This is a genomic window from Pantoea sp. RCC30.1, assembly GCF_058148845.1.
Map to the genome: position 1 here is coordinate 1 of NZ_JBXUHX010000012.1, position 55,519 is coordinate 55,519.

General features: G+C 50.3%; 62 protein-coding genes and 4 pseudogenes (1 of these 66 cut by a window edge). 32 read left to right on the forward strand and 34 right to left on the reverse strand.

The genetic code is table 11. The features are described from left to right. On the forward strand, positions 1–817 hold an 817-nt coding region (locus tag AC2LB6_RS12190), incomplete at its 5' end, for a GGDEF domain-containing protein (protein WP_490093705.1). A 68-nt stretch (positions 818–885) separates the two neighbouring features. Next, entirely contained in the window at positions 886–1,332 is a 447-nt protein-coding gene (locus tag AC2LB6_RS12195; protein ID WP_490093706.1) for a VOC family protein, read from the forward strand. A 216-nt stretch (positions 1,333–1,548) separates the two neighbouring features. Here the strand turns inward: AC2LB6_RS12195 and AC2LB6_RS12200 are convergent, their stop codons facing one another. Both AC2LB6_RS12200 and AC2LB6_RS12205 read right to left on the reverse strand, forming a co-directional pair. Continuing rightward, positions 1,549–1,950: an H-NS family histone-like protein gene (locus AC2LB6_RS12200; protein WP_490093707.1), complete on the reverse strand. Its 402-nt coding sequence runs from the start codon at positions 1,948–1,950 to the stop codon at positions 1,549–1,551. Between the two features lie 175 nt (positions 1,951–2,125). After that, positions 2,126–2,347 carry a hypothetical protein gene (locus AC2LB6_RS12205; protein ID WP_490093708.1) on the reverse strand — a complete coding sequence of 74 codons (222 nt, stop codon included), beginning with the start codon at positions 2,345–2,347 and terminating at the stop codon, positions 2,126–2,128. A 786-nt stretch (positions 2,348–3,133) separates the two neighbouring features. Here AC2LB6_RS12205 and AC2LB6_RS12210 point away from each other — a divergent pair. Then, positions 3,134–3,319 (forward strand): DUF2256 domain-containing protein, encoded by a 186-nt coding sequence (locus AC2LB6_RS12210; protein ID WP_490093709.1) that lies wholly within the window; start codon positions 3,134–3,136, stop codon positions 3,317–3,319. A 50-nt stretch (positions 3,320–3,369) separates the two neighbouring features. On the opposite strand, the gene AC2LB6_RS12215 is transcribed toward AC2LB6_RS12210, so the two are convergent. The 3 genes and pseudogenes from AC2LB6_RS12215 to AC2LB6_RS12225 all read right to left on the reverse strand — a co-directional run bounded on the left by AC2LB6_RS12215 (position 3,370) and on the right by AC2LB6_RS12225 (position 4,617). After that, positions 3,370–3,672 (reverse strand): hypothetical protein, encoded by a 303-nt coding sequence (locus AC2LB6_RS12215; RefSeq protein ID WP_490093710.1) that lies wholly within the window; start codon positions 3,670–3,672, stop codon positions 3,370–3,372. Positions 3,673–3,776: 104 nt separating this feature from the next. Beyond that, positions 3,777–4,319: a YfaZ family outer membrane protein gene (locus AC2LB6_RS12220; RefSeq protein ID WP_490093711.1), complete on the reverse strand. Its 543-nt coding sequence runs from the start codon at positions 4,317–4,319 to the stop codon at positions 3,777–3,779. A 61-nt stretch (positions 4,320–4,380) separates the two neighbouring features. After that, positions 4,381–4,617, reverse strand: a pseudogene (locus AC2LB6_RS12225) (YgdI/YgdR family lipoprotein). 336 nt (positions 4,618–4,953) lie between these two features. Between AC2LB6_RS12225 and AC2LB6_RS12230 the strand changes: the two are divergent. Both AC2LB6_RS12230 and AC2LB6_RS12235 read left to right on the forward strand, forming a co-directional pair. Further along, positions 4,954–5,373 carry a DUF1090 family protein gene (locus tag AC2LB6_RS12230; protein WP_490093712.1) on the forward strand — a complete coding sequence of 140 codons (420 nt, stop codon included), beginning with the start codon at positions 4,954–4,956 and terminating at the stop codon, positions 5,371–5,373. 925 nt (positions 5,374–6,298) lie between these two features. Beyond that, entirely contained in the window at positions 6,299–6,682 is a 384-nt protein-coding gene (locus tag AC2LB6_RS12235) for a YgiW/YdeI family stress tolerance OB fold protein (RefSeq protein WP_490093713.1), read from the forward strand. A 1,069-nt stretch (positions 6,683–7,751) separates the two neighbouring features. On the opposite strand, the gene AC2LB6_RS12240 is transcribed toward AC2LB6_RS12235, so the two are convergent. After that, complete coding sequence (locus AC2LB6_RS12240; protein WP_490093714.1) at positions 7,752–8,225, reverse strand: WbuC family cupin fold metalloprotein; 474 nt, start codon at positions 8,223–8,225, stop codon at positions 7,752–7,754. A 344-nt stretch (positions 8,226–8,569) separates the two neighbouring features. Here AC2LB6_RS12240 and AC2LB6_RS12245 point away from each other — a divergent pair, with 344 nt between their 5' ends. Both AC2LB6_RS12245 and feoB read left to right on the forward strand, forming a co-directional pair. Continuing rightward, on the forward strand, positions 8,570–8,794 hold the full coding sequence (locus AC2LB6_RS12245) for a FeoA domain-containing protein (protein ID WP_419139381.1): 225 nt from the start codon (positions 8,570–8,572) through the stop codon (positions 8,792–8,794). Continuing rightward, positions 8,794–11,121, forward strand: a complete 2,328-nt coding sequence (feoB, locus tag AC2LB6_RS12250; RefSeq protein WP_490093715.1) for a Fe(2+) transporter permease subunit FeoB — start codon at positions 8,794–8,796, stop codon at positions 11,119–11,121. Before AC2LB6_RS12245 ends, feoB begins: the two co-directional genes overlap by 1 nt. A 337-nt stretch (positions 11,122–11,458) precedes the next feature. Here feoB and AC2LB6_RS12255 read toward each other — a convergent pair whose 3' ends face one another. Next, a complete protein-coding gene (locus AC2LB6_RS12255) occupies positions 11,459–12,496 on the reverse strand; it encodes a tyrosine-type recombinase/integrase (RefSeq protein ID WP_490093716.1) in 1,038 nt (345 codons plus the stop codon). Between the two features lie 934 nt (positions 12,497–13,430). Between AC2LB6_RS12255 and AC2LB6_RS12260 the strand changes: the two genes are divergently transcribed. Next, complete coding sequence (locus tag AC2LB6_RS12260; RefSeq protein WP_490093717.1) at positions 13,431–13,901, forward strand: SgcJ/EcaC family oxidoreductase; 471 nt, start codon at positions 13,431–13,433, stop codon at positions 13,899–13,901. Between the two features lie 163 nt (positions 13,902–14,064). Here AC2LB6_RS12260 and yahO read toward each other — a convergent pair whose 3' ends face one another. From yahO to AC2LB6_RS12275, 3 genes are all read right to left on the reverse strand, one after another. Beyond that, positions 14,065–14,334 (reverse strand): DUF1471 family periplasmic protein YahO, encoded by a 270-nt coding sequence (gene yahO / locus AC2LB6_RS12265; protein WP_490093718.1) that lies wholly within the window; start codon positions 14,332–14,334, stop codon positions 14,065–14,067. A 260-nt stretch (positions 14,335–14,594) separates the two neighbouring features. Continuing rightward, entirely contained in the window at positions 14,595–15,731 is a 1,137-nt protein-coding gene (locus AC2LB6_RS12270; RefSeq protein WP_490093719.1) for an HlyD family secretion protein, read from the reverse strand. A 1-nt stretch (position 15,732) separates the two neighbouring features. Then, positions 15,733–16,059: a DUF3302 domain-containing protein gene (locus tag AC2LB6_RS12275; protein ID WP_090967050.1), complete on the reverse strand. Its 327-nt coding sequence runs from the start codon at positions 16,057–16,059 to the stop codon at positions 15,733–15,735. A 712-nt stretch (positions 16,060–16,771) separates the two neighbouring features. Here AC2LB6_RS12275 and AC2LB6_RS12280 point away from each other — a divergent pair. Together AC2LB6_RS12280 and AC2LB6_RS12285 are read left to right on the forward strand one after the other, a co-directional pair. Beyond that, positions 16,772–16,906: pseudogene (locus tag AC2LB6_RS12280) on the forward strand (type II toxin-antitoxin system Phd/YefM family antitoxin); the annotation flags it as partial. A gap of 47 nt (positions 16,907–16,953) precedes the next feature. Continuing rightward, positions 16,954–17,189, forward strand: a pseudogene (locus AC2LB6_RS12285) (type II toxin-antitoxin system RelE family toxin). A 102-nt stretch (positions 17,190–17,291) separates the two neighbouring features. Here the strand turns inward: AC2LB6_RS12285 and AC2LB6_RS12290 are convergent. The 5 genes from AC2LB6_RS12290 to AC2LB6_RS12310 all read right to left on the reverse strand — a co-directional run bounded on the left by AC2LB6_RS12290 (position 17,292) and on the right by AC2LB6_RS12310 (position 20,881). After that, positions 17,292–17,780, reverse strand: coding sequence for a hypothetical protein (locus AC2LB6_RS12290; RefSeq protein ID WP_490093720.1), 489 nt, complete (start codon positions 17,778–17,780; stop codon positions 17,292–17,294). A gap of 110 nt (positions 17,781–17,890) precedes the next feature. Next, complete coding sequence (locus tag AC2LB6_RS12295; protein WP_490093721.1) at positions 17,891–18,664, reverse strand: AraC family transcriptional regulator; 774 nt, start codon at positions 18,662–18,664, stop codon at positions 17,891–17,893. Positions 18,665–18,689: 25 nt separating this feature from the next. Continuing rightward, positions 18,690–20,054, reverse strand: a complete 1,365-nt coding sequence (locus AC2LB6_RS12300; protein WP_490093722.1) for an MFS transporter — start codon at positions 20,052–20,054, stop codon at positions 18,690–18,692. 137 nt (positions 20,055–20,191) lie between these two features. After that, a complete protein-coding gene (locus AC2LB6_RS12305; protein WP_490093723.1) occupies positions 20,192–20,548 on the reverse strand; it encodes a hypothetical protein in 357 nt (118 codons plus the stop codon). Between the two features lie 78 nt (positions 20,549–20,626). After that, positions 20,627–20,881 carry a hypothetical protein gene (locus tag AC2LB6_RS12310; RefSeq protein WP_490093724.1) on the reverse strand — a complete coding sequence of 85 codons (255 nt, stop codon included), beginning with the start codon at positions 20,879–20,881 and terminating at the stop codon, positions 20,627–20,629. 186 nt (positions 20,882–21,067) lie between these two features. On the opposite strand from AC2LB6_RS12310, the pseudogene AC2LB6_RS12315 reads away from it, so the two are divergent. Continuing rightward, positions 21,068–21,541 (forward strand): annotated as a pseudogene (locus tag AC2LB6_RS12315) (Rpn family recombination-promoting nuclease/putative transposase); the annotation flags it as partial. A gap of 641 nt (positions 21,542–22,182) precedes the next feature. Further along, complete coding sequence (locus AC2LB6_RS12320; protein WP_490093725.1) at positions 22,183–22,464, forward strand: hypothetical protein; 282 nt, start codon at positions 22,183–22,185, stop codon at positions 22,462–22,464. Positions 22,465–22,505: 41 nt separating this feature from the next. Here the strand turns inward: AC2LB6_RS12320 and arnF are convergent, their stop codons facing one another. From arnF to arnB, 7 genes are read right to left on the reverse strand one after another with little or no spacing between them, the layout of a single operon-like run. Then, positions 22,506–22,871 carry a 4-amino-4-deoxy-L-arabinose-phosphoundecaprenol flippase subunit ArnF gene (arnF, locus tag AC2LB6_RS12325; protein WP_090967045.1) on the reverse strand — a complete coding sequence of 122 codons (366 nt, stop codon included), beginning with the start codon at positions 22,869–22,871 and terminating at the stop codon, positions 22,506–22,508. Next, positions 22,868–23,188, reverse strand: a complete 321-nt coding sequence (gene arnE / locus AC2LB6_RS12330; protein WP_419139405.1) for a 4-amino-4-deoxy-L-arabinose-phosphoundecaprenol flippase subunit ArnE — start codon at positions 23,186–23,188, stop codon at positions 22,868–22,870. Before arnE ends, arnF begins: the two co-directional genes overlap by 4 nt. Next, on the reverse strand, positions 23,189–24,856 hold the full coding sequence (gene arnT / locus AC2LB6_RS12335; protein ID WP_490093726.1) for a lipid IV(A) 4-amino-4-deoxy-L-arabinosyltransferase: 1,668 nt from the start codon (positions 24,854–24,856) through the stop codon (positions 23,189–23,191). Next, a complete protein-coding gene (gene arnD, locus AC2LB6_RS12340; protein WP_490093727.1) occupies positions 24,856–25,758 on the reverse strand; it encodes a 4-deoxy-4-formamido-L-arabinose-phosphoundecaprenol deformylase in 903 nt (300 codons plus the stop codon). Before arnD ends, arnT begins: the two co-directional genes overlap by 1 nt. Further along, positions 25,758–27,737: a bifunctional UDP-4-amino-4-deoxy-L-arabinose formyltransferase/UDP-glucuronic acid oxidase ArnA gene (gene arnA / locus AC2LB6_RS12345; protein WP_490093728.1), complete on the reverse strand. Its 1,980-nt coding sequence runs from the start codon at positions 27,735–27,737 to the stop codon at positions 25,758–25,760. The genes arnD and arnA overlap by 1 nt, the downstream gene beginning before the upstream one ends. Beyond that, a complete protein-coding gene (gene arnC, locus AC2LB6_RS12350; RefSeq protein ID WP_490093729.1) occupies positions 27,734–28,717 on the reverse strand; it encodes an undecaprenyl-phosphate 4-deoxy-4-formamido-L-arabinose transferase in 984 nt (327 codons plus the stop codon). Before arnC ends, arnA begins: the two co-directional genes overlap by 4 nt. Position 28,718: 1 nt before the next feature. Continuing rightward, positions 28,719–29,855 carry a UDP-4-amino-4-deoxy-L-arabinose aminotransferase gene (arnB, locus tag AC2LB6_RS12355; RefSeq protein WP_490093730.1) on the reverse strand — a complete coding sequence of 379 codons (1,137 nt, stop codon included), beginning with the start codon at positions 29,853–29,855 and terminating at the stop codon, positions 28,719–28,721. 698 nt (positions 29,856–30,553) lie between these two features. Here arnB and AC2LB6_RS12360 point away from each other — a divergent pair. Next, complete coding sequence (locus tag AC2LB6_RS12360; protein ID WP_490093819.1) at positions 30,554–31,123, forward strand: YceI family protein; 570 nt, start codon at positions 30,554–30,556, stop codon at positions 31,121–31,123. A 35-nt stretch (positions 31,124–31,158) separates the two neighbouring features. Here AC2LB6_RS12360 and AC2LB6_RS12365 read toward each other — a convergent pair whose 3' ends face one another. The 4 genes from AC2LB6_RS12365 to AC2LB6_RS12380 form a co-directional block, all read right to left on the reverse strand. Further along, entirely contained in the window at positions 31,159–31,944 is a 786-nt protein-coding gene (locus AC2LB6_RS12365; RefSeq protein WP_490093731.1) for an anti-sigma factor family protein, read from the reverse strand. Then, a complete protein-coding gene (locus tag AC2LB6_RS12370) occupies positions 31,941–32,390 on the reverse strand; it encodes a sigma-70 family RNA polymerase sigma factor (protein ID WP_490093732.1) in 450 nt (149 codons plus the stop codon). The genes AC2LB6_RS12365 and AC2LB6_RS12370 overlap by 4 nt, the downstream gene beginning before the upstream one ends. An 87-nt stretch (positions 32,391–32,477) precedes the next feature. Next, positions 32,478–33,014 carry a tetratricopeptide repeat protein gene (locus AC2LB6_RS12375; protein WP_490093733.1) on the reverse strand — a complete coding sequence of 179 codons (537 nt, stop codon included), beginning with the start codon at positions 33,012–33,014 and terminating at the stop codon, positions 32,478–32,480. Positions 33,015–33,158: 144 nt separating this feature from the next. Beyond that, positions 33,159–34,172, reverse strand: a complete 1,014-nt coding sequence (locus AC2LB6_RS12380; protein WP_490093734.1) for a Gfo/Idh/MocA family protein — start codon at positions 34,170–34,172, stop codon at positions 33,159–33,161. Between the two features lie 108 nt (positions 34,173–34,280). Between AC2LB6_RS12380 and AC2LB6_RS12385 the strand changes: the two genes are divergently transcribed. From AC2LB6_RS12385 to AC2LB6_RS12415, 7 genes are all read left to right on the forward strand, one after another. Further along, positions 34,281–35,291 (forward strand): LacI family DNA-binding transcriptional regulator, encoded by a 1,011-nt coding sequence (locus AC2LB6_RS12385; RefSeq protein WP_490093735.1) that lies wholly within the window; start codon positions 34,281–34,283, stop codon positions 35,289–35,291. Between the two features lie 642 nt (positions 35,292–35,933). Beyond that, complete coding sequence (locus tag AC2LB6_RS12390; RefSeq protein ID WP_490093736.1) at positions 35,934–36,353, forward strand: PACE efflux transporter; 420 nt, start codon at positions 35,934–35,936, stop codon at positions 36,351–36,353. Positions 36,354–36,584: 231 nt separating this feature from the next. Further along, entirely contained in the window at positions 36,585–36,788 is a 204-nt protein-coding gene (locus AC2LB6_RS12395; protein ID WP_490093737.1) for an Hha/YmoA family nucleoid-associated regulatory protein, read from the forward strand. 239 nt (positions 36,789–37,027) lie between these two features. Then, entirely contained in the window at positions 37,028–37,264 is a 237-nt protein-coding gene (locus AC2LB6_RS12400; RefSeq protein WP_490093738.1) for a hypothetical protein, read from the forward strand. Continuing rightward, positions 37,261–37,566, forward strand: a complete 306-nt coding sequence (locus AC2LB6_RS12405; RefSeq protein ID WP_490093739.1) for a hypothetical protein — start codon at positions 37,261–37,263, stop codon at positions 37,564–37,566. The genes AC2LB6_RS12400 and AC2LB6_RS12405 overlap by 4 nt, the downstream gene beginning before the upstream one ends. Next, complete coding sequence (locus AC2LB6_RS12410) at positions 37,563–37,889, forward strand: hypothetical protein (protein ID WP_490093740.1); 327 nt, start codon at positions 37,563–37,565, stop codon at positions 37,887–37,889. The genes AC2LB6_RS12405 and AC2LB6_RS12410 overlap by 4 nt, the downstream gene beginning before the upstream one ends. A 330-nt stretch (positions 37,890–38,219) precedes the next feature. After that, positions 38,220–38,381: a hypothetical protein gene (locus AC2LB6_RS12415; RefSeq protein ID WP_490093741.1), complete on the forward strand. Its 162-nt coding sequence runs from the start codon at positions 38,220–38,222 to the stop codon at positions 38,379–38,381. Positions 38,382–38,499: 118 nt separating this feature from the next. Here AC2LB6_RS12415 and AC2LB6_RS12420 read toward each other — a convergent pair whose 3' ends face one another. From AC2LB6_RS12420 to AC2LB6_RS12430, 3 genes are all read right to left on the reverse strand, one after another. Further along, entirely contained in the window at positions 38,500–38,730 is a 231-nt protein-coding gene (locus tag AC2LB6_RS12420) for a hypothetical protein (protein WP_490093742.1), read from the reverse strand. Between the two features lie 113 nt (positions 38,731–38,843). After that, positions 38,844–39,479, reverse strand: a complete 636-nt coding sequence (locus AC2LB6_RS12425) for a helix-turn-helix transcriptional regulator (RefSeq protein WP_490093743.1) — start codon at positions 39,477–39,479, stop codon at positions 38,844–38,846. Between the two features lie 36 nt (positions 39,480–39,515). After that, entirely contained in the window at positions 39,516–40,106 is a 591-nt protein-coding gene (locus tag AC2LB6_RS12430; protein ID WP_163790030.1) for a helix-turn-helix domain-containing protein, read from the reverse strand. Positions 40,107–41,324: 1,218 nt separating this feature from the next. On the opposite strand from AC2LB6_RS12430, the gene AC2LB6_RS12435 reads away from it, so the two are divergent. After that, complete coding sequence (locus tag AC2LB6_RS12435; RefSeq protein WP_490093744.1) at positions 41,325–41,888, forward strand: hypothetical protein; 564 nt, start codon at positions 41,325–41,327, stop codon at positions 41,886–41,888. A 3-nt stretch (positions 41,889–41,891) separates the two neighbouring features. Then, positions 41,892–42,044: a hypothetical protein gene (locus tag AC2LB6_RS12440; protein ID WP_490093745.1), complete on the forward strand. Its 153-nt coding sequence runs from the start codon at positions 41,892–41,894 to the stop codon at positions 42,042–42,044. A gap of 195 nt (positions 42,045–42,239) precedes the next feature. Here the strand turns inward: AC2LB6_RS12440 and AC2LB6_RS12445 are convergent, their stop codons facing one another. Both AC2LB6_RS12445 and AC2LB6_RS12450 read right to left on the reverse strand, forming a co-directional pair. Then, entirely contained in the window at positions 42,240–42,737 is a 498-nt protein-coding gene (locus tag AC2LB6_RS12445) for a FidL-like protein (RefSeq protein WP_490093746.1), read from the reverse strand. Then, on the reverse strand, positions 42,734–43,564 hold the full coding sequence (locus AC2LB6_RS12450) for a winged helix-turn-helix domain-containing protein (RefSeq protein WP_490093747.1): 831 nt from the start codon (positions 43,562–43,564) through the stop codon (positions 42,734–42,736). The genes AC2LB6_RS12445 and AC2LB6_RS12450 overlap by 4 nt, the downstream gene beginning before the upstream one ends. 410 nt (positions 43,565–43,974) lie before the next feature. Here AC2LB6_RS12450 and AC2LB6_RS12455 point away from each other — a divergent pair, with 410 nt between their 5' ends. From AC2LB6_RS12455 to AC2LB6_RS12465, 3 genes are all read left to right on the forward strand, one after another. Beyond that, positions 43,975–44,589 carry a TetR/AcrR family transcriptional regulator gene (locus AC2LB6_RS12455; RefSeq protein WP_490093748.1) on the forward strand — a complete coding sequence of 205 codons (615 nt, stop codon included), beginning with the start codon at positions 43,975–43,977 and terminating at the stop codon, positions 44,587–44,589. Between the two features lie 251 nt (positions 44,590–44,840). Continuing rightward, positions 44,841–46,124, forward strand: a complete 1,284-nt coding sequence (gene fabF, locus AC2LB6_RS12460; RefSeq protein WP_490093749.1) for a beta-ketoacyl-ACP synthase II — start codon at positions 44,841–44,843, stop codon at positions 46,122–46,124. A 218-nt stretch (positions 46,125–46,342) separates the two neighbouring features. After that, the gene (locus tag AC2LB6_RS12465; protein ID WP_490093750.1) at positions 46,343–47,227 is read left to right on the forward strand and encodes an ROK family protein; all 885 of its coding nucleotides are present in this window, start codon (positions 46,343–46,345) and stop codon (positions 47,225–47,227) included. Positions 47,228–47,239: 12 nt separating this feature from the next. Here the strand turns inward: AC2LB6_RS12465 and AC2LB6_RS12470 are convergent, their stop codons facing one another. Then, on the reverse strand, positions 47,240–48,193 hold the full coding sequence (locus AC2LB6_RS12470; protein ID WP_490093751.1) for a LacI family DNA-binding transcriptional regulator: 954 nt from the start codon (positions 48,191–48,193) through the stop codon (positions 47,240–47,242). Between the two features lie 286 nt (positions 48,194–48,479). Here AC2LB6_RS12470 and AC2LB6_RS12475 point away from each other — a divergent pair, with 286 nt between their 5' ends. Genes AC2LB6_RS12475 through AC2LB6_RS12490 form a run of 4 tightly spaced genes read left to right on the forward strand, consistent with a single transcriptional unit; the run spans position 48,480 to position 51,864 of the window. Then, positions 48,480–48,809, forward strand: coding sequence for a PTS sugar transporter subunit IIB (locus AC2LB6_RS12475; protein WP_490093752.1), 330 nt, complete (start codon positions 48,480–48,482; stop codon positions 48,807–48,809). Then, positions 48,806–50,134: a PTS sugar transporter subunit IIC gene (locus AC2LB6_RS12480; RefSeq protein ID WP_090967135.1), complete on the forward strand. Its 1,329-nt coding sequence runs from the start codon at positions 48,806–48,808 to the stop codon at positions 50,132–50,134. Before AC2LB6_RS12475 ends, AC2LB6_RS12480 begins: the two co-directional genes overlap by 4 nt. 18 nt (positions 50,135–50,152) lie before the next feature. Next, positions 50,153–51,553, forward strand: coding sequence for a glycoside hydrolase family 1 protein (locus AC2LB6_RS12485; RefSeq protein WP_490093753.1), 1,401 nt, complete (start codon positions 50,153–50,155; stop codon positions 51,551–51,553). After that, entirely contained in the window at positions 51,550–51,864 is a 315-nt protein-coding gene (locus tag AC2LB6_RS12490) for a PTS lactose/cellobiose transporter subunit IIA (protein ID WP_490093754.1), read from the forward strand. The genes AC2LB6_RS12485 and AC2LB6_RS12490 overlap by 4 nt, the downstream gene beginning before the upstream one ends. A gap of 76 nt (positions 51,865–51,940) precedes the next feature. Here the strand turns inward: AC2LB6_RS12490 and AC2LB6_RS12495 are convergent, their stop codons facing one another. Continuing rightward, on the reverse strand, positions 51,941–52,063 hold the full coding sequence (locus AC2LB6_RS12495) for a hypothetical protein (RefSeq protein ID WP_490093755.1): 123 nt from the start codon (positions 52,061–52,063) through the stop codon (positions 51,941–51,943). Between the two features lie 8 nt (positions 52,064–52,071). After that, the gene (locus AC2LB6_RS12500; RefSeq protein ID WP_490093756.1) at positions 52,072–52,860 is read right to left on the reverse strand and encodes a MipA/OmpV family protein; all 789 of its coding nucleotides are present in this window, start codon (positions 52,858–52,860) and stop codon (positions 52,072–52,074) included. Positions 52,861–52,989: 129 nt separating this feature from the next. Here AC2LB6_RS12500 and AC2LB6_RS12505 point away from each other — a divergent pair, with 129 nt between their 5' ends. The 3 genes from AC2LB6_RS12505 to AC2LB6_RS12515 form a co-directional block, all read left to right on the forward strand. After that, a complete protein-coding gene (locus AC2LB6_RS12505; RefSeq protein WP_490093757.1) occupies positions 52,990–53,685 on the forward strand; it encodes a response regulator in 696 nt (231 codons plus the stop codon). Continuing rightward, entirely contained in the window at positions 53,682–54,851 is a 1,170-nt protein-coding gene (locus AC2LB6_RS12510; protein ID WP_490093758.1) for a sensor histidine kinase, read from the forward strand. Before AC2LB6_RS12505 ends, AC2LB6_RS12510 begins: the two co-directional genes overlap by 4 nt. 93 nt (positions 54,852–54,944) lie before the next feature. Further along, positions 54,945–55,519, forward strand: the 5' portion of a protein-coding gene (locus AC2LB6_RS12515; RefSeq protein ID WP_490093759.1) for an efflux RND transporter periplasmic adaptor subunit. It continues 559 nt past the right edge of the window; only the first 575 of its 1,134 coding nucleotides appear in the window; its start codon is at positions 54,945–54,947; its stop codon lies beyond the right edge, outside the window.

Sequence of the window (55,519 nt, forward strand, 5' to 3'; positions counted from 1 at the left end):
GGATAAAGGCAGTGGTCAGTGGACGGCTGCCCTTGATGGTAAAAAACGTATTTTTGGTTTTGTCCGCTCACAACGATATCCGCTGGTGGTTGCCGCTGGATACGACAAGCGTGCGCTGTTTAACCACTGGCTGAAGAGCTGGGTACAGGATCTGAGTCTGAGCCTGGCGCTGCTGATTGTGATTCTTTCACTGGGAGCGTTTGTATTGCGTCAGGCGCGGCATACGCTGCGTTATCAGCTTGAGCTGACTCAACTTCGCGATGAGCTGACTGCGGCTAATCGCGCACTGGAAAATCTGGCACAGAGTGACGGGCTGACAGGGGTTGCCAACCGGCGTCATTTTGATCACATGCTGACTGAAAGCCTGCAAAGCGCGGAGCTCAGCGGCCAGCCAGTATCACTGATTCTGTTCGATATTGACTATTTCAAGCGTTATAACGATTCATATGGCCATGTGGCCGGTGATGACTGCCTGAAAAAAGTGGCCACCGTGCTTAAGAACACCGCCCGGCGTCAAAACGAACTCACGGCCCGGTATGGCGGCGAAGAGTTTGCCATCATTCTGTCTGACCAGACGCTGTCAGCAGCACTGGAGCTCGCTGAATCTATCATCGTAGCCATTAATCAGCTCGCTATTCCGCATCTCACCACGGAACTGCCGCAAAAGCATGTCACCCTGAGTGCAGGCTGCGCCGTCTGGCGTGCTTCTGACTCACCACAGGGCACACAGGCGCTGATTGAACGCGCGGATGAGGCGTTGTATCGCGCGAAGCGGGCAGGGCGCAACCAGGTGATGTGTGAAGAACGTAACGGCTGAGCATCCCTGATCAAATCCTGAATTACATCTGTGGCATGGTGATTGCTCAATCAGAACAGGGAGCAGCCATGTCAAACGATATCGGTTTTACTCATCTTGCTTTACAGGTTCGCGATTTAAATAAGAGCGTAGATTTCTATCAGCGTTATGCCGGGATGGAGGTAATACACCAGCGTGAACCGGGTATTCCTGAAGCACAAAAAGTCGCGTGGCTGTCAGATTTAACCCGACCTTTCGCGCTGGTGCTGGTGCAATCTGACAAAAATGAAGATACGCCGCTGGGTCCATTTGGACATATCGGCGTGGCCTGTGCCAGCCGCGAAGAGATAGATGAAAAAGTGGCAATCGCACGGACTGAAGGCGTGTTGCGACGCGAGGCACAGCAATCTGGTGCGCCTGTGGGTTACTGGGCATTTTTTGCCGATCCTGATGGCAATACGCTTGAGCTTTCTTATGGGCAGCAGATCGGGTTAGAAATTATCACCGCCCACAACGCGCAATCACTGAATAAATAGAGCGACTTAGGGAATGGAATGAGATCTATTGCCGCGGCGCGATTGAGTAAATTTCAGTTATTACGTTCGGTCACGACAAAGCCTGAACGGGATTGCGGATGAAAGGCTGCTTATCACGTCGGCAGGGTCAGTAGTGACTGCTAATTGAGCGGTGGGTGCCTGTTGGGGGGATGTTGAGAAACTGCCTGATGAGATCAGGCGGTTTCTCATCTAAGATTAAATCAGAAAATCGTCCAGCGATTTACCTGCATCAATGGCAGATTTAATAGCTGATGGGGTACGACCCTGACCAGTCCACTGCTTAACTTCACCATTTTCGTCGGTGTACTGATATTTAGCCGGACGAGGTGCGCGTTTTTTCTTCTCTGCTGGCGCAGTCGGCATACCATTTAACAGTTCGTTAGGATCGATACCTTCCTGCAACAGTAATTCACGGTATTTTGCCAGTTTCTCAGCTTTTTCACGGTTAGCCGCTTCAGAAGCCTGCGCTTCTTCACGTCGCTCACTGACTACAACCGACAGTTTTTCCAGCATTTCTTCCAGGGCAGCAAGGTCAAGTTCGCGAGCTTTTGCGCGAAGGGTACGGATATTATTCAAGCTGTTGAGAGTGTCACTCATCAAAGTCACCATAGTCATGTTCAGATAATAAAATACAGAGCGGGTTCACGCTGATGCTTTTCGTCAGACCTGCTTTTTTAAGATGCTTGCCTTCGAAGAATCAAAATACAGAACCGATAGTTCAACGTTAACATATTAATCGCTTTCTATGAGAGTTTAAACTGTAATTAACGTATCACCCTTTAACAAAAGTAAATTTACTCTTTTTTTTACGCTCTTCGCTCAAAATGGCAAAAGGCGCGCCATCTGAGACGCTGGATAATTTACTCACGTTATGGATTAACTCTGCTTTCATGCCAATTTTCCCATCGACTCGCTTCGCTAATCCTATACCCAACTCGGTCGGAGAGTTAAACACAGCCGCACACTTCAGCCTGATGAAAACAGATTTGACCATGAGGATCATCGGAATAGTGAGGTAAAAAACAATCAGAAAAATTACGAAAAAATAAGCATTTGCCCACTTGTTTAATGAGGATATTTGTAACTTTATGATAGTAAGTTGTTTTATGTATGATTTAACGTTCCTGCTTATGTGAGCCACTGTGATGACCGGCAACTGGCTGGTATAAGTTCTCTGCAGAGAAGCGCTGTCAAATAAATGGATACCAGCCCGCCAGAATGATGACTGATCTTTCAGATTGAAAATTGATTACTCAGGGGCACAATGACTTTCTCTTACCCTCTGTAAAGGTTTAAAGAGGCTGTCAGTTGACGAGGGAATGCTGAGCCACATCCTCCCTGCACATTATTGCCTTGTGCGCTGACCACGTTGTGAATCGTTGCGTTCTCCGTGGCCCTCAATACTCAGTCATCAGCGTTACTTTGTCAGTTTATTGATCACACCCCGCGCCAGCTCGTGACATAACAGATGGATGAAGAGGCTAAACAATAATCTGCCCGGATATTACGGCGATGTTATAGGTCGCGCATCTTGTTAACCTGAGCAATTAATCTGTCTCTACCGCACTGGTGCGTTAAAAATCCAGGCTGCACAGATTTTAATGTGCGATGTCAGATCAAATGGCAGAGCCGCTAACCAAAAAGATAATGAGAAGCTTCGTCAAAAAGCGACTTGCTAACTTTTAATCCATAGCCATCGCTTATCTGGATCGGCTCTGGACTGCACTCTCTTAGAGATACGCTATCATCAGCTGTACAAGCGTACCTCCGGAGGACTGGCGTGTTTAAAGGCAATAAAAAGTCATTACCGGTTCGTTACTGTAAAACGTGTAACAAATCGATGTCATGGCGAAAAAAGTGGGAAAGGTGCTGGGACGAGGTGATGTATTGCTCGGAGCGCTGCCGGCGAAATCGGGCTGCCCAGCTAAAAGACGAGGCAGATATAAAAACTGAACGTAACTCCTGATCTCATTGGAGCAGGCCAGGATTAACCTGGCCGCTGGCAGGACGATATGGCTATTGCTGAACTTCAATCTGTTGCCAGCCTTTTTTGAACATACAATCTTTCACCAGGATCTCTCGCTGGCTTTCGTTGGCATCACTGGTGGAGTAATCGGTATCGGTGGTTTTATCTTTACTATCTTTCGAGGTGTATTTACTACTCACGATATTATCAGGCGGTAAATCCCGCAGAGCCTGAGCCTGACAGGCTGTTTCCGCCACGGTTTCCTGCTGCTCAGACGCATCGGGTTTGACCCATTTATACTGGACGCAACCGGTCAGACAGAGAGTAACTAACACCAGCACAATTGGTTTCATAATCTGCTTCTCAGTGATCCCCGTTTGCATTAAAACGAGAAATTGAGTGAGGAAACCGATTGGTGAACCTTCAGCGTTTCCTCACCGAATGAAGTTATCCGACATTAAAATGTCAGACCGCCACCAATGTAGGGACCATCGATCAGGGTATGGGCCGGACGTCCATCTTTGCCATCAACACCCGCATAGCGATAGCCCACTTTTACGATCAGTGGCCCGAGCGGTGACCAGCTGACGCCGGCGTTGGCTTCCACGAAATTCTTAACGCTGTTGGTCAGCTGTTCCGGAGCGGAATATCCTTCACCATAAATCGCAAAATCCGCAGGCAGATTGATTTTCACCCCGCCGCCGACAGGAAATGCGACGCCGTTATCGCCTTTTTTTCCTCCGATGTATGTGGCTTTAACGCCAGCCGTCAGCATGACCGGACCGATTTCCAGGTTATAACCAGTACCGGCCTGACCAATCTGGACACCATCCGCCGTATTTTTGATCCACTGACTATCCAGATAAATTCCGCTGGATGAACGGCCAATTTCTGCGTCCAGCGTAGAGGTGTTTTTCCCTTGCTCCACATTCAGGCCCATCGCCATTGCAGGCGAAGAGGCACACAGCAGCAAGCCAAGGCTGATGACAGTCGTATTCATTGTTCAGTGTTCCACAGGATAATATTTTCAGGGTGGTAAATACGCTCGTGCTTAAAGCGATTTACTTTTGCACAATTTCTTTAACATCGTGCTGCTGTAACTGATGCATGTTTCCGTCCGTATCTTTATAAGAGATCATCCCTGTTTCTTTGTCTCTGGCGGGTTTGCCATGGGTAGTAATCATGTGCCCGTCATTAGTGGATATCACGTAATTTCCTGATCAGGCGGTAATGGACATAACCGAAGCCATCATCGTAATAGCGAAGATGAATGTCTTGCCAGAATTAAAAGATGTCATTTTACTTTCCTGTCGTAACTCTTTAAGAAGATGCATTATTATTAGCTATGAATGTTAAACGACATGATAACAATCGGGCATTCACATTCTTAGTCCAGTAAAAAATGACGTGGATCATTTTCATATGCTGCTCAGGGTCATGAAGCAGATTTATTCGGTGGGCTGAAATTTTCTGCGGGTGAGTATTGAGCGTTTAAAATTAATTTTAACATCAGTTCCTGCATGAGACGATAATTTCATGTTTCAATTTATCTCTTGTAGCACTGACTCGTTTGGCTATATTCATTCAGCAGTATTATTCTGATTAGTCTATTTTAACAAGGATTTAATATAGCTATGAAAAAAACAATTTTCGCTCTGATTCTTATCTCGTCACCCCTGACAGGGATTGCTGCGACAGATTCATGTAAAGACCAACTCGCTGATATTTCAGCTAAAACTGAAATGGCCAAAATTCATGGGAATAGTGCGGAAATTGCACGGCTCAATATTGCCCATGACAAAATTGAAACTTATTGCACTGATGAGCGTCAGGCAGCGCGTGCCACTCATGATGTCAGTAAACGCGAAATGAAGGTTAAAAAAGCGGAGCTTGAGCTTCAGGAAGCCCGGCAGGATCTGGCAGAAGCTAAAGCTGATGGGCGTGCGGAAAAAATCATGAAGAAAACGCACAAAGTTGAAGAGAAAAAGCTGAAGCTTGAGTCAGCTAAAATCGATCTGAAACAAGCTCAGGACGACGCTAAGCGCCTTAACTAGCGCTGTTTAAGGCTCACTCTGGTGAGCCTTTTTTCTCATCGTTAAGCCTTACTGTGATATCGACCGCTTTCCAAAGTTCAGATATCGCATCCCGATTGCTTTAAATTTTTTACGTCTGACATTTTTCAGCAAAAGCTTCAAAAATCCGGATGTAACGAACAATCTTACATTACTTGGCGAGGATTCAAGCGGTATGAGGAAACTGGAAAAATAATTACATACAGAATCCTGTGTTCAATTAAATGAGCCACTCATTATTTCGGGTGAAAATATGAGTTTACGCGCAAAGTTGATTTTTTTACCATTAAAACGCGATGGCCTATTTACTGAAAATAATTAACACCTATTAGTATACTGTAAATTAATCCTGATTTTTACACTCTTATAAGTGGATTTTTTTGTTGAAATGTTCAGCCGTAGAGAGTTATTTCAGGTGACGTGTCTGGCATGTCTCAGACACAAAAATTCTTTAATCTTTTCACATAAATGCAACGCATCTGATAAAACACACGAAAAAAAACCACCCGGTTAGGTGGTTGTAAGTCATACAACATCTTCCAAAGAGTAATGCTGAGATACTGAATAAATGAAGTGATGCTGGGATATATCTATGCCTAAGCATAATAGCGTTATAGTGACAACTTTCTTAAGTTATTCGTGCTCAACCATGTCGGAGTCAGTGGTCTGCTTTATCATGTGAGCAATAGTATTGGTTTTTATAGCGATTCATGAATGATATGTCATTGCGGTGTTATTAAAAACGAACTCATGTTTTTAATTTAACATCGATTGTCCTATGGGTTTATATTCTGCTAGTGTGTTTCACGTAAGGAAAAAACAAAACACACATGGTCAATCAACTGTTTTAAGATTTCGTTAAGATCTCCGTTGTAGATTAGCTTCACAATTCAACGGAGATAAAAATATGAAAACTTTTGTTTTAGTGGCTTTATTCGCAGCGGTTAGTTTTAATGTTTCTGCACAGCAGGAAGGTTTTGTTTCGGCAGAAGGGCAGGGCTATTCGCAGGGCGGATTCAAAGGGCCCACTCCAGGTGTAGCTTCAGTAGCCCAGGCCAAAACGCAGCGTGATGATTCATGGGTGGTGCTTGAGGGCAATATCATCAGACAAGTTGGTCATGAACTTTATGAATTTAAGGATGCCACCGGCACAATCAATGTCGATATCGACGATAAGCGCTGGATGGGGCAAACGCTATCTCCGACTGACAAAGTCCGTATCGAAGGTGAAGTTGATAAAGACTGGAACAGCGTTGAAATCGATGTGAAAACTGTTCGCGTTCTGAAGTAATCAGCGTCTGCAATGATAGACAGAGGGTAGCGATCCTGATGAGGCTGCCTGGTCGTTGCCTTCTCTCTGATAATCATCATTTTTGATAGTTGTGGCCACCCTTAAGGTAAGAAATACGTCATTGTTTACAGCAGATATGGCCGATAAGCGCGTACGTATAATGGAAAGTAATTATACGCATGAATAGAGAATTCGTCTTATTAGTTACAACACACAAATGGGTTGCTTAACAACCCGGCAGAAAAAATGATGAATCCTGCCCCTCTCTGACGGCCCCCAAACGGAGCCGTTCTGAAAATCCGAGCGCTCATTGAGCAGCCGCCCCGCACGGCCCGCAGGGCCGTAAAAGCTTCTTTGGTTGTTTATGAATGATGTAACTAAATAGAGTGCTGTTATCGGGATGCGATGGGCAGCCTTCCGTATATGAACAGATACGACGTCATCTATAGCAGTATCAAAACCAGATGGTAATTATCAGGGCTAATAAAAAATACGCCTGAGAACCTCAGAAACGTTTATTCAGGTGCTGTACTATTCAGCTAAGTGCTGAGCCTGACAACGTTTAATCATGTTTCAAATTAACCGATCTGAAATGCCATCAACAGGCCACGTCACTTTATCACCGACGTTGTTAAGGGTCCCTCCTGCTTCGCCAATCGCAGAATTGTTCCAGCCTTTATTTTGAGTTGCGCTGGTTAAAGCGATAACATTAATACTTTGGTGGCACGGTTATAACCTGAGTTCAAGTCTGCATCATTCCACATTCTCAGAAGCTGGGGACAGCCGATATCAGCATCAGTAACACTATACAGTTCCAATATGTTTAATTGCGCATTTCAACTCCCTTTACATTTTAACTACGTTAATAAATAGCTGTTTTTTTATCCTACCAATGAAGTTTAGTTTTCCAGGCTTCGGATTTGATTAAAATGATCGCAAATTTGCAATTCGGTCTGGAATTCATTTGATTGACTACGCGAGAGGGGATAATTGAGAAAGATTATCTTGCCCGGCCAATACTGCAGAACGGTATCGATCGCGATACCGTCTACTCCACGCAAAGCAACAGTTATCGGGTAAAACTCTCACCCACTTGTGCCTGTGCGTACCATTCCATCAACTCCGGCGCATCCGGCTCGTTTTCGGCGGGTGCCCATGGAGCAGAATCCAGTTCAGCCACTGGCTGGTAACCCCCGTGTTTAACCTCGAAAATAACGCCACCTTTGTCCATCGATAACACGGCATGCCAGTTACCTGCGTCCGTCTCCAGTACCTTGCACTCCTCACCTAACACAACCCTCTGGGTCACGTACCCATTATCATCAAAATGTAATACCAGAAACCGCCCACTGAGCGAGGTCAGCAGTTCAATGGTATGTGGATGGCGGTGAGGGCGGACATAGGTTCCTGGCTCCATAGCGATGGCCAGACGTTGCACCGGATCGCTCAATTCAGGGTGTAAATTGCGATTGGCTCGCAAGCGAGGAGAATTCGCAGCCTGCTTGCTAAGTTGCTGGAGGTCAGTAACAGTAATTTGTTTCATATAAGCCTTTTGGATTTTGGACAACTTACGACAATCTCGTTGTCGTAAGACTTGTTGCCATTCTCAATGGACGAATAGCCTCTGCACTTGTGGAACATATCGCTGCCCGGATTATAGACGCTGATACTGATGCCCCAAAGCCCCGAAATTGACGATAACAGGCATCACGGAAATCGCCTGTATCAACCCTTGCCGCAGACAACCAGGTTACAGAAAGATGTTCTCTGTTACCTAAATCAAAGCCATTCAGAACGCTTTTTCATTGTCTGCCCGATGCCAGATCAAAAACCGAAACGCTTATCATTTATAGAATGAGTGCTTCTTACTCAGAGGCAGAGCGTGGTATGGCAATTAACATGGGCAGCACCTACCGAATCCTTGGCTATCAGCCTTCGGTAAATTTCGCCTGGCGCCAGAAATTACTGACAATGGGCATGCTTCCAGGTGCCGTTATCGAGATCATTCGTGTGGCCCCCATGGGTGACCCGGTGCAAATCCGGACCCGCCGTGTCAGCCTGGCGGTGAGACAGCGTGACCTGGCCGATATCATTCTTGAGGAAATCGTCTGATGAAAAAGTTAACCATCGGGCTGATCGGCAATCCCAACACCGGTAAAACCACGCTGTTTAATCAGCTGACCGGTGCGCGCCAGCGGGTCGGTAACTGGGCGGGCGTCACGGTCGAGCGCAAAGAAGGGCAATTTTTTACCGCGCAGTCAGATGTCCAGCTGATCGATCTGCCTGGGACCCGCTCGCTGACCACGTTATCCGCCGAAAGCTCCATCGATGAGAGCATCGCCTGCCAGTATCTCTATCAGGATCACGCCGATGTAGTGATTAACGTCGTCGATACCTCCAGCCTGGAAAGTAACCTGTTCCTGACCCTTCAGCTGCTGGAACTGGGCGTGCCCTGCATCGTCGCCCTGAACATGCAGGATATCGCCGCCAGCCATAACATCATGATTGATGTTGCAGCGCTATCAGCGCGTCTGGGATGTCCGGTCGTTTCACTGACCTCAACCAAAGGTGACGGCATCGCCCAGCTCAAAGCGCTGATCGACCAGCCACATGTTTACCGCCCACCGGAACGCGTGCGTTACCCGGCCGCGGTTGAAACTGCCATTGAGCAGCTCTCCCTGCAGATACCTGCGACGATAGCCCCACAAAAACGCTACTGGCTGGCATTGCAGTTGCTGGAAGGCGATATCAACAGCCAGAAGCTTTGCCCGGAGTTGCTTCCGCGTTTACCTGAGATTATCCAGCAGGCGGGCGGCGATACCGGCGTTCAGATTGCTGATTACCGCTATCGCGCCATCACCACCATTTGTGCGGCCGTCAGTAACATCCATCAGGCATTACCTGCCGGCCTGACCCGCCAGATTGATAATATCGTACTGAATCGATGGTTGGGCATTCCGATATTCCTGGCCGTGATGTATGTGATGTTTGTGCTCTCAATCAACATCGGTGCCGCACTGCAGCCCCTATTCGACAGTGGTTCGGTGGCGATATTCATTCATGGCGTGCAATGGCTGGGCTATGTCTGCCACTTCCCGGCCTGGCTGACCGTTTTTCTGGCGCAGGGTATCGGTGCCGGTATCAATACCGTGCTGCCGATCATTCCGCAGATTGGCCTGATGTTCCTGTTTCTCTCTTTCCTGGAAGACTCGGGCTATATGGCGCGTGCCGCTTTTGTGATCGATCGGTTGATGCAGTCGCTGGGCCTGCCAGGGAAATCCTTTGTACCACTGATTGTCGGCTTTGGCTGTAATGTGCCGTCGGTAATGGGAACGCGGACGCTGGATACGCCACGTGAGCGTCTTTTGACGGTGCTGATAGCGCCTTTCATGTCGTGTGGCGCGCGGCTGGCAATCTTTGCGGTTTTCGCCGCAGCATTCTTTAACACCCATAGCTCCAGCCTGGTTTTCTCACTCTATCTGCTGGGCATTGTGGTGGCGATCGTTACCGGGCTGGTACTCAAACATACCCTGCTGGGCGGAGAAACCTCGCCGTTTATCATGGAGTTGCCGGTCTATCACCGACCTCATCTCAAAAGCCTGCTATTACAAACCTGGCAACGGCTGAAAATGTTTGTTGTCCGAGCCGGGCAGGTGATCATTCTGGTGAGCATGCTGATAGGCTTACTGAGCAGCTTTGCATTTAACGGCCAACTGGTTGATGACATTAACCACTCTGCGCTGGCAGCGACCAGCAAAGCGATTACGCCTGTGCTGCTGCCGATTGGGGTCACTCAGGATAACTGGCAGGCCACAGTGGGGCTGGTGAGCGGCATCATGGCGAAAGAGGTCGTGGTAGGCACACTCAACAGCCTTTACACCACGGAGGCACTCCAGAGCCGTACGTTTGATCCACAGTCCTTTAATCTGCCAGGCGAACTCAAAGAGGCGCTGACGGAGACCTGGGCGGGGTTAACTGCAGCATTCCGAATGGATGCGCTGGCCAATCCGATTGAAGCCAGCAAAGGCGATGGGGATATGGCAACCGGTTCAATCGGCGTGATGTCAGCCAAATTTGGCAGCGGTCTTGCCGCCTATAGTTACTTAATTTTTGTCCTGCTCTATGTTCCCTGCGTCTCTGTTATGGGTGCGATTGCGCGCGAGGCCGGTAAAAAATGGATGATGTTCTCATTCTTCTGGGGACTAAACATCGCCTACACCACGGCGACGCTGTTTTATCAGACCGTGACTTTTGCCGAACATCCTGCATTCAGTGCGACCTGCCTCGCAGGCGTGCTGGCGCTGAACGTCATCACCCTGCTGGCATTACGCAAAGCGGGAAACCAGGTGCAGGCAATACCGGTTATGCCCCGGGAGGGAAAGGGAGGTTGCCACGGCTGCCACGGCGGTTGTGATAAACAGAAAGGTTTCGCGCAGTAAAATACCGATTGAAATGTTGAGGATGAAATCACGTCATTAAGAATGGATAAGACCGCTTAACACCAGCCTTTCTCACAAGCCTGCAAGCTGAAGTCACCCTCGCTGGTGAAGTCAGAACTGCCAAAAGAAGGATTGGTGCTGGCGGGCGCGGGTCTGTTTTTTTGACAGAGTCGCTGCAGGCTGTATGGCAGTAAAAAGAAATCAATGAAATCAGCTGGATGAGCCTGGCGGACGCCTGACAGGCCTCTATTCAGTACCGGCTTACACACAGGCTGTCCACTTTTTCTGTGGATAACTTCAGCCTGAAAGCCCCCTGAGTGAGCTTTTTATGAGTCCATCATCCGGGAAAAATGGTGTCAGCGTGTTGCTCCATAAACTCCACCATGGCCCCTTTATGGGCATCGACATGCCGGATGTAGCGCATTAGCGTTTCCGGCTTTTTCCAGGTGCCTTCCTGCATGATACGGGCAATCGGATAGCCTTTATCGGCCATATCCTGTGCTGCACCAACCCTGGCACTGTGGCCACTCCATCCGGTATAACGATTTTTATTGGCCTTCACTGCGCCGGATTTTCCAGCGGTAAGCCATGCACGGCTAAAGATCTGTTCCAGCGCCCGTGTACTCATCGGCTTTTCGGAAATCAGTGCCCGGCCAGAGCGGTGCACTGCACTGAACAGATAAGCATCAGGCTGGCTGGATAGCCCGGATGCTTCGATCCACTCTTCAAGGCGCTGGGTTGATCGGGCGCTGAGCGCCTTAATCAATCCGCCGGTCTGCACAATTGTTTTTGTCCATGCCACATCCAGAATGATACGACCGTCACCGGCGCGCATCACATCCCGCACCCGCAACCGCGACAGTTCACTGATACGGAGTAGCGTGGCATAGGCGACATGCAAGAAAGCTAAATCGCGCAGCGCCTGCAGGTTATCAGAACCTGACCACTCTGCATCCAGCGCCAGCAGATCAGGGAGCCTGAAGGGCACGGCCTGGCCAGCGCGCTCACCGTTCATTACAGCGACACGATTTATCTTCTTCATGGTACGAAAAACCAGCGGAGAGGCGTTAGGTACCGGCAGGCCGGCGTTACGGTGTAACATCGAGATTAGTGCCGCGTGTGAAGTAACGGTTGAAGAAGCCCGGCCGCTTTCAGCAAGAAAAGAGAGATAGTCACGTAAATCATCGGCGCTCATCGGCAGGAAGCTGCGCTGATTATCTTCCGTCCAGCGGTTGCATATCCGCATGACACTCAGCAGCTGTCGCCAGGTGTTCGGTGAGAAAGCCTCTTTATCCTGGACGAACTGCCTGAGTCGTTCGGTGATGTCGCTGTTGCGGTTCGCCTTCAAACTGGTTATTGGGACTAACTCGCTCATATTTGCTCACTTATTAACCAGAAGTAACTTTGATCGCGCTACGTGAATTCTGAAAACTCAGCAGTAGGATAACCAGGCAGAATTTACGTAGCGTTGCCATTTTCAGGACAGACTTTTCTGCTATCCATGTTAACCCGGAAGCCTGGTTATGTCATGACTTCGTATAAGAACAATTATACGAAGTCAGACTAACGTACTGGATCCTGGACGGTTTTGACCTGATGGACCGGCTTTCAAATGGGTAGGGCAGGAAAATGTCTGGAACATCAACCCCGGAGGTGATGATAGCGAAGCGGTTTTCTCTGGCAAGGCATAAGGTGAATAAAAGAAGAGAAGTCTTAATAACGAATTTTTTAAATCGTGAAATAGTAACCTGATAAATAGAAATTGAATAAAGTCAGCGCTTCCAGACGTTGAGTAAGGCGAAAAGCAAAGAACATGAAGCACAATTAACAGACTATTGACGATTAAAAATATATTATATAAGCAGCCAATTTAATTTCCAGATGATAAAACATTCCTAAATGAAAATTCTTTTTAGCAGATCGGTTTGACAACACTTGATTTACTCAATTGCGCAACGGAACCTCCCAATGCTATCTCTGTAATCATCATATGAACACTTCTCATTCTCGCTCCCCGGGAGCATGTCTGCATCAAAAAACAGAATAAAAACCTAAATATCGACTTCACGAAGATTTAAATATCAACTGTTAGCAGTCATCCGTTATCTTTCAGCCTGAAAATGAAAAGCAACATTGATTCTTTAGGCCAGGTTATTTATCAAATGAGACTGATAGTTAATTTACTGTCGAAGATTAATTTCTGGCAAGGCAACAGGCATTTCATCCTGATGCATTATTAAAATTTTTATAACTGCGTCTGAGTTAAGTCACAGAACGCTGTCATCACCAGTATAAAAAGAGGATATCTCATGAAAAAAAGTTTATTGTCGCTGTGCCTTTTAGGTCTATCCTGCGCACCGGCTATTACGCTGGCACAACAGCCTGTGACCTGTGTTAAAGTGTCTGAACAGGATGTCGTCAGCCTGTTTAATACCTGGAATGACTCTCTGGCAACCGGCGACGCGACAAAGGTTTCTGAGTTATATATCAGCGATGCAGTCTTACTGCCAACAATTTCAAATCAGGTACGTCTTACCAATCAGGAACGCATTGATTACTTCAAAGACTTCCTGAAAAAAGGCCCAACCGGTAAAATCGATTCCCGCACTATTCGCATTGGCTGTAATAAAGCAATTGATACCGGCGTTTATACTTTTACCTTCAAAGATAATTCGCACGTTACAGCACGTTATACCTTCACCTATGTCTGGGATGGTAAGGGTTGGAAAATATCCACTCACCACTCTTCAGCCATGCCAGAGCCTGTAAGCCAGCCTTAACAGCAAGTGTGGCAGGTTTAAAATCCGGCGACTCTGAATGAAGGATGCCCCTTACATCAGTAAAGGGCATCTATTAACCTGCTTAATGAGAAATATTCTAAAGCCATAGTTACAATAAACCACTATTCCAAATATATTTCAGAGATATAGCTTCATCATTTCGCTATTTTTTTTTATACACATCAGCCGTGCCTTTAATTTTATTATTCGTATTAGCGGAAGTGAGCACAAACACATCACCGCCTTTTTCATCTGCCATTTTTGATAGCTCCGCTTTTGCATCCGACGGGCTTGTCTCACCTGATGTTGAGATATCGCCAATTTTTTCATACTGATCCTTCACTTTCATGAAATCATTCTTTGACATCATATCGGCAGCAAGTGAGCCAAACGATAGAAAGCAAATAACCACACCAAAAATTAACCTTTTCATATGAGTATCCTCGAAATGTTATAAGAGACGATTGGCATTCATGACTACATTTAAAAAGATAGTACAATCAATATAAACCACTATTTTAAACCTTATTTCACATCATGATTTGTGATGGCAGTTTAATAATTCAGTCAGTAAGTTTTCGTATTCACATAATAATTTCACGTTTTTTAATAAACGCCCCAACCAGCAGTATTACCATAAAATAAACTGGCATTAATTCTGTTGAAAGTTAAAAGGAGAATCACTCCTTATCATCAGTGATCTAAATACAGATAATGAACCCAACTGGTCATTCTCAGTAAAATTTTACGCATGATAGAAACGTGGCTGAAGTGGTCAGAATAAACAGCCACCTGAGCAAAAATGCCGTCTGGCAGTGCATCGACATCTTTATTTGGTGCTAACTCTATAACGGCTAAAACGCCATCCGATGCTGAGGCAAGACTCAGTGACTGAATCGTTCCCTGAGCCTGAAAAGCACCGCCAGGAACCACAGGCAGAACTCTGAGTAGCTTTCCTGAAAAAACCCTCCCCGGCAGAGCATTAAACACAACTTCCGCCTCATCCCCCTCCGCCAGACGAAGCAGGGAGTTTTGCCTGAACTGCGCAATAATCTGACGCTTTTGTGCCGGGATAAATATCATGACCGGACGCAGCGGCAGGGCGGCTGCGTAACTTCCGGGACGAATCAACACCTGCGTGACATAACCATCACTGGGTGCGCGAACAACGGTCTGCTCCAGGTTATATCGGGCTTCGGCAAGCTGCGCTCTCAGACTGGCGATCTGAGATTGCTCGCCTCCAGATATACTGTTTAACTGGCTTCTGAGCTGATCCTGTTCCGCCAGAGAACCTTTTACAAGGGCATCCTGCGCCAGAAAGGCCTGCCGGGCATTATCGATATCACGTTCTGAGAAAGGGTTAACTTTCGCCTTACTTCCTTTTAAATAACGCTGATAGTCCTGAAATAATCTATCCCGCTCCGCAGTTACATGGGTTGTGTAGGCAACGGCTTCATTTAATTGTCCTTTCATCGCTTCGATCCCGTTGATAGCGGTGGCAAGGTCGGCCTGAAGCCGTTCAACACGGGCTTTGTATCGTGTCTGATCAAGGGTGAATAACATTTCTCCCTTTTTAATCAGCACTTCTTTTTTATCCGTCACTTCATTGACTACACCAGTAACCTGCGGAGTAACCGGAATCGCGACAACCGCTTTTTGTGCCAGCGACGTATAGGGATGGTTATAGTTCATCAGCAGAATGAGTGCGCTTACTAAAAAAATACCCCCCAGAGCAGCCGTTGGCACGGTCCATTTATTTACGGGTATTCGGAATATTTTAAAAACAGCCCAGGCTATCGCAACGTAACTTAAAATAATGAGCAGATCCATATCATCGCTCCGGTCGCAGCGCTTTCGATTCAGCCTGCATACGCTCCAGCTCCGCTACCCGCTGCTGCAATTCCAGTAATGAAGCATGCTGATTCTGCATACCCCAGCCGCGTTCCGGACGATAAAGCGTGGCCCATATCCACAAGAACGGCCATATGACGTGCAACGTAAAAAGACTGACCCAACCCGCGACGTGAATGGCATCGGCATGAGGATGGTTACGGGATTTCGCAATTAAATAGGGAATATCGTGAAGAACGATAATCCCATAAAAAATAATGATGAAAACAAATATCAGCATACCCAAAGCAAAATAGTTAAGGAACATAATTGCCTCTGCCATAATGGAATGCGATTTAAAAGTAGATCGATGTCAGCGATGTGTCAATTTGTAATAGCAAAATGGATACGATCCCCGAACCGGGAAAATACCTGAAAAAAATATAAATTCGAGAAAATACCTGCCTTAATCCTGAGTATCCTTCCGGTTGATCTTATTGATTGCTGATGGTTTTTAGGTTTCCTATTACAATTTTAATTCATGAATGTGGTTATCTTTTTTCCTTTTATTGCCCAAAAGTCATTCCACCTAAAGACATGATTTAAAATAACTTATAAAGTTTTACGTCTGGATCACAATTTTATCTTTATCATGCTGACTTTGAGAAAAAATATTCACACTTACTCCACTTCACACTCCTGCGCTGTTACTGATTTTTCGATCCGGTTATTTGTGATAAATATGCTATCTGACCCACCCTGAATTCATTAATTAAATTATTAATGGTTAGATAACAAATCATATTAACGACCTTTATCCGGGCTAATGTCATAGCCGGTAAAGTACTGATTATTGAGAACATCTATTTTTGTTTACCCAGCAATAAATGAACACATCATGATCCACAGTTTATTCAAAGACCAGCCAGGTACCGCATCATAAACCGAATGCCGTTTTTACTAAGAACGATAAAAAATGGTCTCATGTCTGGATCATCCCTTTTGGCATGCTACTTATTGGTGGATTGACATTGCATTACCCTTTCATCTATTGCGTCCTGGCTGAAATTTATGAGTAGATGCTTGATGCCCTTGACGATCAGGAGCTGGTTAAACTGGTTAATGAACGTAATAGCCAGCGTCTGCCTGATGTCGATTTTGATGCGCTTTTGTGAGCTATACCGCCTAATTCAGAAAAGAGGCTTTTAAAGAGTGGCAGAAGCTGGACAAATCTCTCCAGCAGCAGTTACCAAAAATCTGAAGAAATGTTGTGACAATCCCCATATTCCTTCTGCCAGACTACGTGGTATTAAAGACTGCTATGAAATCAAACTCAGAGCGTCCGGTTTTCGCCTGGTTTATCAGGTGATAGAGCATCAGCTGGGGATTGCCGTTGTGGCTGTGGGTAAGCGTGAGCGCAGCGATGTTTATAATCTTGTCAGTGAGAAGATGCGGTAGTGAGGCCGGATGCCCCGGAGGCGCTATTTCTTTCCGACATCCGTTTCGCCGGCCATATCCCGGTAGCGCTGAACGCGATTGTTTTGCGGTACCGAAACGCGTTTATGCCTGGACCTGGTGGAATGGCGCGACGCTTAAAAGGTTGATGTTCAGTTGGCTATGCAACAGCATCACAATCAGGATGGCAGTAGTGCAGATCATCTGCGCCAGCACCGCCTTGTGCAGGCGCGCCACGGTCGCGCCCCAGTCCGCGCCGCCAGGATGCAACTTAGCGAGCGCGGCAATGGCAGGGTCACGCAGTCGTTTCTCGACCAGTGAATCGATAATGAAAATCGCCACGCTCAGCAGAAACCAGACCTGAAAAAGAGGGTGCCAGTCATACAGCCAGAACATCCCCACACCGCTAAGCATCAATGCCCAGCCGGCGATATTATAAAAGCGGTCAGTCACCGCAAGGCCCTGCAGCAGCAGCGCCGCATTCTCTGACCGACAAATCTTCAGTCGCGCGGAAAGCCAGGGGGCGAAGAGTAGCGGGCCAGTTGCAGCAACCGCCGCCAATGCGTGAAATATTTTGATGACATCATAGTTCAATACAATTTCCTCCAGTTGTTAAGGGACAGGCGCTACTTTACTGGAGGTGGTTGGCCATAAGAATGTTCACAGAGCACATCTTATCGAACCAAACGGACAGTTTTGCGGTGTTATTGGGTTGCACCGGTCCGCTGATTCTGCAAGTGCTTGCGTATCTGGCCAGGACTGCTCTCCGCTACGCGTCGGAACCAGTGACCGAAGGAGTCACCTGAGGAAAAGCCCAGCATCACCGATATCTCTTCATTGGAGGCGTCATTCGCCAGCCCCTGCCAGGCAACCGCCAGCAGCAGGCGGTTATGCCAGTCAGTAAAACGCAGCCCGGTTTCTTTACGGAACAGACGCGCAAGCGTGCGTTCCGTTGCGCCGACGCGGTGCCCCCATTCCGACAGACTTAGACGCTGTGCAGGATCGGCAATCAGGCTGTCAGTAACCTTTTTCAGCCGCAGATCCTGCGGCTGGGGCAAAGTCAGGTTGCTGTCCGGCTTCTCCTCGATCTCTTCGAATAACAACTGCAGCATGCTGTTGCGGCGCGTTTTCGACAACGGTGCACGGGTGTCAGCCAGCCGCTCGCATAAGGCAGAGATCAAAAACGAGGTATCAATCAGCTTCACTCGGGAAGTGAAGGAGTTGCAGAGCGTCGGCGCGATGTAGAGTACCGTCAAATCGACGCGGCTATAAGCCTCGCCCCAGTGAACGGTGTCTGGCGGGATCCAGACTGCCATCCCCGGCTTCATTAACCAGTGCTGCTCCGGCGTATGCCCGTGCAGTACGCCGCGTTTAACCAGTACAAACTGGCCGAGCGGATGACGATGAGGCTCATTCTCCTTCGCTGCGATTTGCTCCAGCACGCGCTCAATAATCAGCGCGTCATTGTTTAACGTCACGATATCCCTTTGTTCCGTTTTATGGCTATTTCGCCGGGTAAGTACGGGGCAATAACAGGGTAAAGATCAACCCTATCAACATGCTGACGCCAAGGATAATAAAACAAATCGGAAAAGCGTGCAGGCCACTAAGATGCAACTGCATCGTCGCCAGAATATTCACCCCCAGCGCCGCGCCCAGGTTGCGCAAAAACTGCACGGTCGCCGTCCAGGTACCAAGACGTTCCGGCGGCGCGGCGTTTTGCGCCAGCACAAGTGTGGCGGTGGCGGTGAAGCCCATGCCCAGACCTGTCAACAACAGCGACGTCGCCATCAGCCACGGCTGCTGCTGCGAAATGGCCCATGCCATCAGCAGACCGCCGACAGCCAGCAGCAGCATGCCAGCGGCCGCCATGCGCCGATAGCCCGCTACCGCCAGCTTCGCGCCGCATATCGCCGCGCCCACAACCCAGCCCAGCGCAGCCAGCATTACCAGCAGGCCGGTCGGGACACACGTCGGCTGTTGGCTGAGTGCCAGCGGAACCAGCGTCACAGAGGCATAAAGAGCGGCGCTGGAAAGCAGCACCAGCACGATAACCGGAAACAGTGTGCGCCGCTGAAAAAAGGGCAGTGGAATCGGGCTACTCTCCGGCCGAGAACGTACGCGGGCGATAAGTGCCAGCAATCCCGCTATTAAGCCCACAGCCAGCATCGCTAAGAGGACGTCGCCGCTTTCCGGCCGCGCGGTAAGAAGCAGCAGGCAACACGTGGCGACTATCAACGCCCCCTGCGCCTGAAGATCCAGACGTGCCTTGCCCGCGCCTTTACTGACCGCCGGCGTTATAAACAGCAGCAGCAGCGCCAGCAGGCCAGGGGGGATATTCAGCCAGAATATTGCCCTCCAGCCGAACGTTGCATCCAGAACGCTGCCCAACAGCGGACCAACGATGGCGGAGAGGCCCCAGACGCCACTCAGCATTCCCTGCATCTTACCGCGCCGTCCGGCGTCGAACAGCGCCGCCAGTAGCGAATAGGAAAGCACGATAATCCCACCAGCGCCGATGCCCTGTAGCGCCCTCGCCAGAATCAGCATTGGCATAGTGGTGCTGACTGCTGCCAGCGCCGAGGCACAAAGGAATATCAGCAGGCATGCCTTTAGTGTGGATGAGACGCCAAACCGGTCACCGCACGCTCCGGCCAGCGGTGCTACCAGCGCCACAGGCAGTAAAAAGGCGGACATTACCCAGGGCCAGAGTGTCGGATGGCCCAGCTGCTGGCTGATGGTAGGCAGCACCGTACTGACGATAGTGCTGTCCACTGCGGCAAGAAACAGTGCGACGATCACCGCCAGCACGCCGACATTGTTTTTTTTAGTCAGCGCTGCGGCGGGCGCTATAGTGGTCTCTTTCATTTTCTCTCCTTACCAGGCAGTGTGCACGCGCAAGGCCTGAAAAAACTGCTGCACGATGGCTGCCGTTTCCTGGTCCATATAGTCGTCGACATTACGATTCGAGTCACCAGACTGCACGATCTCGCGAAATCGCAGTGTCATGTCAAGCTGCGTCCGGGTAGCGATATTACCTTCGGTGTAGTCGAGATCGAACGCCGGTTTTCTGCCGCATTAAAGGTGGGGATTATCTGCTCGAAAATAGCGTGCTCACACTGGATATGGCACGCCTCATCCAGGCCGTGGAAATGCAGAAGTTGCGTGAGGAAGCTGCGCTGTATCGGATCCGGCATCTTCAGGCGACGCTCAAATACCGTAATGATCGACTCGCCTACATAGGCGGTGGAACAGAGCGCCGCCAGCTTGATTAGCGGCGCGTCATTATCGTTATAGAGCGCCACACGCTCCGCGAACAGGTTGTTCTCCAGTTTGATATCGCGTCCTGACAGATGACGCACATATTGATAGAAGCTGTTAGCGTGATTGATCTCCTCCGAAGCGAAGCAGGAGAAAGCATGATAGAGTCCGTTGCCCGCTTAAAACGGTGTCGATTCCGCCTGAAGTTCGCACAGGATGCGTGTCATCACTGTGGCGACGTGCATCTCTATTTCCGCCAGTTGCGTCAGCTCTTTAATATCAGGATCAGGTTCACTGGTCGCGCCATAATTTTTGTTATAAACGTTGGCAATATAATGTTGCGCCTCTTCAGCCGTATCGTCATCACGGCGAATAATATCCAGCGTTGTCGAAAAAATTTCAATATTCTGCTGTCTATGTAAAAAGCTACTCATTCAAGCTTTCCCTCACAGTGGGTAATAACCGAGAGGAATGATAAGTTGCATTTATAAATAGTGACATGCTCAGCTATGCCAAGATATCGAATGAAACAGACAACAGAATCAAAAGACCGGTTAAAGCAGATCGCGCGGTGAAATAGTCTGTTGCTAATCGGTAAAAAATTATCCTGATGGCTACCTGCAGCCTTTCCCCTGGTGGATGTCACGGTCATTCAGGATGATGAAATCGCGGACCATCGCAGTATGGCTGCCCTGACTCTGCTGCAGAAGCATATTCATCAGCGGGACCTGGCTGAACTGGTCGACAGGCTTGTCCCCATTCTGCTGGCAGGATATCTGTCTTCATCACAGGTGATATCGCTGGTGCACTATATTGTACAGGCAGGCGAAACGTCAGACGCCGAAGCCTTTGTACGCGAATTGGCACAGCGTGTGCCGCAACACGGAGACGCACTCATGACCATCGCACAGCAGCTAGAGCAAAAGGGCATCGAGAAAGGTATCCAGCTGGGTGAACAGCGCGGCATTGAAAAAGGTCGAAACGAAGGAAAACTCGAAATTGCTCGAACCATGCTGCAGAACGGCATCGATCGGAGCACCGTCATTAAAATGACCGGCCTTACGGAAGATGATTTGTCACAAATCCGCCACTGACTCATTCGACAGTCTTTCTGGCCGTACTACTGAGCCATCAAGGCTCAGCCTTCCGTTGTCTCACTGCCACGCCTTACGGTCACACGCATGCTATTCTGCACCTTCAATAATGTCAGCGGCTCCAGGCAGTATTAAATCGGGAATGAGATCGCCATAACGTCTTATCGGTAGCTTCCCCTTGCACATGTAATAAAAGGCGTCTAAGCGCTGTTAGCGTCGTTTTACGTTTTGGATTTAACAGCTCGTTGCAACATATATCCACTGTAGTCAGTAAAGGCTGTTATTACGGTCATTTGAAACATCATCAGCTTCGCTAATTTTTACTGAGTTGCTGTTCCATCAGTTTTTCTGCAGTTAGCTCAAGAAGGGTGACTTGATGTGAAAAAGTGTCTTAAACACTGCAAACTGGGGCAATATCACACCAGGGATTTGTTGCCAGCAAAGTCAGCTTACAGCTTATGAGCATGCACCTCAGATTTAATTTAACATAATTAGTATTGTGCGCCTTATTTTATTGAGGCCAATATACCTTCAATCCTATCGCTGCCCCCAAATCTTGAACAGTCCTATCCAGTGTCCTACCCACATTCAGCGCCCATAATGCTTTACAATTACACTCGCCAGGTCAACCAGAGGTCCCAATGAGCAACATCAGCAACCCCGAATCCTGCAGCGGCACCCTTTTTTTCGATGTCAACGAAACCCTGCTGGATACAAAAGAACTGAACAAGTTTGTCGCGCAGCGTCTCGGCGACAGACCAGAGCGCGCCGAGGCTTGGTTTACCTCTCTGTTGCATCATTCACAATACGCTGGGATGTGTCGATATCGTCGAGCAGCGGGAACGTTTTTTTTAAGCTTACCGGAGATCTGCCAGCCGTTCTCCTTCAATTTCGGTACGCTGAAAGCGTTAATGACCGACTGAAAATGTTTATAAAGCGCGATTTTGATGGGAAAGTCCTAATATCAGGGCTTAACCACGATGCACAGCAGACCGATTACGATAATCACCACGCCCGCCAGGCTATGCCAGCTGAAGGCTTCATGAAACACTGGAACGCAAACGGCCACCAGCCAGACCAGCACGTAACTCAGGCTGAGCAGCGGATAGACCCGGTTCAGCGGAAAATGGTGCAGCGCCCGAATCCAGCAGAGCATCGAGACACCGTACGCCCCCAACCCGGCCAGCAGCAGCAAGGCGGGCAGTATGGCCACGGCGGGCAGCGACGTCAGGCTACTGACATCGGGCAGGCGCGGCATCGCCCAGCGCATCATTAACTGTGCCGCGGAAACCAGCAGCACGCTGCATGCGACCCATCCGTAGCCTTTCATAGCTGGCTCGCCATCAGCGCCACACCCGTCACCACCAACAGCGTGCCGGCGATCTGGCGCAACGTCAGCCGTTCACGCCAGAGGATGCGTCCGGCAAGCGCAACGAAGATGAAGTTCAGGCTCAGCATCGGATAGGCCTGGCTGACAGGCACCCGCTGCAGCACCAGCAGCCAGAGGAGCATTGCTATCCCTAACAGCAGCACGCTCACGCCAATCCAGCTCAGGCGAACCCGACGCGATGCCGCATGAGTTGCCTGTTTCTGGCACAGTTGCGCGCTGCAGCTAAGCAAACTCACCAATATAATCAGCAGCAGCATTTACTTCATCTGACTGTAATAGAGGCAGACCAGCCTGCCCTGCCGATAGACGGCGTCCGGCACCGGAACATCCTCGCCGATATCACTGTGTGGGGAATCAACCAGCAACAGCAGTGACACGCTTCCCGTACGGCGATGGTCGGCAAGCCAGCCGCCGAAGTCCGCCTGAGAGACAAAGCGGGATTGCGCATCCGGGTAGCCCAGCCCATATTCCAGCTCGCCTTTGGTGTCATAGAAACCGATGTCGCTGCGCTGCAGATGCCAGGCTGCGGCAGAGGCTACACCAGGATTGTCCGCGAGGATAAAATGGCTTGAGGACAGACGCTTGCTGATCGTCGAGACAAAGTGCTGCGGCTGTTTGGCGTCACGGATTTTATCCGGGATCGCCGTGCCAATAAACAGTGCGACGCCCAGCGGGCAAAGCGCGGCCGCCAGCCAGCGGCGTTGGGAAGATCGGCAACTGTATGCGCCCACCAGCCCCCAGATGAGGAATGCCAGTGCCCCCAGCGCCAGTTTCAGCATCTCATGTGTGGCGAACAGCGGATGATGCGTCACGCTCCAGGGCGCGAGCACCAGCACGACCGTTGCCAGGGTAAGGATGCCAAAAATCAGGTTAAGCCAGCCATTGACTGTTAATGCGCGTCCTGCCCGCTGCGCGGCGTTCAGCCCATAGTGCGCCATCAACAACGACAGCGGCACAAAACAGGGCAGGATATAGGTCGGAAGCTTGCCTTTTGCCAGGCTGAAAAATAGCACCGGCATCACTGTCCAGCTCAGCAGATAGAACGCACCCGGATGTTGCTGACGCTCGCGCCAGCCGGTCATCAAAGCGCCCGGTAACAGCGCAAGCCACGGCAGCGTTCCCAGCACCAGAACCGGCAGGTAATACCAGAAAGGGGCTTTGTGTTGCGCATTGTCTTCAGCAAAGCGCTGGATATGCTCCACCCAGAAGAAGTAGTGCCAGAAATCGGGGGCCTGATGATAGATCGCCAGCGCCCAGGGTGCGCTGATCACCGCGGCAGAGAGAACCGCCAGCGGTCCGAAGCAGAGTAGCTCCCGAACTCTCTTGCGCCAGATCACCCACGGCAGAATCGCCAGCACCGGCACCGCCAGCGCCAGAAACCCTTTGGTCATGAATCCCATACCGCAGGCGAGGCCCAGCAGCAGATAGCCGCCTGAGCGCCCGGCACGTCCGCTGGCCTCCGTCGCCAGCCAGAAGCTGCACATCCCGGCCGCCAGCCAGAGCATCAGCATCGGATCGAGCACCGCATAGGTGCCGACGCCATAGACCAGCAGCGAACTGAGGAAAATCAGAGTGCCGACAGCCGCAGTGCGCGCCGAACCAAACATCCGCCTGCCGAGCCAGTAGATTAGCGCGGCTGTTACCGCCGTTGAAAAGACTGACCCTGCCCGCACGCCAAAGTTGTTATGACCGAACAGCCACTGACCCAGCGAGTTGACCCAGTAGCCAGCAATCGGTTTTTCAAAATAGCGCAGGCCGAAGAAGTGTGGCGTGATCCAGTTACCGGTTGCCAGCATCTCCCGACTGATCTCCGCATAACGGGTCTCATCCGGTTGCCAGAGCTCGCGGAACATCGGCGGGATGAGGTAATAGAGAACAAAAAAGCTGAAAAAAAGTAGCCACTTCGTGTTGTTATGTATCCGCACTAGTTCGCCTCTTCAGTCAGTTTCTGGCAGCCCAGCCACCCTTCACGTCCAGGGATTTCGCCTCTGACTATCCTGCCCACCGGTAAGGTGCTCAGATCTTCAGGCAGCAGCTCGCTTAACGGGCAGAACTGAATGCCGTTACGGGCCGCAGCAGCCAGCAGCTGATCAAAGTCCGGGTAGCCGATAATCCCTTCGACTTCGGCATGTATGGTGTACACCGCCCCATCGCCAGAAGAGAGCATCTTCGCCAGAATGTAGTCGTTATAGCCTTCTGCGCTGACCTCACGGCCAACCACTTCATCCCATGTGGGTAGTGTCACCGGAATCTGTACGGTACCGATCTGCCCATCCGGTAGCATGGGCAGGAATGGCCCGGTGCCGCGACAGTCACTGTTGTAGTGAAAGCCAAAGTCCTGTTTGGCGGCGATCACCCGGCCATCAGCGCGCCAGCCTGCCACGGCAGAACAGCTGACAGGATGACCGAGGATCTCACTCAGCGTTTCGGTGCCACGCGCTATCTGCTCCACCAGCTTATCCTGCGGCCAGACGCCGGCCCAGGTCTGCCAGGCAAAATGATCCCAGGCGTGCAGGCCGACTTCATGCTGGCGGGTAGCGTCCTGCATAATGTTGCGCAGGCCACGTCCCATCTGCTTTCCCGGCCAGGCCGTTCCGGCGAGCAGGATGTCCCAGCCATAGAGCGATGCGGCGCGGGAACGCAGCATCTTCATCAGAAACGCCGGTTTCACCAGCCGCCAGAGATGGCGGCCCATGTTGTCCGGTCCCACACTGAAGAAAAAGCTGGCCCGCACCGCATGACGCTGGAACAGCTTAAGCAGCGCAGGCACGCCCTGCTTCGTGCCGCGCCAGGTATCTACGTCAATCCGCAGACCGATCTTCTTCATCACTTATCAGCCTGTTGCTCAATGGTGCGCAGGAAGAAGTCGAGCGTGTTGTCGATAGTGACATCCATCGTCACGGTCGGCGTCCAGCCGAGTAAGCGACGTGCATTGCGGATAGCCGGTTTGCGGTGCTCTACATCCTGATAGCCTTTTCCGTAATAGCTGCTGCTTTCGACTTCGCGGAAACCGGCAAACGGCGGGAACTGGCTGCGTAGCGGATGACGCTCGAAGCTTTCCAGCAGTTGCTCGGCCAGCTCTTTGATACTGGCTTCATTATCCGGATTACCGATATTGATGATCTGACCATCACAATTCTGCTGTTTGTTTTCGATGATGCGGAACAGTGCTTCAACACCATCGCTGATGTCGGTAAAGCAGCGTTTCTGTTTGCCGCCGTCGATCAGCTTAATCGGTGAACCTTCCACCAGGTTGAGGATAAGCTGAGTGATCGCACGAGAACTGCCGATGCGGGCCGCATTGAGGTTATCCAGACGCGGTCCCATCCAGTTGAACGGACGGAACAGGGTAAAGCGCAGCCCTTCTTTTTCGCCATACGCCCAGATCACGCGGTCCAGCAGCTGCTTGGATACGGAGTAGATCCAGCGCTGTTTGTTAATCGGCCCGACAACCAGATTAGAGGTATCCTCATCGAAGCTGTCATCGGTACACATGCCGTAGACTTCTGAAGTGGATGGGAAAATGATGCGCTTCTGATACTTCACACAGTCGCGGATGATTTTCAGATTCTCTTCGAAATCGAGTTCAAACACGCGCAGCGGATTGCGGGTGTACTCAATCGGCGTAGCAATAGCCACCAGCGGCAGAATGACGTCACATTTTTTGATGTGATACTCAATCCATTCGGAGTGGATAGCGATATCCCCTTCGACGAAATGGAAGCGCGGATGATCCAGGAAGCGGCTGATAGCGTCTGAACTGATATCCAGGCCATACACTTCAAAATGTTCATCCTGTAACAAACGCTCGGTGAGATGGTTACCGATAAAGCCGTTAACGCCGAGGATCAGCACGCGGGTACGACGCTGCAGCGCCGACTGCGGTTTTGAATAGAGCAGTGCGCCAGGCACCATGCCCAGACTCTGCGCCAGCTGGCTGCCGTTCATGTAAACGCCATGCTCAGACTGTCCGGTCTGGATTTCCAGCGCACCCTCGCCACAGGCGATCAGGAACGGCTGCTTAGAAAGTACAGTACCCGGCTTCGCCTGATGCTGCTCCGGATGTACCCGGCTCTTCCAGACGATAAATTTAACCGAACCGGCAAAGGCGAAAGCGCCCGGCCACGGATCGGTAACCGCTCTGACCAGATTGTGAATCGTCTCAGCAGGTTGATTCCAGTCAATGCGGCCATCTTCGGCTGTACGACGGCCCACACGGGTTGCCTGACTCTCATCCTGCGGCCACTCACTGACATCACCCTTACGCAGGCGAGGTAACACATCGTTCAGCAACTGCTCTGCGGCCTGGGTCAGTTTGCGATGCAGCATCAGCGCGTTGTCCTGATCCTCAATCGCCACCGTTTGCTGCGCCAGAATATTACCGGCATCAGCGCGCTTCACCATGCGATGCAGCGTCACGCCCGTTTCACGCTCGCCGTTGACCAGCGCCCAGTTCAGCGGTGCGCGACCACGATATTTTGGCAGCAGCGAGCCGTGCAGGTTAAAGGCACCCTTTTCAGCGCATTGCAGGATCTCATCGCTCAGCAGATTGCGATAGTAAAAGGAGAAGATCATCTCTGGCGCCATGGTGCGGATGCGGTCAAGCCAGATCGGGTGATTCGCCTCGTCCGGTGCATAGACCGGAATACCGTGCTCGGCCGCCAGACGGGCTACTGAACCGAAAAAGGCATTTTCGGTCGCCACATCGTTGTGAGTAAAAATGGCGGTGATCTCATAGCCTGCACTCAGCAGGGCATTGATGCCGACACAGCCCATGTCGTGATAGGCGAAAACAACGGTCTTCATGATTGAGTATCCTGTACTGAAGGCTCTTCTGGAGCCTGAACAATGCGTTGAACGAAATAGCGCGGACGCGCCCGAACGTCGTTATAAATGCGCCCGATGTACTCCCCGAGCAGCCCCATACCCACAAACTGGGCACCGATAAACATGAACAGCACGGCGAACAACACGAAGACGCCGTCACCCGCCCAGGCTGCACCAAAGAAAAGTCGCAGTACGAGCAGCACCAGCGAGAAGGCGAAGCCGGAGATCGCAATCAGGCTGCCAACCACGCTGAGCAATCGCAGCGGCGTAGTGGTCAGGCAGGTCACCAGGTCGTACATCAGGTTGATCAGGCGCATAAAGCTGTATTTCGAATCACCAAAGGCCCGCTCGGCGTGGATCACCGGCAACTCAATGGTGTGTCGGGCAAAGGTGTTGGCCAGAATCGGAATGAAGGTGCTACGTTCATGGCAGTTGAGCATCGCCTCGATAATGTGGCGACGATAGGCGCGCAGCATGCAGCCGTAATCTCCCATCGCTTTGCCGGTGACCCGCTGTATCAGGTGGTTGAGCGTGCGCGAGGCCTTACGGCGAAACCAGGTGTCCTGGCGCTGCTGTCGGACGGTGCCCACTACGTCATAACCCTGACGCGCGGCGTCTACCAGCCGCGGAATCTCTTCCGGCGGGTTCTGCAGATCGGCATCCAGCGTAACAATCAGATCGCCACGAACCTGGCTAAATCCAGCCATGATGGCGGAGTGCTGACCGTAGTTGCGGTTGAGCAGCACGCCCTTTATCCGGCTGCCAGGAACGACAGAGGCCTGCTCAATCAGTTCGGCTGAACGGTCACTGCTGCCGTCATCCACCAGTAGAATTTCATACTCAATCTGAATGGAGTCACAGGCAGCGCTGGTGCGGTGAAGCAGCTCCGGCAGGCTTTCCTCCTCGTTATAGACCGGGATGACCACGGAGAGCATATTGATCGGTTTGATATCGCGCATCTCAGGCTCCCGCAATGTCATGTAAAGCCTGAATCACGCGCTCGACATCCTGATCCGTCATTGACGGAAACAGTGGAATCGAACACATCTGCTGACTGTTAAGTTCACTGGCGGGCAGACGTAAATCGGGATAGTGCTTGCGGTAATATCTGTGTGTGTGTGCTGCACGGAAATGCAGACCGCTGCCAATATCCCGCGTCTTAAGTGCCTGCATGAAGGCATCGCGCGACAGACCACAGCGCTGTTCATCAATGCGGATAATAAATAGATGCCACGCATGCTGATGTGGCCAGGCAGGCAGAGACAGCGGTTTAAATGGCAGCGTGCGCAGTGCGTCAAGATAGCGTTCAGCAATCTCACGGCGGCGGGCAATAAAGCCCGGTAGTTTCTGTAACTGCACCAGCGCAATGGCTGCGCTGATATCGGGCAGATTATATTTAAAGCCCGGCATCATCACTTCTGCCTGCGGCAGTCGCCCCTGGGTCTGGCGATCAAACGCATCAACCGCCAGGCCATGAAACTTCAGGCTGCGAATACGATCGGCTAGAGCGGCATCATCGGTTACTACCAGGCCCCCTTCGGCGCAGGTGATATTCTTGATGGCGTGGAAAGAGAAAATCGCTGTGCCGCGATGCCCGACCGGCTTTTCATGATAAGTCGTGCCCACCGCGTGAGCCGCATCTTCGATGATGGCAATGCCATGCTGCTTAGCAAGCTCATAAATTGGGTCGAGATCGGCGGGAGCACCGGCGTAATGCACCGGAATAATGGCGCGGGTGCGGGGCGTAATGGCCTGAGCTATCCGTTCTGACGTCACCATCAGGTTGTCAGGATCGACATCAATCATCACCGGCGTGGCGCCCAGCAGCGTGATCAGGTTCAGGGTAGAGACCCAGGTCATGGACGGCGTGATCACCTCATCGCCAGGCCCGATTCCCATCGCCATCAGCGTGACATGCATTCCCGCAGTAGCAGAACTCACCGCAATGGCATGCTGGTTGCCGGTCAGCTGAACAAAGGCCTGCTCCAGTTCGGCGCATTTTGCGCCGGTTGTTATCCACCCAGAGTCAAATACCGCTTTAACAGCAGCCAGCTCTTCATCACCGAATGAAGGGCGGGAAAATGGCAAAAAATCCATGCTAAAACTCCTGCAGATCAAACCCATAAGCTGTCGCGCGATGTTAATCAGGGACAACGCCGGAAAAAGAATTGGAATAGCGATTTATCAACATCCGGCTATGGCGTTATCGAGACCACGTTTTCCAGTTCTGGAATTAAGGTTACCGGACTGCTAATACAAACTACCGTATGAAACTTAACTGAACATTAAATGAATAGCGTGAATTGCAATAAAATTAAGGATCACTGAGTTAAAGGTTTGCGAAAAAGTTCACTATTATTTTTCTAATAATCATTCTGACCTCAACTCTTTTTGATTTATTGATATTTTGTTTAAAAAGCGCAAATTCTTACTGCCATCAGGCCTGAAATGAGTACATCACAGAGAGGTTACTTCCTGATATAAAATTTAACACGCTGATTTCTATGTCATCTCTTGACTCTTCTAACACTGGTTTCATATTCGCCAATATAGCGCCCCGCTGATTTCAGGAAAATCACAGAGTAAAAATATTGTCTTAATGTATTCTTAATATTGTTAGTTATTAATGTTCCGCCCTCTCAGTAATCATGACAGTTTCGTGAATCTCTGGTGACAGTGAGTTAATATCTGTCAGATTATCTGTGCATGCAGGGTAAAAACAGTGCTAAAAAAAGTGAATAAGATCGCGGCTTCAGGCGTTAACGTTTGGTCTGCCTAAGAAAGAGAAAATAATGATGATACGTGTCGCCTGTTTATGCATTCTGTTCGCCCTGATCAGCCCGGTTCTTTATGCCGCGCCGGTAACGTATGCCATAACCCCTGATAAAACATCGATTGGTCTCTCATGGCGCGCTTTTGGTCACGACTTTTCCCAGGCAAGACTGCAGGGTGTGACCGGCACGGTGACGCTCAATCCTGATGAAGATCGTGACGATCGTATTGAAGTGAATATTCCGGTGGGAACGCTGGTAGCCTCGAACAGCCTGTTAACCTGGCAGCTGAAAAGTGACCTGTTTTTTGATGCGGAGCGCTACCCGCAGATTCACTTTGTAAGCACCCGCGTTGCCTCACTGGGTGACGGTAATTACCGGATTTTTGGCGTGCTGACGGTTAAAAATGTCAGCCGGACAGTGGTGATGCTGGCCTCGCTGGACAGCGGTAAGACGATTGATCCAGCATCACGCTCGCTGGCGCTGCATGCCTCCACAGCGATCTCCCGCTCCGCCTTCGGCATGGATCGGCTGGTCGGGGTGGTTGATGATCACGTTAACATTGCGCTGGCGATTGGCGCACAGGCCAGATAGCCGCTGTAACTGTAACCGCGTAAGGTCGTGTCGGTTTAACTGAGCGCGGTCTGTAATGTTTCCGCTGTTGCAGCCAGCTGGGCCAATGGGTTGCGGCCGATCAGTACATACTGATAGCCGTCGCGCGTCCACCAGGCCAGCTTCATGCCATGGCGCTGTTCGCGGGCAATCGAATTCGTATCGTGCGGCGCAGGCGAGATACAGAGCGCCATCGGGCCATAGTCAGCGTGCAGCCAGGCAATCTGCGCTATAGACGTCCGTTCGTAGCGCAGGATACGCACCATTTTCAGTTCAGCTCCAGGCAAACGCAGTTGTTGCGGGTGCAACTGCAATCCTAAATCGAGTCGGGTTCGGTCCAGGCCCCTCTGCAGCATGGCGACGTCATCAGGCATATCGGCCAGCGTTTCAGCGCTGTAAAGCGACATGTAACGTGCTTCCAGATCGCGGATATTCTGGCTTTCATCCTTCTCATCTTCTGATGGTCTTGCCAGAAAACCGATGCTGCTGCCCACCAGCAGAAAGCTGACTGATGCCGCAATCAGTGTCCGACGACTGTAACCTTTAACCGGCATCGACTCTGGTGCCGTGATGGCTGCCAGTTGATGTGCCATTCTGGCCTGCGGAGCCTGTTCCAGCAGCGGCGCAAAAGCCTGTTCAAAATCGAGATTACTGTGCTGGAAAAGCTCAACCCGTGCCGCCAGTTCGGGCTCCCCTGCCATCGCCTGCTCAAACTGCACGGCTTCCTGCGGAGTCATTTCACCATCAAGCCAGGCAACGATTGCCTCATCACGCCACGGTGGCGTAAAAGTTTCCCTGTTCATCTTCGTTTCTCCTGCGGTACAGGCGAGGTCAGCGGCTGTCTGGCCAGCGTGGCACGTGCGGCGGCCAGACGGCTCATAATAGTGCCAATCGGAACGGAGAGCGTCTCTGCCGCCTCCTGATAAGTCAGACCTTCGACATACACCAAAAACAGCGCATTACGCTGGGCCTCGGGTAAGGCGTTAACCTGCTGCATAATGCGCTGGAAATGGCGGTTTTCGTCGCTGGTGGCGTGGTTATCTGCGGCCAGCAACACATCGGGATCAACGAATCCCTGCCCCTGCCGGACCTTTCGCGCCCGTAAATCACTGGCCCAGATGGAATGAAGGATCGAAAAAAGCCATCGATCAATACGTGTGCCCGACGTGAACTGCGCGCTGCGTTCCAGCGCGCGTACGCAGGTTGACTGCACCAGCTCTTCTGCCATGTCACGGTTGTGTGACAGCACATAGCCGTAACGCCAGAGCCGCGTCAGATGTTCCGCAAGGTGCTGACGGATGTCACTGTGAGTGATTTTTCGCTCCTCCCTGCCGCATCAGACCTCGGGGTGGCCGTTGATCGCGGCCTGCAGATCGCGGTACTCCTCGCAGTCTGTGCCACAAATCCCGGCAATGGTTTTTAACTGTTCGCGCGCCAGATCCGGACGCCCTTTGATCATCCAGGCTTCGCCCAGATATTCACGCACTTTAGCGTAACGGGGATCAAGTGCAATGGCGCGCTGATAATAGCCAATACCCTCGTCTGTGCGGCCCAGTTTGCGGGTAGCATAACCACGATAGTTCCAGGCTTCTCGGGTATCCGGGTTTTTCAGCGTATCCAGCAGGTTCAGCGCCGCCTGATATTCGCCCTTTTTCGCCAGATGCCAGGCGTAGCGGGTTTTATCGTCGTCACTCAGCTTGCTGGTCTTCTCAGGCACACAACTTTTAGTGTGATTGTCATAGACCTGACCTTTGGGACAGTCAGGCGTCTTTTTCTCACTGTCATTGTCGCCCATCGCCATACTCAGCGGAGAGTGCAGCATCAGCAACAGGGCTGGAACAGCAAGCAGAGTAATACCATAACGCGTTGTCATAATTTATCCTTATCGGGGCTGCGAGGCAGGTGATAAAGCCTGCCGGATTCAGTCCGCTATCGCGGCGCTATACGGTAAACAGCTCAGCGCCGGTTTCTATTCGATAAAAATAAAATTATTTTTTTGTCAGGCTGCCACGCTGAATCAGAACAGCAGCTTATCCACTTGACAGAAGCGCCCTTCCGCCAGAGAGATCACCGCAGCTTCCGCAATCGCCTGTGCTTTCAGGCCATCCTCCAGACCCGGCAGATCGTCTACCTGCTCACCGTTGAGCGATCGGATAAATGCATCCAGATGTGCATAATATGTTGGCTGCACCCGGCTGAACCAGTCGGGCAGGAGGCCTGGCTGCTGAATCTGCGCGTCCTGATAGCAGCTGACGCCGCGCTGCGCCTGAGAGGCCGATTCCAGCATCCCGTTAGGCCCCATCACACTGATGCGTTCATCGTAGCCATAGCCGGTGCGGCGGGTATTATCGAGCTGTGCCAGCGCCCCGCCCTGCAGCCGCAACAGCAATATGCTGGTATCCACATCCCCAGACTCGCTGATAGATGGCAGAGCCAGCGCTGCTCCCATCGCCGCCACCTCCGTCACATCCTCTTCGGTCAGCCAGCGCAGCAGGTCGAAAAAGTGGATAGCCTGATCGCGCATCTGGCCCCCGGACGCCTGAAGATAGGCCAGCGGCGGCATGGACGAAGAGCGGCAGACCATCTGAATCAGTTCCGCCGGGCCAATCCGCCCCTGACGGAGTTGTTGCTTCAGCTGCTGATGGCTGACATCGAAACGGCGGTTAAACCCGACTGTGACCGGCACGTTGTAAGGGAGAACGTTAGCTACGGCCGTGCAGGCACGTTCCAGTGACAAATCAACCGGTTTTTCACAGTAGATTGCTTTACCGGCGCGGGCAGCGGCTTCCAGCAAATCGGCATGGGTCGGCGTCGCGCTGGCGATCAACACCATGTCAATCTGCCCATCATTTATCGCCTCTGTGACAGATGCGGCCCGGGTACCAAAGCGGGTCGCAAAGTGGGCAGCGCGCGCCGGTACGACATCCGCCACCCACACCAGCTCTACCCCAGGATGCGCCTGAAGATTCGCGGCATGAACTTCACCAATAAAGCCACATCCCAGCAGGGCAACACGTTGCTTTTTATTCATTTATTTGAACTCCATCATAGTCCGGCAGAAAGCCGCATCAGCAGAATAGCGCTGCGTTTTACACTCACGGCATGGTGTTTTGAGGTGTTTACCTCAGAGGAGATCGGCATGTCGTTGAAAGAGGTCGCCCGACGGGCAGGTGTGGGACTGGCAACCGTGGATCGGGTGCTTAATGAACGTGGCGGTGTCGCGCCGGAGACGGTTCACAGGGTGCTGCAGGCAGCACGGGAAATCGGCCTGAAACGGATCCTGCCTGAGGAGCATCGTCATCCGTGGCAGATAGAACTGCTGCTGAGCAGCAACGATTCATTTTTCTTTAAACAGCTGGCGCAGGATTTTACAGAGGTCGCCTCGCATCTGGGCTATCGCCGGTTAACGCTGCATCGTACCTTTGTTCCGGAGGCACAGCCCGAGCGACTGGCGAAGCTTATCAGACAGGGCGCAGAGACACGGGATGGACTGATCGTTTTTGCCCATGAGCATCCGGCAATCTATGAAGCGCTGGAACATTGCCATGCGCGTGGTGTGCCGGTGATCTCGCTGGTCACCGATTTGCCCGGTGCCGCCCGGCTCTGTCATGTAGGCATCAACCAGTTTCAGGCAGGACGCACCGCCGCTCAACTGATGGGTAAAATGCTGCATCAGCCCGGTGAGGTGTTGATGGTCAGCGGTCACAGGGATTACAGTGCGCATCGTCAGCGCATTGAAGGATTTCGCAACCTGATTACTGAACGATATCCCCATCTTCAGCTGCGTGAAGTTGTGGCGGCTCAGGAAAATCGTGACACCCTGAGTAAGTTGCTGGAGAAGCAGCTGGTTCAGAGTGGAGATCTGCTGGGAATTTATAATACCGGCCTGGGGAATACCGAGATTGGGCAGGCGCTGGCACGACATCGTCGGCTGAATCAGTGTGTCTGGATTACCCATGAGCTTTACGCCACTACCCGCACGTTGATGGCACAGCAGAGCGTAGCGCTGACGCTGGATCAGAATACCCGACAGCATGCCCAGATTGCCCTGCATCTGATGCTGAATTATCTTGAGCAGTCAGAAGAGCCTGACACCTACATCAGCGGTAAAGTGGATTTCATCATTTATACGGCCGAAAACTGTCTGTAGATCGTGCCTTTGGTGTGATTCCCACAACGGATTTTTGCGATATTTTTTGCCGCATACCTATGCCGTCACGGTCCGGAAAGCGGATGGCAAAAACGCTTTGATGGCTTAAGTCGATGTAAAATGAGACTGCTGTTTATAATCTGACTAACGTCTGAAACGTTGAAGAACAGATAGCAACAGATAAAAACACTGGATGATTTCTAAATATTAAAATATAAAACTATATATAAGTATTTAATGGCTTTAATCTTCCCCTTCTGGCCGGGGGCATTATTATCGCTTCCGAACTAGCAGGGGATTTTCGGTCAGGCCATAAAAGTAGCAATAGTCAATATATGTGCACACCGGCAAACAGTAAACAGAGCAGAAATAACGATAAAGATACTGTCCGATTAACGCGGCGAACCATCAAAAGCATACTTTGTATGAATATTGATAAATATCAAACCTCAACCGTTTATGGCTCTCAGGATTCTGTGACGTTTCACATTCTGACAGCGCGATGCTAAATTTCAGTCGTTTTACGACAGGGTAATATGCAGAGCCTGTCATGGCCTATCTATTTATCCTGAATTCTCTGTGCATCTCTGAAGGTGCCTGACTGATTAATGAGAGCCTGGTTTGGAACAATGTTTATCCCCGGTGCGTACCACCACAGAAAGAGTGTTGTACGCAATTATTTTTGAAGCCGTCGCGAATGTACTGGTTTTCATTATTCTGATTATGTTTTCCTCAGCAGCACCTGCACAATCAGCACTGTTAACCATAGTCTCATCCACTCTGGCTATGGTGTGGAACTATCTGTTCAACCTGATGTTTGACAGAATTCAGCTGCGAACAGGATTTAAGAAAGACTGGCGCATGAGATGCCTGCATGCCGTGCTATTTGAGGCGGGCTTGTTGTTAGTATTGATGCCTTTTGCAGCATGGTGGCTGGATATAACGCTGCTCGCCGCACTGAAGCTGGAATGCGGACTGGTACTGTTTTTTCTAATCTATGCCTATCTGTTCAATCTGATATGGGATTATGGCAGAGCTGTACGAAATCGCAAAAAGGTATAATTAAATCATTAAGTTAAAACATCAGCGAGTAACCCTGACAATGAAACCTTCTCGTTAATGGGTTAAGTAAACATCACATATAAATAATAGCGCCTGAGCGCATTTGATACGAAACCAAACAAGGATATCTGATGTCAGCACTCTGTGCTGGCAGCATTGATATAACGGCGAGTCAGCTTAAATCAGACCGGGCACCGGCTCATTTTTAAATGTTTATTAAGTAAGAATACTATGAACAAATTTTACTATCTGGAAAAGTTAAGAAGTTGCCCATCAACTGATATACTGGAAGTCGTGACAAGCTATATGCGAAAAAAACTGCCGTCTGATGATATTTCTTCATTTGATGGTGCGTACGATCACCGTAAAGCTGAGCTGATCATGAATGAAACTTACAGCGAAGTGCCTTCAGAAGTCTGGAGACTGGTGTGTTGAATATTGAAAAGGAGAGTAAGGTCAATTACAGCCTATTATCTGTTGAGGGTTAAATTTCCTGTTGCTCATTAACCACTGATAATCCGGCTATTTGATAATTGCTGTCGGACAGGATTGATAAACAGATAATCAGAGCATCACCCGATCATGCAGTGATGCTCTGTTAATCTTCAGGAAAGAACGTCAGAACCCGCTATCAGAAATGGTACGAGAGACCCACCAGGCCGCGGTTTTGCACCATGATTCCGCTGGTCACAAAATATGGCGTGGCTGAACTCAGTGCCCCCCGCATCCTCACCTTTCAGGTTATAGCCGGACATCACGTTACAGGTATGAATAAAAATCCTGACCGAAATAAACGCATAAAAGCGATGATGCTGGCTGGCGGTATGAGGATGTTGCCTCTGGTCAGTTCTGCTGCTGTTGCCGGAAGCCAGAGGGGTAAGATGTTAGTCTGGCTGATGGCACTACAGTGATCGTCGATCAGTCAACTGGCGACAGTTATTATGGCATCCTGGTAACAGGTGCAACTGCCGCTGAAGTCACTGCCGGTAGAGGCAGTACTGTTACCATGAAATATGCTGAGCACTATGTTAAAGGCATTTTCATCCAGTCTGCGGGCAGTCACTTTACTGCTGATAAATTAGTGCTCAACGCTTCAGGGATAGCTGCAGTCGCTTTTGAGTTGAGCAGAAAAAATGTTTCTGCAAATTTAGGATCGGGCAGCTTTGCCACATCGATTGCGCCAGTTAGTGCTTTTGCAGAAGGGGGATTGTGAGTAATCAGTCCTCGTTGCAGGCGAAAGCATTGCAAATCACGACTCAGGTCACCAGCGGTGTAGCACTGCGCGTCAGCGGCTTCGGCTCGAACGTTAAGATCCTGAGAAATCTGCTTGATGTCGGTCATACGCAGAATAATCGCACATACGGCAATAACGTCTCATCAGACCTGAGGGGATCACTCGAAGCAGAAAAAAATTTAGCTTCTCTGACGAACTTACGGTTTTTTTTCTGGAACCACAGTTGCTACTTACCGCAGATCATCAGGATGGGACCTTGGTACGGGCGTCAAATGACCTTAACATTCATTTTCGAGTTTTAAATCGATGATGGGATGAGCCAGTGTACTGGCAGGCTATGAAGTTAATCAGAGTAATTACAAACTCAACACTTATGTTAAAACGGGCGTTTTACGCGAGTTTGACGGTGATGCTGCTTATGCTCTGAATGGATCAGAGGAGCGTATCTTGTTTAAAGATAATGGCTGGTATAACGATCTCGGTGTCAGCGCGTAAATCAGTAGCCATACCCTTTTTATCGAAGCCGATAGGGTAGATGGAAATCGCTTCAACCAGCACCAGGTTAATGCTGGTTATCATTGTAGTTTTCAAAAAATAAACGCAGTAAAAGATGAGTGCTAAAGGAGACATGAATGAAAAAAATATTATGGATGATACTGGCCCTGATCAGTTCGGGCTCGGCGTATGCTCGTCAGGAAGTTCAGATTGGCAAAAAGGTCCGGGTTACCGGTGCAATCGACCGCGATGATGGCTACAGCGAAATCAATGTAGATCGTATTTTTATACTGAAATAATCTTCTAAAAAACACAAAAATCCAGCGGTGGCGATGGCTCATACAACAAGTGGTTTTTAATACTGCCATTTCAGATGCTGAAAAGAAGCCCGGTTGATAATTCCCGATTATGTAGGGATTATTCCTGCTGACTTCCGTGCGTAGAGTTGAGTGTTGGCACAGACGGAGAGAGATTACGGCTATCCACGTCTGACTGAAACGCATCAGGAAGATGAAGTACGGGTGCAGCAACGACATAGTTACTGTAAATATAAACATATAGCAGAATAATCATAGCTAACATGATTGCCGTCATCATTTTAAAAGTAATGGCCAAAGATTTATCTTTTTTTTTTGGATCTTTCTTCACAAAAACCTCTTTACACCTTAAACATGAAACACATTCTGTGCATTACATGGAAGCCGTTCATCAGAAATGGCTATTAAATTTAGAAACCACTAAAATATGGACTGAATAAATACCTAAAATTTTGCATGCTCAATAACGCCTTTGTAAAGCTCCAGCAGAGTGACATCATTAATGAAAGCGTTAAACTCTTTATCACCACTTACCGAAAACTTTTTCATCACATTGTACTTATGTGCATAGATGGTTTTAACAGAAAGGTTCAGACGTTTAGCTGTCTGCGCCACACTGTACCCTTTCTTTAAAAAGCTTAGCACCTGCAACTGTACAACCGTGATACGCGCAAAATCACAATGTGAGCAATCCGAGGGTACAAATGCCTTGACGCTTACCTGATTTTCCAACCAGAAATGGACGATTTTTTCAGAAATAATACGCACAGAATCGCTGCGCGAGATAGTAATTAAAGAACGATAACAGAGAGGCAGTTGTTCCGTAATGATGTCTTCAACCTCATCAACAAACACCATTAAAATGCTACCGGGCTTCCGTCCCCGGTAGGCAGGTTGACACATATAAAGGCGCCATTGTGCAACACTGATTAGTATGAAATCCGCCTGATGTAAATTTTGCGCGTCATTAGTGGGTAAAAATTCTACTGGCGTATCACATAACAGTGCCTGCTCAATAATTTTTGAGATGCCCAGCCGAAAGAAGTAGTTTTCATTTGTACAAATGACTTTAAAATCCATTTTGCCCTTAAGCATCTCAAAGTTTAAAAAAAATTATCAGGTAAACTTGCCATTAACCAGGGTCAGTTCACCTTTCTCTTTTAATTCTTTCAGCACTCTACAAATGGAGCTTTTTGAAAGATGAGAACTGTTTTCAATCAGGTAAAGTGCCGAAAATCGTTTTTTAAGATGCGGTGGCAGTTTCCCCCAGCGGCCAATCAACGAAATCACTTCATCATGTGAGTTATTTTTAGGTAGCTGGATGTAATTCATCAGGTCAGAGTACTGGCCAGATAGAATGGACATGGCATCATTGAAAAGATCTTTCTCAAACACCAGGCGCCAGAACACATCGTAATCAATGAAACTGACCTTTCCATAGTCAATCCTTTCCAGATAGACAGGTGGTTCATCAAGTGCCGGAGTGACACCGACAACAAAAGGAGCCGATAAGATATTTAATACCTTATTTTCGCTTTTTAATTTGAGTAAAAAATCACCATCAAGAATGAACATAACCCGGCGTACATTATCTTTAGTGAGATGGTAACGACGCTTGCCGCGCGAAATCTCATCTGGATTAGCAACCTGGGTATACCCGGCTAGCGCATCGATGATCCGTTCATGATTTTCAGTCACTCTATACATAATAATTAACTCAATCTAACTAACACAAGGTTAGTGATTAGTAGAATAATTAGCAAAAATCCGTTTGTTATAGTCTCTTTTTTTCGCCTGGTGTATTGATGATCTTTGACTCCCCCCAGATATGAGTCACAGAAAGGTTGCTACTGGTTTCACTATAGTAAAACCATCACGCTAAAATTCAACACCATAAACATGCAAAAAGGAAGAGCATCACGCCAATGATTGGCACGACAACCAGATATTTCACCGCTTAAAGATCAATTAATCAGTATATCAAACTAACAAGTAGAGACTTACTGATAGTGTTATAACTTTTTTCTTAAAAAAGGAATCAATCATAATCATATGAACATTGATGTTATAATTCCGCTATATTAAGCACAAAAAAGGACTGTGTAAGTTTAAATTAATACCATTATAGATAAATCTTCAATCATTATGGAATCATTGTTAATTCCTCCTAAAGAAATAAAAAAACACAGCATCTGATGACATAAATTAAACCACGCCGTCCCCATAACAGACACTTAAATAACAAATCATCATATATATAGTTTTATATTCTATGTTTTATTTCTTTTACAGACGAAAATACCAAATGATGCATTTATTCTATTCCTGCAACTTTCAAGTTAAATTGCATATGGCGACTGATTTCTTATTACCTGGATTTTTAACCAAACTTCACTCCTCCCTCTGGAGCTGTTTCGTCGCAGAATGCGAGCTATTCTCATGATTTAGGAAAAACTAACACCACGTATAATCAATCATCTCATTAATAGTCGACTGAAAAAATATTATGATGTGAATGCATTCACGCCGGCGCTCTAAATTATGATGAATGAAAATGCATTGTAAATAAAAAATGTCTTCGGTTATTAATGCCAATAGAGCGTAATATTAATTATGGGTATTTTACTATTTTATTTTTTATAGTATCCGGATCTAATAGCGCCGTTCGCTTGAAGCGGCATTTTAAAAATTAAATAGCGAATGATTGAATAATATGAGATATGTAAATGAGAGAGTTACATCTGTAGAATTACAGAATTTTTCAGGCGAAGGTTTTTGATTTTTTTGGTGCTGTCGTTGTCGGTGGTGTTACCAGTATAATTGCTTTTGGTCTGAAATGGGCCATGAGCGGCGGTAGCACGTGTGGCATCGTAGGTGCAGGTATGATCTCTGGCGGTGTCGGCATGATTATCGGCGCAAATGCTGATGAATTATCAAAGCCTGTTGGGCGATATGGGATCGTTTTTATCGGATAGTCAGTTGCTACGTATTCTGCTGGCACGCGCACTGTATCGTGAACCTCAAATACGGGTACTGAATGAGGCCACCAGTCATCTTGATATCTACAACGAAGCGCAGATCAACAACGCCATTAAGCAGATGAGGATCAGCCGAATCATCATTGCACATCGTATGGAAACTATCCGAAGCGCCGATAAAATCGTCCTGTTAAATAACGGCATTCTCAGCGAAGTCAGAGCAGAGCAGAGCAGAGCAGAGCAGAGCAGAGCAGAGCAGAGCAGAGCAGAGCAGAGCAGTTATTTTGCCAGGCAGCAACCCACAAAGACACGGAGATTACCCATGGATAAGACTATTTACCGCGTCACTGAAGGCATGATTATTTTGCCGCAAGGTTACTGCGAGCGAACGCTGAATATGCTGGCCGATACGCGATCTTCTCTGCCGTCAATCACCATCTTCCGCGATAGGTTTGGTGACCATAATAATCCGGAAGAGTATATTCTTAGCCAGCTTGCTATACTGGAATAGCAGATGAAAGACTGGCAACAGGAAGTCCATCAGCCCGTGGCCTTAGGCGATAAGCTGACTATGGGTATCATGATTACCTATGATTTTCTGTGGTCGAATAATATTCGCCTTTATCAAAAGCAGGCAATTTTATACTCAACCTGGATGATGTGTTGATCTTTTTATTGTCTAAGACTGCACCACTAAACACTCCGGAAATACAGCTTTTCAACGATGTTCTGAAAGGCTTTCAGACCTGATGCTGAAACCCCTTGCCTGGGAGTCGCTGCAGAACGAGTAAGCAACCCAGGAAGGAAACGCCCTCATTCCGGGCCTTTTTTTGAGCGCTAGTTAACTCTTTTATTTTCGGATTCAGTACCGCTCGCAGGTGAACAAGTAAGATAACGGCCCACCGACCAGGTAAGTTTTCTTATCAATCTGCGTGATATCCAGCTGCAAATAACCAGGATCGAGCGTAATTTCCGCCAGCAGCATATTAAACACGGCATCTGGCGTCGTATCGTTGGTTGCGGTAATAACTGTTCTTATTTTATAGCGATAAGTGTCACTATCAATTTTATTCCCTGCGCTCAGCGCAACGCGTCGATTAAGCGTTGTAATTTTATCACCAAAATTTACCTGCCCGTTCAGCAACAGATAGCCCAGTTTAGAATCAATAAAGCGAAGATCCTGGGAAACAGCAAACTTAATATTTTCATCATCATGGCGACTAAGATCGTAGCGGCTGAACGCTGAACAGCGGAAAGGAAAATCGTCAGGACGGGGTTTAAAATAATTAATCCCGGCAAAAATCATCAACAGCAGCGCAGCGAGTGTTAGCGTCAGCATGATTGTGGCGTTCCGTTTCAAAACGTTCTCCAGTCAAGATAATAGAAGTTGTCGCAGGAAACGATATGGCCACTGCTGTTAAGATTACATGCGGAGAGAATGGTCCTGCCATAATCAGTCGTTGAGAATGAAGTATTTTTATCGAAATAGATGCGTCGTCCCGGCACACAGGATTGATTATTTTCTTTGAGAATTTCAAGAATTTGCTTATCCAGTGACTTTTGCTCAAACACATCCAGCCCCTGAACGATCACCGCCTCGCAGCCGCCTTGCAATTTGATAGTACTCATAGAAGAATTCTTTTCAGCAGGATTACTTATAATGAAGTACCAGAAAGCGCTTCCCAGCAACATTAGCATGAGGATAAATATGCCCTGCCTGACGTTGAGGCCAGATTTTTTGACAACCTTTTCCGCCATAACGAGATCGGGAGGTATCGCCGGGCTATCCTGGCTGGAAACAACACTCTCCGCAGGTCCTTCATCACTCTGAAGCTCTGCCACAACAAAAGCCGGGGAAGATTCGCGCTCAATTTTGATGTCAGTATTGAGTCGGATGCCGATTTTCGGAATGGTGATAATCAGATTTTCACAACCATAAGCCGCGAGCGCTCTGCGCACAATACTCAGATACTGATTCAGATTACTGTTTGATCCGCGCAGACCATATTTATCCCAGACCTCGGTCAGCAAGGTTTCACGCGCCAGTACTTCTCCCTTAGAATTAAGCAACTGCTCAAACAGCCGACCTGATGAAATACTCAGACTCAGCGTTTCCTGAGTAGGAATATGACTCAGCGTACAGTCATCTGAATTGTAGGTAACCTGATCATCGATAATGTAAATCATTAAGAAATCACTGCATTTTCGCCCATTTCCGACAGTATAATTCAGCTTATTTAAAGAAGCACTAAAGAGACCTGAATCTGTCAACTCACACAGGTGATGTTAAGTTGACATTGAAATCCGGCACGCAGGCGAATTTAGACTCTTTTATCCTGCTTTAGGCTTTATAATCGGCCTTAAAGGCGAACTCCCCGGAAGAATGCAGGCTTTTTCCGTTCATATTAATGCTAACCAGCAAAGACAATATCAGCTTCAACCTCGCCAGCTTGCCACCTGTGCGGGTTAAGTGCAGTCAACTCTCTTAATTCGTTGCGAACCCCTGGATTTTAATCGCAACAGGGCCTAAAATGTGACCACCAATAACAGTGGTCACTGAATTTTTTCACCCACCTTTGATCTGCCAGGTTCTGACAATGACTCAATTCGTAACGGAAAATGGCACACGCGGCCCGGTTGGGCATAATGTCCGTGACCAGATTGTCGATGCTGCCATGCAGCACTTCGCGCATTATGGTTACGAAAAAACCACCGTCTCCGATCTCGCCCGTGCTATCGGCTTTTCCAAAGCCTATATCTACAAATTTTTTGAATCGAAACAGGCGATTGGCGAAGTGATCTGCTCCACCCGGCTAGCGATGATTATGCAGCGTGTCGAAGCCGCGATCGCCGATGCGCCTGGAGCATCGGAACAACTGCGGCGACTGTTTCGCACGCTTTCCGTCACAGGCACTGAACTCTTTTTTCACGAACGTAAACTGTATGACATCGCTGCAGTCGCGTCGCGTGACCGCTGGCCGTCAGCAATGGCACATGAAGTGCGACTACTGAATCTAATCCAGCAGATCCTGCGACGTGGGCGTGAAGCGGGTGAGTTTGAACGTAAAACCCCGGCTGACGAGGCGGCGGAAGCGATCTATCGGGTAATTAAACCTTACGCGAGTCCGGTACTGCTGCAGTACAGCCTTGATGACGCTGAAGAAGCCTCCGCACAACTGGCAGCACTGGTGTTACGTAGCCTTGCGCCCTGAGCACTGCGCACTGCGCACTGCGCATGATGTGACCATTGACTTATTTAGTCACAAGCGCAACGATAGCACTCTGTCTGGTTATCGCTCAGGATTCCGATGCTGCTAAGCTTATCTCTGTCTGCTGTATTCCATCCCTGCGTTCATCTATCGCACCATCCTACGCAGGGTCTCACTCTTCGCGATCCAGGCGAGTATCTATTCTCGGCTGCAGTATTTCACTCACTGTCCGGTCTATCTACGGGAGCAATCCAATGAGTCACTTAACCTCATCACAACGCATTGTCATTACCGGCGCGGGCATCGTCTCTCCGTTGGATTGTGGCGTTGAAACTGTCTGGCAGCGATTAACGGCGGGTAAATCAGGTATCCGCGTTCTGCCCGACACGCTCACTGCCGGAACCGGCATTTCAGTGGGTGGCAGTGTGCCCGACATTGATGAAGACCCGCTGGCGGGATATGACCCTGAGTCGTTCATTGCGCCGAAAGAGCGTAAAAAGATGTCGCGATTTATTGAGTTTGCACTGCTGGCAGCTGAAGAAGCGCTGAATCAGGCGGGCTGGCATCCTGAAGATGAGGCCGCGCGAGAACGCACCGCGACCATTATCGCCTCCGGCGTCGGCGGCTTTGGTGCCATTGCCGACGCCGTGCGTACTACCGACGCGCGCGGCCCGCGCAGGCTCTCACCCTTTACAGCACCTTCGTTTCTGGCCAACATGGCTGCCGGTCATGTCTCGATTAAACACGGCTTCACCGGTCCGCTGGGCGCACCCGTTACCGCCTGTGCAGCAGGGGTTCAGGCAATTGGTGATGCGGCAAGGCTGATCAGAAGCGGTGAAGCGGACATTGCGATTTGTGGCGGGACCGAAGCGGCGCTGGATCGCGTCACGCTGGGCTGTTTCGCGGCTGCGCGTGCGCTATGTGTAGGCTATGAAGATCATCCACACCATGCCTCACGTCCGTTTGATCGTGACAGAAACGGCTTTGTGATGGCCGAAGGTGCTGGTTTGCTGGTGATTGAGTCGCTGGCCCATGCCGAAGCACGGGGTGCGACGCCACTGGCGGAGATTATCGGTTATGGCACCAGCGCCGATGCTTACCATCTTACTGCAGGTCCGGAAGATGGCAGTGGCGCTGCGCGGGCAATGAGAACCGCTCTGCGCCAGGCGGGTATCAGCGCGGACGACGTCCAGCATATTAATGCTCATGCAACCTCAACACAGGTTGGCGATCACGGCGAGCTGGCCGCTATTCGAGCCGTATTTGGCGATAATTCACCGGTCGCGATCTCCTCAAGCAAATCTGCCACCGGCCATCTGCTGGGTGCCGCGGGTGGAGTTGAGGCGATATTCACCTTGATGGCATTACGTAAGCAGCTTATTCCGCCGACGCTGAACCTGCATCATCCCGATGACGCAGCAGGCAATCTTGACCTGGTGGCGCTCAATGCACGCCCAGCCAGGCTGAACTATGCCATGTCGAACGGTTTCGGCTTTGGCGGCGTCAATGCCAGCATCCTGCTGCGCAAGTGGTCATGAGGTCATCGTGACGTTTAAACCTGCGCCACCAGCCACACTGGCCGCGCAGGTTTTAAATCACCGTGATAACTCTGTATACGGGATAAATTCAGATGCGCCTTTTTATCAATAGCTTTATAAATCTGTACCTTTCCTGACAAAATTGCCGCCCTTCCACCGCCTGCCCTTTTCTTTCAGCACTACAATTAATCGAATCAAAGTAACCTCAGAGAACATTGATGAAGATTGCAGCTTTCGATATTGGTGGTACCTCTTTAAAAATGGGTGTGATTGATGAGCAGGGAAATATTCTGACCAGTGACAGTGCTGATATTTCCCATAATTCACGCGACAAAATACTTGATGAGATCCTGGCCTGGCTAAAGAAAAACCCCGGCTGTGCTGGCGTCGCCGTCAGCACGCCCGGTTATATTGATGCAGAAGCCGGATATATCGCCATGGGCGGCACCATTCGGGACTTCGACCAGTTTCATCTCAGCCAGTGGCTGACGGAAAAAACCTCACTGCCTGCCACGGTTGAAAATGATGCACACTGCGCCTTACTGGCTGAACAGTGGCTGGGCAAAGCAAAAAAGCTCACTGATTTTCTGATGTTAACCATCGGCACAGGATTAGGCGGAGCGGCCTTCTGCAATGGCGCGCTGATCCGGGGCGGTCGTAATCGCGCGGGAGAGTTTGGCTGCCTGCTGACTTCGCGCCCTGACAGCAGCAACATTGAACGCCATACCATGAGCCAGAGCTGTACCATGACGGCGCTTCAGGAGAATTACAGCCAGCTTATCGATAAATCTCCAGACGACGTCACCGGTAAAGACGTCTTTGACGCATACGATCGTAATGAAGAAGCCGCGCAGCAGGTGGTGAATAAATTCTACCAGGATCTTGCAGCCTGCTTATATAACCTGTTCAGCGTGTTCGACCCGCAGATGATATTTATCGGTGGAGGGATAACCGCGCGTGAGCCGTTCCTCGAGGAACTGGCAGCGCAGCTGGCAAAATATGATCTGGATATTCCGATTGATGCCGCGACCTATGGCAACGACTCCGGCATGCTGGGCGCAACCTGGAATTTCCTGCAGCGCAAGCAGACACATATCAATTAACTACTCCTTTAATTATCGCTGCCGCCAGTCGGGAATAATTAAATCACCCCGTAATACCGAACTACCCAGCATCTGCTGGGTAGTAGCGGTTAGCCAGCTGACGATCCGGGAGGCAAGGGCATCAAGGGAATATTCAATTGCCGGTATAGCGGGCAGACCAGGCAAATTGACTGAACCCGCCAGGCTAAAGACCATGACATCATCAGGCACCGATTTATTAAACGCCAGCAACTGCGTTATAACACGCTGTGCTTCCTGCTCGTTAGCCACCAGTAATGCATTAAAAATACGGCTACTGGCGTTATTCAACAGCATCTGAATAGCCACCGATGATGAGACCGCATCAGTGATGACCAGATTGCGGTTAAAGGGTAAAACATTATTTTCCAGAGCAAGCTTATAGCCATGTAACACCTGCCCGGCCGTATTGCCGTTCTCTGGCTGGATCAACGCAATTTGACGACGGCCCTGATTAATCAGGAAATTGCAGGCTGTCTCAGCGGCAAAGGCATGATCGAACTGAATGCTGTTTGGCCCTTCCGCTTCGGCACAGTCGACCAGAATGACATGTTCATCATCAATGTTAAGCGGGAAGTGTGCACCGATAATCAGCACGTCATCGCACAGGCCACAACTCAGCTCGTCAAGTGCTGTGAGAATTTCGCTTTTACTGCGTGCAAAGCGTAATAACAGATGTTTTTGATGCTGGCGCAGTTGTTTCTCCAGTGCGAAAAGCCAGGCGGTAATCTGATTAACATTTTCCTGTGCACAGATTACGCCAATACAGTGGGTTGTCTGACTGAACAATGACTGGGCTATAACATTAGGCCGGTAATTCAGCTCTTCAGCGGCTTTAAGTACCGCCAGCCGACTGGCTTCCTTCACGCCACGTGAACCGCTCAACACCCGGGAAACTGTGGCTTTAGAGACCCCAGCTAACCGCGATACATCGTTGATAGTAGACATCGTTCTCCCCTGAAAATGGCGCTACGCCAAAAAAACAACCCTGTCATGCTGCACATTTCTTCGTATCTCGGAGTATAGCTTTTTCATTATGCTGTGGAAACCGATTTCCCATATACATGTTTTACAGTGGCTTTTCAGCCATTTTGTGATCGCTATCGAATTAAAAAAATCAGTAAGTAATGCTTTCTGACAGCCGTCACACTTCTTGCTGATCAAGATGGAAACCGGTTTCCATATGTTATCCAATCAGCCTCACTTGAGTGTTTTAAGGTGAGGAACAGTAACCATGTACAAAATCATGTTGTGTTGTTCAGCAGGTATGTCTACCAGCATGCTGGTGCGAAAAATGGAGGAAGCAGCCGCTGAGCAGGGGCTACCCGTTGAGATCAAGGCATTTGGCGTGGCGGAGTTTGATGAGCAGTTTTCCCGCTATCAGGTAGTTTTGCTTGGGCCACAGGTGAAGTACATGCTGCAAAGCCTGACGGAAAAAACAGCAGGCCAGAATATTCCGGTACAACCAATCGATATGATGGATTACGGCATGCAGCGGGGGGACAAGGTGCTGGATTTTGCCCTGTCACTGATCGCAGCAGCACATGACAAGGCGGCCTTATGAGTTCCCTCTATCAATCGATGATTGCGGTGATCGAGCAATCAATTACGCCGCTCGCTGGTCGGCTGGGTCAGCAGAAATATGTTATAGCCATCCGTGACGGCTTTACTGCTGCGCTGCCGTTTATGATTATTGGCTCGTTTATGCTGGTATTTATCTTTCCCCCCTTTTCCGCCACCAGCACTAACAGTGTGGCCCGAGCCTGGCTCGATTTTTCCGCCACCTACCGTGATCAGCTGATGTTGCCGTTTAACCTCAGCATGGGAGTCATGACCTTCTTTATCTCAGTGGGTATCGGGGCCAGCCTGGGACGGCAATTCGCGCTGGATCCGGTGATGTCTGGTCTGCTGGCTTTTATGGCCTTTCTGCTGGTGGCAGCTCCTTATTCAAATCACACTATTTCAACCGAGTATCTTTCCGGTCAGGGCATTTTTACCGCGCTGATTACTGCCATTTACGCTACCCGCGTTTACGCCTGGCTGAAGCACAACAACATCACTATCCGTCTGCCAAAAGAGGTACCAACAGGCGTCGCACGATCGTTTGAGATCCTGATTCCGGTGGTGGTGATTATCGGTACCCTTCATCCGCTGAACCTGTTTATTGAAGCTAAAACAGGAATGATCATTCCACAGGCCATTATGCATCTGCTGGCACCGCTGGTCTCTGCGTCTGACTCTTTACCTGCCATTCTGCTGTCGGTGCTGCTGTGTCAGATCTTTTGGTTCGCCGGCATTCACGGCGCGCTGATTGTAACCGGCATCATGAATCCATTCTGGATGGCTAATCTCTCTGCTAATCAGGCTGCTTTGGCGGCAGGCACTGTCTTGCCACACATCTATCTCCAGGGCTTCTGGGATCACTATCTTCTGATCGGTGGTGTCGGCTCTACTTTGCCACTGGCTTTCCTGCTACTGCGCAGTCGCGCCACCCATCTGCGAACCATCGGCAGGATGGGTATCGTGCCGAGCTTTTTTAATATCAACGAGCCGATCCTGTTTGGCGCACCGATCATCATGAACCCTCTGATGTTTATTCCCTTTGTCTGCGTGCCGATGCTAAACGCCGTACTGGCATATACCGCCACCCGGATGGGCTGGCTGGCTCAGGTAGTTTCGCTCACGCCATGGACGACGCCAGCGCCAATTGGCGCCTCATGGGCGGCTAACTGGGCAATCAGTCCGGTGGTCATGTGCCTGATCTGCATGGTGCTTTCTGCGCTGTGTTACCTGCCGTTCCTGCGAGCTTATGAACGATCTCTGATGAAAAATGAGCAGGAAAAAGCGCAGGCGAACGCACCGCTGGCTGAAACTGCCGGCACATCCTAATCACCCTGGAGAGAGACCATGCAACTGATATTTCCTGATAACTTCTGGTGGGGTAGCGCCAGTTCCGCTTTGCAGACCGAAGGCGATAGCCTGAACGGTGGTAAAAGCGCCACCATCTGGGATCACTGGTATACGCAACAGCCTTCGCGTTTCCATCAGCAAATCGGTCCCGCTGAGACGTCCACTTTTTATCAGCACTGGCGTCAGGATATCGCTTTACTGAAGCAGCTGAATCACAACAGCTTCCGCACCTCAATTAGCTGGTCGCGGCTGATCCCTGATGGCACCGGCGACGTCAATCAGGAAGCGGTGGTCTTCTATAACCACGTGATTGATGAGCTGCTGGCACAGGGCATTACTCCCTTTATCACACTGTTTCACTTTGATATGCCGATGGCGATGCAGGAACAGGGAGGCTGGGAGAGTCGTCAGGTTGTTGCAGCGTTCAGTCGCTACGCCCGTCTCTGCTTTGAGCTTTTCGGCGATCGTGTCCTTCACTGGTTCACTTTTAACGAGCCAATTGTGCCGGTGGAAGGGGGTTATCTGTATGACTTTCATTATCCTAACGTCGTGGATTTCCGCCGGGCGGCGACGGTGGCTTACCACACCGTACTTGCACATGCCTCAGCGGTCCAGGCTTTCCGGACCAGCCATTCGGCGGGGGAGATCGGCATTGTGCTTAATCTCACGCCGTCCTATCCCCGGTCTCAGAACCCGGCGGATCTGACGGCCGCTCATCATGCAGACCTCTTGTTTAACCGCAGTTTTCTCGACCCGGTCTTACGGGGTGAATTTCCAGCGGATCTGGTCGCGCTGCTCAGGCAATACGACCAGTTACCATTAACGCTGGCTGAGGACAAAGTACTGATCGCTGACGGCATAATTGATCTGCTGGGTGTCAATTACTACCAGCCGCGGCGGGTTAAATGTCGCGATAGCGCAATTAATCCTGCCGCTCCGTTTATGCCTGAATGGTTTTTTGAAAATTATGAGATGCCGGGCCGGAAAATGAATCCTTACCGTGGCTGGGAAATTTACGAGCCAGGCATCTATGACATTCTCACTAATCTGCGGCTGAATTATGGCAATCCACGCTGTTTTATTTCGGAAAATGGAATGGGTGTCGAAGATGAACAACGCTTTGTTCAGGCGGGACAGATAGACGATCAATACCGAATCGACTTTGTTGCTGAACATCTTAAATGGGTTCATCGGGCGATCGGCGAGGGCAGCCAGTGTCTCGGTTACCATATGTGGACCTTTATTGATAACTGGTCATGGTGTAACGGCTATAAAAACCGTTACGGTTTTGTCCAGCTTGATATCACCACCCAGAAACGCACGGTGAAAAAAAGTGGCGAATGGTTTGCTGCAACTGCTGCCCGTAACGGTTTTAATCATCCGGAGAATTTAGCATGATCGATCAGGAAGAGGCGGTAATGGAAATCATTGTTAATGCGGGCCAGTCGCGCAGCCTTTGTTTTGAGGCGTTACAGGCGGCGCGACAGGGTAAAATAGAACAGGCGCGGATTCTGCTGCACGAGGCGGATACCTTCACCCGACAGGCGCATAAAATGCAAACCCGACTGATTGAACAGGATGCAGGCGAAGCCCGCCAACCTATGACGCTGATTATGGTTCATGCGCAGGATCACTTAATGACTTCGATGCTGGCGCGCGAGTTGTCTGAAGAGATCATTCATCTTTACCATCGAGACCAGCGTGCCTGACATCTGTAGCAGAAAGTGAAAATGCCTGGCGCAGTCACTCTGCGCCTCACAGCCATGAACAACCGCCGCCGTGCAACTACCCCCGTACCGGTGCATCAAACAGACTCAGCATAACGACAATCAGTGTATAAACCAGCACATACAACAGAATCAGCGCAGCAAGCAAATGCCGGTGGCTGCGAATCTCACTTTTCTTCATGGTGCCATTCAGAAGGTGTAACTCAATGCCAGAGTAGCCGAGGCGCCGTTATTTCGTGCGACGATAGGGCTATCTGAAGCATGCTTATCCAGCCATGTATAATCGCCGATTACGCTGGCGGCCCAGGCTGGCGTGAACTGATGGCTCCAGGTCAGGCTGGTGTCGGTACCATAAAAGCCACCCGCAGCGTCGTAGCGTTCAAATCCGCTCCGCGCGCTTTGCTTGCTGTTAACGCCATACCAGGTATTCATATAACGCCCGTCACCAAACAGACCCGCCACCTGCAGTGCCACCGTATCGTCGCTGGTCTGCCAGGGGATCAGGGTCACGGAAGTCCGATACTGCACACCCTGACTATCACTTAAAGGCAGCGTCGCTTTGCCCTCAAGTACAAACCATGGCGTAACTGACCACCCTATTGCCAGTGCGGTGTTAACCGTGGCGTCGATCTTTCCCATGCCCCTGAGCCGGTCATCACCGTCGCGCCATGAGGAGTTCCGGTCAGAACGACCCAACCCGTAGCCCAGCGTATGTTCCAGATAAAGCCCGTTATCCGCCTGCAGATCGTAGCCAATTCCCTTTTGCGAATCGAGAAAGAAGGCCCCGTCGCGCGCCTGAATAATTGGGGTCAGCTGCCAGTGTTGCTTATCTGCGCCGCTGTAGCGCGGGGCATTGATACCAGCAATACCCAGCGTCACGCTGGGCGGCGGTGTGGCACTGTCGTCCGCTCTTGCAACAGCGGCGCTGAACCCCAGCGAAAAACAGACCATGTGAAGCGTTATTTTTCCGGTTATCATCACGTTTCCTCATTATCACATCAGGTGCGGAGCTGAGGGATTCAGTGCCGCGTCACTGGCCGGAGTATGCGAGGCGAGTGTCAATGAACGACCAGGGATTTATGAAGAAACAGTCAAGGTGATCCGAAAATGCAGTCAAAACGTGTACTGATTATTGAAGATGACGCGGATGCGGCGGGCGTACTTGAGGCCTACCTGAAACGTGAAAATTATGAGGTTATGATTGCAGGTGACGGGCCCGGCGGGCTGGATGCCGCCAGACGCTGGCAGCCCGATCTGATCCTGCTGGATATCATGCTGCCCGGCATGAACGGCACTGAAGTGCTGGCCGCGCTCCGACGTCGTGACGATACCCCGGTGATCATGGTGACAGCGATGAGTGATGCGCCGGACCGCATCGGCGCACTGCGCTATGGCGCGGATGACTACGTGGTCAAACCCTATCACCCGGGCGAGGTGGTGGCGCGCGTTCAGGCAGTACTGCGCCGCAGCCAGAGTCATGTTCCCGTAGCAGAAACACTGCGCTGGGCGGGTTTAATGGTGGACCCGGTGGCACTCACCGCAGTAGTCGATAGCGACAGTCCATCACCGCGCCGCCTCGATCTGACACCGACCGAATTTTCCCTGCTGGTCACACTGATGCGTGCGCCGACGCGTCCGTTTACCCGCCTGTTTCTGCTGGAGCACTGTCTGCCGGAAAGTGATGCACTCGAGCGGGTGGTGGATACGCATGTTTATAATCTGCGCCGCAAACTGGAAGCCGCAGGCATCTCCGACGTCTTACCGGCGGTTCGCAGCGTCGGCTACAGGTTCAGACAGCCATGAACAACAATGTTTATAACTCACTGTGGCGCTGGATCTGCGTCCGGGTACTGTTTCTGGCGATTGGCAGCGTAGTGCTGATCGCCATCTGTATGTGGCTGCGCTTCGCGGTGCAGGCGTACTGGATCTATTACCGGATGCCACCCGCGCTGCTGGATGAGTTCACGAAGTTGCGCCACCATCCCGCCAGCGATCCGGTGCGCTTTCATCAGATTATCGATCAGTGGTGGGGCATCAACTTCTCCGATCCATCGCTTGCCTCGTCCGACTGGCTTACCGTGATCGTGCTGGTGGTGGTCACAATCCCGTTTATGGTAGTGATGGCGCTGCGCTTCGCCCGTCCGCTGTCGGTGCAGTTCAGCCAGCTCGCTAGCGCCGCACGAGCGGTGTCGAAAGGGGAATTTGGCCGATCGGCGGTAATCGTAAAAGAAGCCCCCCAGGAGCTGGTGCGCTTTACTGAAGATTTCAATCAGATGACGCAGCAGCTGGCGCGTTACGAACGTGAGCTGCGCACCTCACATGTGGCGATGGCGCATGAGCTTCGTTCGCCACTGACCGCAGCGATGGGCCGGTTACAGGGTATTCTGGATGGGGTCTTTCCAGCTGAGCCGCAGCAGCTGGCGATGATCATGAAGCAACTGATGCAACTCAGCCGCCTTATCGATGAGCTGCATTTGCTGTCACTGGCGGATGCCGGACAGCTAACCCTGAACCGCGAGCGGTTTAATCTCAGCGAGTTACTGCGTGAGCGCACTGGCTGGCTGATGCCGCAGGCCGAGCAGGCGGGCGTTGTTATCCGCATCCAGCCTCAGGATGAGCTGCTGTTATACGCCGACGTGTTCCGCCTGGGCCAGGTAGTGACTATCATCTGTGAAAATGCGCTGCGCTATGCCGCCGACGGTGGCGCGTTGCTGATCACCGCCAGCCAGAACGATCAGGCGATCACAATGACATTCCGTGATTACGGTCAGGGTGTAGAGCCGGACTTCCTGCCGCAGCTGTTTGACCGCTTTACCCGTGCTGACTCCTCACGTGCCCGCCACTCCGGCGGAAGCGGTCTGGGACTGTCGATCGCCAAAGCGATCGTCGAGGCGCACGGCGGGTCACTTCGCGCCACGTTACCCGCCGACGGCGGCCTGTTAATCGGGATAACGCTGCCGGCAAAATAAATTGTTCTGACTTGACCATTTCTTGATGGTTCATGCAACGTTTCTGGACACAAGCCGGGTTCAATGAGCACAACTCATTAAAGGAACCCGGTTATGAATGATTTAATCCCGGATGCTGCCCGCCAGGTGTGGCGTCATCTCCTTAGTATTCATATCTTTGCGCCGATTGTGTTCGTACTGCTCGGGGTGTTCATCATAACCGGCTGCCGGGACGATAACCCTGCTCCACCTGCCGCCCCGCTCCGCCCGGTTAAAACGGTGGTTGCTCCACCGCTCAGCAGTGACGCGTCACTGGTGCTGACGGGCGAAATCCGCCCGCATGAAGAGGTCGCGCTGGCCTTCAGGTTGGACGGGCGGGTCGTGAGTCGTGCGGCTGAACTGGGCGACCGCGTTAGCGCCGGGCAACCGCTGGCCGCGCTGGAAAACGATCAGTCACGTAATCAGTTGAGCAGCGCGCGTGCCGATCTTGACAGCGCCCGCGCCGCAGAACGCGTCGCCGCGCTTAACCTGCATCGAATGCGGCTGCTGATGCCCGGTGGTGCTATCGCCCGCAGCCAGCTGGACAGCGCCCAGGCGGACTGGCAGAGCGCGCAATCCCGCCGGCTCAGCAGCGACGCGGCACTGAAAAATGCCCAGGATAACCTCAGCTGGACTCAGCTCACCGCACC

Coding starts and splice junctions, on each gene's coding strand:
- arnB (WP_490093730.1), bottom strand. CDS start 29,855: ATGGATTTTTTGCCATTTTCCCGCCCTTCATTCGGTGATGAAGAGCTG.
- AC2LB6_RS12395 (WP_490093737.1), top strand. CDS start 36,585: ATGAACAAATTTTACTATCTGGAAAAGTTAAGAAGTTGCCCATCAACT.
- arnA (WP_490093728.1), bottom strand. CDS start 27,737: ATGAAGACCGTTGTTTTCGCCTATCACGACATGGGCTGTGTCGGCATC.
- AC2LB6_RS12270 (WP_490093719.1), bottom strand. CDS start 15,731: ATGGATCTGCTCATTATTTTAAGTTACGTTGCGATAGCCTGGGCTGTT.
- AC2LB6_RS12365 (WP_490093731.1), bottom strand. CDS start 31,944: ATGAACAGGGAAACTTTTACGCCACCGTGGCGTGATGAGGCAATCGTT.
- AC2LB6_RS12385 (WP_490093735.1), top strand. CDS start 34,281: ATGTCGTTGAAAGAGGTCGCCCGACGGGCAGGTGTGGGACTGGCAACC.
- feoB (WP_490093715.1), top strand. CDS start 8,794: ATGAAAAAGTTAACCATCGGGCTGATCGGCAATCCCAACACCGGTAAA.
- arnE (WP_419139405.1), bottom strand. CDS start 23,188: ATGCTGCTGCTGATTATATTGGTGAGTTTGCTTAGCTGCAGCGCGCAA.
- AC2LB6_RS12235 (WP_490093713.1), top strand. CDS start 6,299: ATGAAAACTTTTGTTTTAGTGGCTTTATTCGCAGCGGTTAGTTTTAAT.
- AC2LB6_RS12435 (WP_490093744.1), top strand. CDS start 41,325: ATGAATTATCAAAGCCTGTTGGGCGATATGGGATCGTTTTTATCGGAT.
- AC2LB6_RS12320 (WP_490093725.1), top strand. CDS start 22,183: ATGAGCAACATCAGCAACCCCGAATCCTGCAGCGGCACCCTTTTTTTC.
- AC2LB6_RS12465 (WP_490093750.1), top strand. CDS start 46,343: ATGAAGATTGCAGCTTTCGATATTGGTGGTACCTCTTTAAAAATGGGT.
- AC2LB6_RS12500 (WP_490093756.1), bottom strand. CDS start 52,860: ATGATAACCGGAAAAATAACGCTTCACATGGTCTGTTTTTCGCTGGGG.
- AC2LB6_RS12425 (WP_490093743.1), bottom strand. CDS start 39,479: ATGGATTTTAAAGTCATTTGTACAAATGAAAACTACTTCTTTCGGCTG.
- AC2LB6_RS12505 (WP_490093757.1), top strand. CDS start 52,990: ATGCAGTCAAAACGTGTACTGATTATTGAAGATGACGCGGATGCGGCG.
- AC2LB6_RS12450 (WP_490093747.1), bottom strand. CDS start 43,564: ATGATTTACATTATCGATGATCAGGTTACCTACAATTCAGATGACTGT.
- AC2LB6_RS12205 (WP_490093708.1), bottom strand. CDS start 2,347: ATGGTCAAATCTGTTTTCATCAGGCTGAAGTGTGCGGCTGTGTTTAAC.
- AC2LB6_RS12470 (WP_490093751.1), bottom strand. CDS start 48,193: ATGTCTACTATCAACGATGTATCGCGGTTAGCTGGGGTCTCTAAAGCC.
- AC2LB6_RS12260 (WP_490093717.1), top strand. CDS start 13,431: ATGAAAAAAAGTTTATTGTCGCTGTGCCTTTTAGGTCTATCCTGCGCA.
- arnC (WP_490093729.1), bottom strand. CDS start 28,717: ATGCGCGATATCAAACCGATCAATATGCTCTCCGTGGTCATCCCGGTC.
- AC2LB6_RS12490 (WP_490093754.1), top strand. CDS start 51,550: ATGATCGATCAGGAAGAGGCGGTAATGGAAATCATTGTTAATGCGGGC.
- AC2LB6_RS12300 (WP_490093722.1), bottom strand. CDS start 20,054: ATGAAAGAGACCACTATAGCGCCCGCCGCAGCGCTGACTAAAAAAAAC.
- AC2LB6_RS12415 (WP_490093741.1), top strand. CDS start 38,220: ATGAAAAAAATATTATGGATGATACTGGCCCTGATCAGTTCGGGCTCG.
- AC2LB6_RS12475 (WP_490093752.1), top strand. CDS start 48,480: ATGTACAAAATCATGTTGTGTTGTTCAGCAGGTATGTCTACCAGCATG.
- AC2LB6_RS12455 (WP_490093748.1), top strand. CDS start 43,975: ATGACTCAATTCGTAACGGAAAATGGCACACGCGGCCCGGTTGGGCAT.
- AC2LB6_RS12215 (WP_490093710.1), bottom strand. CDS start 3,672: ATGAAACCAATTGTGCTGGTGTTAGTTACTCTCTGTCTGACCGGTTGC.
- AC2LB6_RS12230 (WP_490093712.1), top strand. CDS start 4,954: ATGAAAAAAACAATTTTCGCTCTGATTCTTATCTCGTCACCCCTGACA.
- AC2LB6_RS12485 (WP_490093753.1), top strand. CDS start 50,153: ATGCAACTGATATTTCCTGATAACTTCTGGTGGGGTAGCGCCAGTTCC.
- AC2LB6_RS12400 (WP_490093738.1), top strand. CDS start 37,028: ATGATTCCGCTGGTCACAAAATATGGCGTGGCTGAACTCAGTGCCCCC.
- AC2LB6_RS12310 (WP_490093724.1), bottom strand. CDS start 20,881: ATGAGTAGCTTTTTACATAGACAGCAGAATATTGAAATTTTTTCGACA.
- AC2LB6_RS12255 (WP_490093716.1), bottom strand. CDS start 12,496: ATGAGCGAGTTAGTCCCAATAACCAGTTTGAAGGCGAACCGCAACAGC.
- AC2LB6_RS12220 (WP_490093711.1), bottom strand. CDS start 4,319: ATGAATACGACTGTCATCAGCCTTGGCTTGCTGCTGTGTGCCTCTTCG.
- AC2LB6_RS12200 (WP_490093707.1), bottom strand. CDS start 1,950: ATGAGTGACACTCTCAACAGCTTGAATAATATCCGTACCCTTCGCGCA.
- AC2LB6_RS12360 (WP_490093819.1), top strand. CDS start 30,554: ATGATACGTGTCGCCTGTTTATGCATTCTGTTCGCCCTGATCAGCCCG.
- fabF (WP_490093749.1), top strand. CDS start 44,841: ATGAGTCACTTAACCTCATCACAACGCATTGTCATTACCGGCGCGGGC.
- AC2LB6_RS12510 (WP_490093758.1), top strand. CDS start 53,682: ATGAACAACAATGTTTATAACTCACTGTGGCGCTGGATCTGCGTCCGG.
- AC2LB6_RS12380 (WP_490093734.1), bottom strand. CDS start 34,172: ATGAATAAAAAGCAACGTGTTGCCCTGCTGGGATGTGGCTTTATTGGT.
- yahO (WP_490093718.1), bottom strand. CDS start 14,334: ATGAAAAGGTTAATTTTTGGTGTGGTTATTTGCTTTCTATCGTTTGGC.
- AC2LB6_RS12245 (WP_419139381.1), top strand. CDS start 8,570: ATGGCAATTAACATGGGCAGCACCTACCGAATCCTTGGCTATCAGCCT.
- AC2LB6_RS12195 (WP_490093706.1), top strand. CDS start 886: ATGTCAAACGATATCGGTTTTACTCATCTTGCTTTACAGGTTCGCGAT.
- AC2LB6_RS12240 (WP_490093714.1), bottom strand. CDS start 8,225: ATGAAACAAATTACTGTTACTGACCTCCAGCAACTTAGCAAGCAGGCT.
- arnD (WP_490093727.1), bottom strand. CDS start 25,758: ATGAAGAAGATCGGTCTGCGGATTGACGTAGATACCTGGCGCGGCACG.
- AC2LB6_RS12440 (WP_490093745.1), top strand. CDS start 41,892: ATGAAAGACTGGCAACAGGAAGTCCATCAGCCCGTGGCCTTAGGCGAT.
- AC2LB6_RS12275 (WP_090967050.1), bottom strand. CDS start 16,059: ATGTTCCTTAACTATTTTGCTTTGGGTATGCTGATATTTGTTTTCATC.
- AC2LB6_RS12495 (WP_490093755.1), bottom strand. CDS start 52,063: ATGAAGAAAAGTGAGATTCGCAGCCACCGGCATTTGCTTGCTGCGCTG.
- AC2LB6_RS12430 (WP_163790030.1), bottom strand. CDS start 40,106: ATGTATAGAGTGACTGAAAATCATGAACGGATCATCGATGCGCTAGCC.
- arnF (WP_090967045.1), bottom strand. CDS start 22,871: ATGAAAGGCTACGGATGGGTCGCATGCAGCGTGCTGCTGGTTTCCGCG.
- AC2LB6_RS12375 (WP_490093733.1), bottom strand. CDS start 33,014: ATGACAACGCGTTATGGTATTACTCTGCTTGCTGTTCCAGCCCTGTTG.
- AC2LB6_RS12480 (WP_090967135.1), top strand. CDS start 48,806: ATGAGTTCCCTCTATCAATCGATGATTGCGGTGATCGAGCAATCAATT.